This window comes from Allokutzneria sp. NRRL B-24872 (genome assembly GCF_002155965.1).
Classification (GTDB): domain Bacteria; phylum Actinomycetota; class Actinomycetes; order Mycobacteriales; family Pseudonocardiaceae; genus Allokutzneria.
The window spans coordinates 1-47,724 of sequence record NZ_MUMH01000104.1 but is presented as its reverse complement, the minus strand read 5'-3'; the positions used below and the strand labels follow the sequence as shown (position 1 = coordinate 47,724).

The 47,724-nt window shown below is 70.0% G+C and carries 48 protein-coding genes; 17 read left to right on the top strand and 31 right to left on the bottom strand.

Features of this window, described 5'->3' with window-relative positions; translation table 11 throughout:
- Positions 1–81 precede the first annotated feature (81 nt).
- The 10 genes from CCN37_RS25795 to CCN37_RS25750 form a co-directional block, all read right to left on the bottom strand.
- A complete protein-coding gene (locus CCN37_RS25795) occupies positions 82–675 on the bottom strand; it encodes an alkaline shock response membrane anchor protein AmaP (RefSeq protein ID WP_086825613.1) in 594 nt (197 codons plus the stop codon).
- Positions 672–1,208 carry a DUF6286 domain-containing protein gene (locus CCN37_RS25790; RefSeq protein ID WP_086825611.1) on the bottom strand — a complete coding sequence of 179 codons (537 nt, stop codon included), beginning with the start codon at positions 1,206–1,208 and terminating at the stop codon, positions 672–674. Before CCN37_RS25790 ends, CCN37_RS25795 begins: the two co-directional genes overlap by 4 nt.
- A gap of 5 nt (positions 1,209–1,213) precedes the next feature.
- Positions 1,214–1,636, bottom strand: a complete 423-nt coding sequence (locus tag CCN37_RS25785; protein WP_086825608.1) for a hypothetical protein — start codon at positions 1,634–1,636, stop codon at positions 1,214–1,216.
- Positions 1,633–1,812, bottom strand: a complete 180-nt coding sequence (locus CCN37_RS25780; RefSeq protein WP_086825606.1) for a hypothetical protein — start codon at positions 1,810–1,812, stop codon at positions 1,633–1,635. Before CCN37_RS25780 ends, CCN37_RS25785 begins: the two co-directional genes overlap by 4 nt.
- A gap of 30 nt (positions 1,813–1,842) precedes the next feature.
- On the bottom strand, positions 1,843–2,112 hold the full coding sequence (locus CCN37_RS25775; RefSeq protein ID WP_086825604.1) for a hypothetical protein: 270 nt from the start codon (positions 2,110–2,112) through the stop codon (positions 1,843–1,845).
- On the bottom strand, positions 2,105–2,398 hold the full coding sequence (locus CCN37_RS25770) for a hypothetical protein (protein WP_086825602.1): 294 nt from the start codon (positions 2,396–2,398) through the stop codon (positions 2,105–2,107). The genes CCN37_RS25775 and CCN37_RS25770 overlap by 8 nt, the downstream gene beginning before the upstream one ends.
- A 2-nt stretch (positions 2,399–2,400) precedes the next feature.
- Positions 2,401–2,892 carry an Asp23/Gls24 family envelope stress response protein gene (locus CCN37_RS25765; protein WP_086825600.1) on the bottom strand — a complete coding sequence of 164 codons (492 nt, stop codon included), beginning with the start codon at positions 2,890–2,892 and terminating at the stop codon, positions 2,401–2,403.
- A gap of 106 nt (positions 2,893–2,998) precedes the next feature.
- A complete protein-coding gene (locus tag CCN37_RS25760) occupies positions 2,999–3,580 on the bottom strand; it encodes an Asp23/Gls24 family envelope stress response protein (RefSeq protein ID WP_086825597.1) in 582 nt (193 codons plus the stop codon).
- Positions 3,577–4,101 carry an RNA polymerase sigma factor gene (locus CCN37_RS25755; protein WP_086825622.1) on the bottom strand — a complete coding sequence of 175 codons (525 nt, stop codon included), beginning with the start codon at positions 4,099–4,101 and terminating at the stop codon, positions 3,577–3,579. The genes CCN37_RS25760 and CCN37_RS25755 overlap by 4 nt, the downstream gene beginning before the upstream one ends.
- Positions 4,102–4,121: 20 nt before the next feature.
- Positions 4,122–4,877, bottom strand: a complete 756-nt coding sequence (locus CCN37_RS25750; RefSeq protein WP_246843307.1) for a pyrimidine reductase family protein — start codon at positions 4,875–4,877, stop codon at positions 4,122–4,124.
- Positions 4,878–4,944: 67 nt separating this feature from the next.
- On the opposite strand from CCN37_RS25750, the gene zapE reads away from it, so the two are divergent.
- The gene (zapE, locus tag CCN37_RS25745; RefSeq protein WP_086825592.1) at positions 4,945–5,967 is read left to right on the top strand and encodes a cell division protein ZapE; all 1,023 of its coding nucleotides are present in this window, start codon (positions 4,945–4,947) and stop codon (positions 5,965–5,967) included.
- Positions 5,968–5,988: 21 nt separating this feature from the next.
- On the top strand, positions 5,989–7,620 hold the full coding sequence (locus tag CCN37_RS25740; protein ID WP_210408194.1) for an ABC-F family ATP-binding cassette domain-containing protein: 1,632 nt from the start codon (positions 5,989–5,991) through the stop codon (positions 7,618–7,620).
- On the opposite strand, the gene CCN37_RS25735 is transcribed toward CCN37_RS25740, so the two are convergent.
- Entirely contained in the window at positions 7,605–8,432 is an 828-nt protein-coding gene (locus CCN37_RS25735; RefSeq protein WP_168200858.1) for a peptidoglycan recognition family protein, read from the bottom strand. The two genes, CCN37_RS25740 and CCN37_RS25735, sit on opposite strands and share 16 nt — an antisense overlap.
- Before the next feature lie 203 nt (positions 8,433–8,635).
- Positions 8,636–9,874, bottom strand: coding sequence for an ornithine--oxo-acid transaminase (gene rocD / locus CCN37_RS25730; RefSeq protein WP_086825588.1), 1,239 nt, complete (start codon positions 9,872–9,874; stop codon positions 8,636–8,638).
- A 274-nt stretch (positions 9,875–10,148) separates the two neighbouring features.
- Here rocD and CCN37_RS25725 point away from each other — a divergent pair, with 274 nt between their 5' ends.
- The 4 genes from CCN37_RS25725 (at position 10,149) to CCN37_RS25710 (ending at position 13,045) form a co-directional block, all read left to right on the top strand.
- Positions 10,149–11,303 carry a lactonase family protein gene (locus CCN37_RS25725; RefSeq protein WP_246843306.1) on the top strand — a complete coding sequence of 385 codons (1,155 nt, stop codon included), beginning with the start codon at positions 10,149–10,151 and terminating at the stop codon, positions 11,301–11,303.
- Between the two features lie 158 nt (positions 11,304–11,461).
- Positions 11,462–12,256, top strand: a complete 795-nt coding sequence (locus CCN37_RS25720) for an SGNH/GDSL hydrolase family protein (RefSeq protein ID WP_086825586.1) — start codon at positions 11,462–11,464, stop codon at positions 12,254–12,256.
- A gap of 250 nt (positions 12,257–12,506) precedes the next feature.
- The gene (locus CCN37_RS25715) at positions 12,507–12,791 is read left to right on the top strand and encodes a hypothetical protein (RefSeq protein ID WP_086825584.1); all 285 of its coding nucleotides are present in this window, start codon (positions 12,507–12,509) and stop codon (positions 12,789–12,791) included.
- Complete coding sequence (locus CCN37_RS25710; RefSeq protein WP_086825583.1) at positions 12,788–13,045, top strand: hypothetical protein; 258 nt, start codon at positions 12,788–12,790, stop codon at positions 13,043–13,045. The genes CCN37_RS25715 and CCN37_RS25710 overlap by 4 nt, the downstream gene beginning before the upstream one ends.
- Here CCN37_RS25710 and CCN37_RS25705 read toward each other — a convergent pair.
- A complete protein-coding gene (locus CCN37_RS25705; RefSeq protein ID WP_246843304.1) occupies positions 13,027–13,794 on the bottom strand; it encodes a helix-turn-helix domain-containing protein in 768 nt (255 codons plus the stop codon). The two genes, CCN37_RS25710 and CCN37_RS25705, sit on opposite strands and share 19 nt — an antisense overlap.
- A gap of 55 nt (positions 13,795–13,849) precedes the next feature.
- Here CCN37_RS25705 and CCN37_RS25700 point away from each other — a divergent pair, with 55 nt between their 5' ends.
- Genes CCN37_RS25700 through cutA form a run of 3 tightly spaced genes read left to right on the top strand, consistent with a single transcriptional unit; the run spans position 13,850 to position 15,497 of the window.
- Positions 13,850–14,419 carry a class I SAM-dependent methyltransferase gene (locus CCN37_RS25700; RefSeq protein WP_086825581.1) on the top strand — a complete coding sequence of 190 codons (570 nt, stop codon included), beginning with the start codon at positions 13,850–13,852 and terminating at the stop codon, positions 14,417–14,419.
- Between the two features lie 54 nt (positions 14,420–14,473).
- A complete protein-coding gene (locus CCN37_RS25695; RefSeq protein ID WP_086825579.1) occupies positions 14,474–15,166 on the top strand; it encodes a membrane protein insertase YidC in 693 nt (230 codons plus the stop codon).
- Positions 15,167–15,188: 22 nt separating this feature from the next.
- A complete protein-coding gene (cutA, locus tag CCN37_RS25690; RefSeq protein WP_086825577.1) occupies positions 15,189–15,497 on the top strand; it encodes a divalent-cation tolerance protein CutA in 309 nt (102 codons plus the stop codon).
- Positions 15,498–15,646: 149 nt separating this feature from the next.
- Here cutA and CCN37_RS25685 read toward each other — a convergent pair whose 3' ends face one another.
- The 5 genes from CCN37_RS25685 to CCN37_RS25665 all read right to left on the bottom strand — a co-directional run bounded on the left by CCN37_RS25685 (position 15,647) and on the right by CCN37_RS25665 (position 21,057).
- Positions 15,647–16,996, bottom strand: coding sequence for a PLP-dependent aminotransferase family protein (locus CCN37_RS25685; protein WP_086825575.1), 1,350 nt, complete (start codon positions 16,994–16,996; stop codon positions 15,647–15,649).
- Positions 16,997–17,055: 59 nt separating this feature from the next.
- Positions 17,056–17,976 (bottom strand): endonuclease/exonuclease/phosphatase family protein, encoded by a 921-nt coding sequence (locus CCN37_RS25680; RefSeq protein WP_168200857.1) that lies wholly within the window; start codon positions 17,974–17,976, stop codon positions 17,056–17,058.
- Between the two features lie 342 nt (positions 17,977–18,318).
- Positions 18,319–18,723: a hypothetical protein gene (locus tag CCN37_RS25675; protein WP_086825571.1), complete on the bottom strand. Its 405-nt coding sequence runs from the start codon at positions 18,721–18,723 to the stop codon at positions 18,319–18,321.
- Positions 18,724–19,205: 482 nt separating this feature from the next.
- On the bottom strand, positions 19,206–19,433 hold the full coding sequence (locus tag CCN37_RS25670) for a hypothetical protein (protein WP_086825570.1): 228 nt from the start codon (positions 19,431–19,433) through the stop codon (positions 19,206–19,208).
- Between the two features lie 73 nt (positions 19,434–19,506).
- The gene (locus tag CCN37_RS25665; protein ID WP_086825568.1) at positions 19,507–21,057 is read right to left on the bottom strand and encodes an alkaline phosphatase; all 1,551 of its coding nucleotides are present in this window, start codon (positions 21,055–21,057) and stop codon (positions 19,507–19,509) included.
- A gap of 204 nt (positions 21,058–21,261) precedes the next feature.
- Between CCN37_RS25665 and CCN37_RS25660 the strand changes: the two genes are divergently transcribed.
- Entirely contained in the window at positions 21,262–22,248 is a 987-nt protein-coding gene (locus CCN37_RS25660; protein WP_143261806.1) for a hypothetical protein, read from the top strand.
- On the opposite strand, the gene CCN37_RS25655 is transcribed toward CCN37_RS25660, so the two are convergent.
- The 6 genes from CCN37_RS25655 to CCN37_RS25630 are packed head-to-tail and all read right to left on the bottom strand — an operon-like array spanning position 22,212 to position 31,387.
- Positions 22,212–24,083 carry a hypothetical protein gene (locus tag CCN37_RS25655; protein WP_086825564.1) on the bottom strand — a complete coding sequence of 624 codons (1,872 nt, stop codon included), beginning with the start codon at positions 24,081–24,083 and terminating at the stop codon, positions 22,212–22,214. The two genes, CCN37_RS25660 and CCN37_RS25655, sit on opposite strands and share 37 nt — an antisense overlap.
- Positions 24,084–24,129: 46 nt before the next feature.
- Entirely contained in the window at positions 24,130–25,356 is a 1,227-nt protein-coding gene (locus CCN37_RS25650; RefSeq protein ID WP_168200856.1) for an MFS transporter, read from the bottom strand.
- Entirely contained in the window at positions 25,353–26,591 is a 1,239-nt protein-coding gene (locus CCN37_RS25645) for a phenylacetate--CoA ligase family protein (protein ID WP_086825560.1), read from the bottom strand. Before CCN37_RS25645 ends, CCN37_RS25650 begins: the two co-directional genes overlap by 4 nt.
- Positions 26,584–29,103 carry an acyl-CoA reductase gene (locus CCN37_RS25640; RefSeq protein ID WP_086825557.1) on the bottom strand — a complete coding sequence of 840 codons (2,520 nt, stop codon included), beginning with the start codon at positions 29,101–29,103 and terminating at the stop codon, positions 26,584–26,586. The genes CCN37_RS25645 and CCN37_RS25640 overlap by 8 nt, the downstream gene beginning before the upstream one ends.
- On the bottom strand, positions 29,100–30,260 hold the full coding sequence (locus CCN37_RS25635; protein ID WP_086825555.1) for an acyl-protein synthase: 1,161 nt from the start codon (positions 30,258–30,260) through the stop codon (positions 29,100–29,102). Before CCN37_RS25635 ends, CCN37_RS25640 begins: the two co-directional genes overlap by 4 nt.
- On the bottom strand, positions 30,257–31,387 hold the full coding sequence (locus tag CCN37_RS25630) for a GNAT family N-acetyltransferase (RefSeq protein ID WP_143261805.1): 1,131 nt from the start codon (positions 31,385–31,387) through the stop codon (positions 30,257–30,259). Before CCN37_RS25630 ends, CCN37_RS25635 begins: the two co-directional genes overlap by 4 nt.
- A gap of 405 nt (positions 31,388–31,792) precedes the next feature.
- Between CCN37_RS25630 and CCN37_RS25625 the strand changes: the two genes are divergently transcribed.
- Entirely contained in the window at positions 31,793–32,839 is a 1,047-nt protein-coding gene (locus CCN37_RS25625; RefSeq protein ID WP_143261804.1) for a LacI family DNA-binding transcriptional regulator, read from the top strand.
- Between the two features lie 269 nt (positions 32,840–33,108).
- Here the strand turns inward: CCN37_RS25625 and CCN37_RS25620 are convergent, their stop codons facing one another.
- Both CCN37_RS25620 and CCN37_RS25615 read right to left on the bottom strand, forming a co-directional pair.
- Positions 33,109–33,444, bottom strand: coding sequence for a hypothetical protein (locus tag CCN37_RS25620; RefSeq protein WP_143261803.1), 336 nt, complete (start codon positions 33,442–33,444; stop codon positions 33,109–33,111).
- Entirely contained in the window at positions 33,437–34,183 is a 747-nt protein-coding gene (locus tag CCN37_RS25615) for a hypothetical protein (protein WP_086825547.1), read from the bottom strand. The genes CCN37_RS25620 and CCN37_RS25615 overlap by 8 nt, the downstream gene beginning before the upstream one ends.
- A 247-nt stretch (positions 34,184–34,430) precedes the next feature.
- On the opposite strand from CCN37_RS25615, the gene CCN37_RS25610 reads away from it, so the two are divergent.
- From CCN37_RS25610 to CCN37_RS25595, 4 genes are read left to right on the top strand one after another with little or no spacing between them, the layout of a single operon-like run.
- Complete coding sequence (locus CCN37_RS25610) at positions 34,431–35,759, top strand: ABC transporter substrate-binding protein (protein WP_086825544.1); 1,329 nt, start codon at positions 34,431–34,433, stop codon at positions 35,757–35,759.
- Positions 35,737–36,618, top strand: coding sequence for a carbohydrate ABC transporter permease (locus tag CCN37_RS25605; protein ID WP_246843303.1), 882 nt, complete (start codon positions 35,737–35,739; stop codon positions 36,616–36,618). Before CCN37_RS25610 ends, CCN37_RS25605 begins: the two co-directional genes overlap by 23 nt.
- Positions 36,615–37,484, top strand: a complete 870-nt coding sequence (locus CCN37_RS25600; RefSeq protein ID WP_086825540.1) for a carbohydrate ABC transporter permease — start codon at positions 36,615–36,617, stop codon at positions 37,482–37,484. Before CCN37_RS25605 ends, CCN37_RS25600 begins: the two co-directional genes overlap by 4 nt.
- 6 nt (positions 37,485–37,490) lie before the next feature.
- Positions 37,491–39,047 (top strand): glycoside hydrolase family 13 protein, encoded by a 1,557-nt coding sequence (locus tag CCN37_RS25595; RefSeq protein ID WP_086825538.1) that lies wholly within the window; start codon positions 37,491–37,493, stop codon positions 39,045–39,047.
- On the opposite strand, the gene CCN37_RS25590 is transcribed toward CCN37_RS25595, so the two are convergent.
- The 5 genes from CCN37_RS25590 to CCN37_RS25570 all read right to left on the bottom strand — a co-directional run bounded on the left by CCN37_RS25590 (position 39,003) and on the right by CCN37_RS25570 (position 43,980).
- The gene (locus CCN37_RS25590; RefSeq protein WP_086825536.1) at positions 39,003–40,073 is read right to left on the bottom strand and encodes a serine hydrolase; all 1,071 of its coding nucleotides are present in this window, start codon (positions 40,071–40,073) and stop codon (positions 39,003–39,005) included. The two genes, CCN37_RS25595 and CCN37_RS25590, sit on opposite strands and share 45 nt — an antisense overlap.
- Positions 40,070–40,699 (bottom strand): winged helix-turn-helix transcriptional regulator, encoded by a 630-nt coding sequence (locus tag CCN37_RS25585; RefSeq protein ID WP_246843301.1) that lies wholly within the window; start codon positions 40,697–40,699, stop codon positions 40,070–40,072. Before CCN37_RS25585 ends, CCN37_RS25590 begins: the two co-directional genes overlap by 4 nt.
- A gap of 13 nt (positions 40,700–40,712) precedes the next feature.
- A complete protein-coding gene (locus CCN37_RS25580; RefSeq protein WP_086825532.1) occupies positions 40,713–41,318 on the bottom strand; it encodes a phosphatase PAP2 family protein in 606 nt (201 codons plus the stop codon).
- 86 nt (positions 41,319–41,404) lie between these two features.
- Complete coding sequence (locus CCN37_RS25575; RefSeq protein WP_086825530.1) at positions 41,405–42,571, bottom strand: pyridoxal phosphate-dependent aminotransferase; 1,167 nt, start codon at positions 42,569–42,571, stop codon at positions 41,405–41,407.
- Complete coding sequence (locus tag CCN37_RS25570) at positions 42,568–43,980, bottom strand: sodium:solute symporter (RefSeq protein WP_086825528.1); 1,413 nt, start codon at positions 43,978–43,980, stop codon at positions 42,568–42,570. Before CCN37_RS25570 ends, CCN37_RS25575 begins: the two co-directional genes overlap by 4 nt.
- Positions 43,981–44,206: 226 nt before the next feature.
- Here CCN37_RS25570 and CCN37_RS25565 point away from each other — a divergent pair, with 226 nt between their 5' ends.
- Both CCN37_RS25565 and CCN37_RS25560 read left to right on the top strand, forming a co-directional pair.
- On the top strand, positions 44,207–45,655 hold the full coding sequence (locus CCN37_RS25565) for a PucR family transcriptional regulator (protein ID WP_143261802.1): 1,449 nt from the start codon (positions 44,207–44,209) through the stop codon (positions 45,653–45,655).
- A gap of 65 nt (positions 45,656–45,720) precedes the next feature.
- On the top strand, positions 45,721–47,643 hold the full coding sequence (locus CCN37_RS25560; protein WP_086825524.1) for an NB-ARC domain-containing protein: 1,923 nt from the start codon (positions 45,721–45,723) through the stop codon (positions 47,641–47,643).
- The last annotated feature ends 81 nt before the right edge of the window (positions 47,644–47,724 follow it).

Below are 47,724 nucleotides of genomic sequence, written 5' to 3'. Positions count from 1 at the left end.
CTTACGTGCTGAATGAGTCATTGGGGTGGCCCAACCACCTCAATGACTCATTCAGTCCGTTGAACCACATGAATGAGTCATTCAGCTCACTCGCGACGGTTTGGCGGTGTCGAGTTCGAGGCGGATGGCGGTGGGGAGGGTGTCCACGCCGAGTGCGGAGCGGGCGCGGGCGAGCACGTCGGTGTCGAGGGTCTGCCAGATGCGGCGGATGTCGGTGCCGTCGGCCAGCCAGAGGTACAGGCGCAGCGCGGGTTCCTCGGCGGAGCCGACCAGGCGGGCCTTGGCGCGGCTGACCCCGGAGAGGGATTCGGCGTCGGCGCTGACCGCGTCGGTGACGGCGCCGGAAGTGACCTTGAGCCGCCCAGCCGCGGAGTTGTCCAGGAGCATGTCGGGCTGGCGCTCGGGGCGCAGCGAGCGGACCGTCCACATGAGACCGACGACGAGCAGCACGAGGCCGAGCCCGATGCCGATCAGCTTTGTCCACTGTGGATTGGCGGCGATCCACTCGGCGAGCATCGGGTCGAAAACCGAGCGCTGCGACCGAAAAGTGCCGAGCCAGCCGAGCCCGACGACGATCGCCAGCGCGCCCGCCGCCACGGCGAGCAGGCCGAACAGCGACGTCAGGACGCGCTCGGCGCGGGCGGAGCGGGCGATGGCCTTGACCGGGCTCCTCACGAGGACTCCCTGGAGTTCTTCGGCGCGGCAACGGCCACGCGCACCTTGGGGTGCCTGGGCATCGGCAGGTCCTGGACGGTGCCGCGCACCAGCTCCGCGAGCCCGGGCCGCAGCTCGGTGGACCTGCCGCTCGCGCGCACCTTCACCTTCTTGCCGGTCGCGACGACGGTGGCACCGCTGACGCCCTCGGCGGCCCGCACCTTGGTGCCGACCAGCCTGGCCAGCGTGCGCGGCGAGGTGGTCACGACGACACCGTCGACCGGATCGGACAGGCGGACGTCCTTGCGGCGGGCGGTCGCGGCAACGAGCAGCAGGAACAGCCCGAGCGCGACGACCCCGCCGGCCAGCCACAGCACGGGCTCGCGCGACCAGGAGTAGGACTCCACGGTCGCCAGCCACTGGCGCCACGGCACGAGCGCCTCGCGCGAGCCCGGCTGGGCCAGCGACCAGGTCATCTCCACCGCGAGCACCGCGCCCCCGGCGGCGACGGCGAGGCCGAGCACCGTGGAGAGCAGTCGGAGCAGTAGTCGCATGGTCCTCACTCCACCTTGGCGGGCCGGTTCTCCGGCAGCAGCGCGGACACGGTCACGTCGACCGCGCGCACGCGGTGCCCGGTGATCCGGCCCATCTCGTCGACGAGCTTGGTGCGCAAGGACTCCACGGCCTCGCGGACCGGGGAGGGGTAGCGCAGCGCCAGCTCGACCGCGATGTCCATCTCGCGGGCGTCGCCGCTGATCCGCGCGGTCGCGCCGTGCTCGCCGCCGAGCCGCCCGCGCGTGCGCACGGTGTCCGGGCAGTCGTCGACGATCCGCTGCACGAGCTTGCGCAGCACCGCCGGGTGGATCTCCAGCGAGCCGCGTTCGGACTCCTCGGCGAGCACGACCTCCTGCTCCGCGGGGGAGTCCTCCGGCAGCGCGGCGCGCTGCTCCGGGACCTCGACGGCGGTTGCCGGGGCGCTCACCTGTCCCGGCCCCTGCCGAGCAGTTCGCCGAGGTCCAGCTCGCCGTCCAGCACCCGGCCGATGACCAGGCCGAGCACGCCGACCGCCAGTGCGATGATCACGGCGGAGAACCCGCCGACGGCTCCGGCGGCCCCGAGGATGAGACCGGCGAGCAGACCGATCTGGGATGTGTTCATGACTTCCCTGCCTTCTCGTGACGGGTGTTCTCAGCGGACGCGGGGCGGGCGGCGGCGCCGGGACCACCAGCGCCGCAGCAGCCCCCGCGCGCCCCGCCGCCGGACGACGAAGAAGACCTCGTCGGCCGGGGCGGCGCTCTTCTCGGGCTCATCGAACTCCGCTCGCAGCCGGGCCAGCCCGGCGACGAACTCCTCCGGATCACCCCCGACGTCGGGGTGGTGCGCGCGGACGAAGTCGCGGATCGCCGCGCGCCGTTCTCGTTCTCGGTCCGCACCATCGGACGGCGTGGGCTCAGCCATCACCGGCCAGGACCACGTCGGTCACCGTGACGTCCACCCGGACGTCCCCGGTGACCAGCCGGACCCGCGCCCGGAGGTCGTCGACCACCTCGGGCAGCGAGCCGCCGAGGGTGAGCACGACGCCGATCTCCACCGGCTCGCCGGGACCGGCCGCCCTGACCCCCTCCACCCGGCGGCCCGGGAGGTAGGAGGCCAGCGCCCCGAACTGCCCCGGGTCGAGCCGGTGCACGGCGGGGTGGGCGAGCACGGTCTCGGCGATGGCGTCGGCCAGCTGGGTGCCGCTCACGGCTACTCGACCCGGGACTTGCCCGAGTCACCCGCGGACGAGTCGTCGTCGTTGCCGTCCGGCAGGTGGATGTCGTTGACCGAGATGTTGACCTCGATCACCTCCAGTCCGGTCATCCGCTCGACCGCGGTGATCACGTTGCGGCGCACGGCCCGCGCGAGGTCCACGATGGACGCGCCGTACTCCACGACGATGTCCAGGTCGATCGCGGCCTGCTTCTCGCCGACCTCGACCGCCACGCCGGTGCTGACCGAGGTGCCGCCGCCGGGGATGCGCTCGCGCAGTGCGCCGAACGCGCGGGAGACGCCGCCGCCCATCGCGTGCACGCCGGAGATCTCCCGCGCCGCGATGCCCGCGATCTTCTGCACCACCGAGGAGGCGATGCTGGTCTTGCCCTGAGAGGTGTCGTCGGCGAGCCGGGCCGGAGCCGCCGAGGCCATCCGCTGCGCGGGGGCCGTGGTCGACTCGGTCTTGGTGGGGCTGCTCTGAGCCATGGGAGTTCCCTTTCCGATCACGCCTCGTGGTGTGTGGAGCCGTCGACGCGTAGTTCGACACTCACATCGGAATGGATGCCCCTCGGCCGGAGAACATCTCGGTTTGTCACTCGAACGGGGGTAGACGAAGCTCCGGTCGTGGCGGCAGCACGTCGATGACCTCGACCGACACCTCCGGGGCCGCCGCACCGACGGACTCGCGCAGCCGCTCCACCACCCGTCGCGCGATCGTGTCGGCCACCTCCACGGCGGGCACGCCGTAGCGCACCGCGATCTCCACCCGGATGACCTTGTCCACTGTGGACAGACCGCGCAGGTGGACTCCGGGCAGCTCCAGCAGCACGTCGGCCGCGTGCCCCCGGGCGAGCAGCAGCAGCGCGCGCCTGCTCACCTGGAGCGTGCCGCCCTCCTGCTCGACCTCGGCGGGCTCGGAGAAGGCGTGCTCGCGCAGTCCGCGCACGGTGCCGAGCACCCGGGACATCAGGCCCTCCGGCATCTCGACCGGGGCGGCCGCCGCCGCGCGCACGGGACCCCAGCGGTTCTCCAGGGCCGCGATCTCGGCGCGGCAGTGCTCGCAGGTGCGCGCGTGCGCGGCCAGCGCGGTGTCGCTGGGCTCCAACCCGCCGTCGACGACCAGGTCGAGCAGCTCGCCGACGGTGTGGCCGCAGGGCAGCGCTGATCCGCTCATCGCAGCTCCTCCAACTTGGCGAGCAGGGCAACCCTTGCCCGGTGCAGTCGTGAGCGCAAGGCCGCGACGCTGACCTCCAGCACGGACGCGACCTCCTCGTAGCTCATCCCCTCCAGTTCCCGCAGCACCAGGGGTACCCGCTGGCTCGGTTCCAACAGCGCGATCGCGCGCAGCACCGCGTCGACCTTCTCCCGGCTCAGCGCCGCCTGCTCCGGGGTCGGGGAGCTGTCGGCGAACGTGGACTCGGCATGGCCCTCCTGCTCCAGCGGCACGGTCGGCCTGCGCCTGCGCAGGTGCGCGAGCGCGGCGTTGGTGACCACCCGGTAGAGCCACGTGGTCGGCGCGGCCTCGCCCCGGAAGCCCGCCATCGACCGCCACGCCGAGACCCACGCCTCCTGCACGACGTCCTCGGCGTCTGCCGGGTCCCCGACGATGCGCAGCGCCACGCGGTAGAGCTTGGTGGTGTGCCGCCGGACGAGCGCGTCGAAGGCCGCGACGTCGCCGCCCGCCGCCGCTGTCATCAGCTCCCGGTCGTCGCCGGTCACGGCGCGCGTCCCCGGCCGTAGCGCAGCAGCAGCGCGTCGTCCTCGTGCAGCACGGACACCAGCGACAGCGCGCGCGGCTGCTCCGGCAGCGGACCCGTCGCGATCCGCCCGGCGTCCCCGCCCGCGAGCAGCGGGGACATCGTCAGGCACAGCTCGTCGACGAGGTCCTCGGCGATGAGGTTGCCGAACAGCGTCGGCCCGCCCTCGCAGTCGATCTTGTGGAGGCCGCGCTCACCCAGCTCGGCCAGTGCCACGCGCAGGTCGACCCGGTCCTCCCCGGCGACGATCACCTCAGCTCCTGCGGCGGCGATGTCCTTGCGCGCGGAGGCGGGGGCCGACGCGGAGGTGAACACCAGCGGCGGCACGGCCGTGTCGGTGAGCAGTGGGGAGTCCGGGGCCAGCGCGCAGCGTCCGGTCACCAGCGCGATCGGCGGCACGGGGGACAGCCCGAGGCGCTTGCGCCGCTCAGCGCGCCGTTCCGTCACGGGTACGCCGCCGTAGCCCTCGACCACCGCCGTGCCCAGCCCGACGAGGACGACGTCGGCCAGGTCGCGGCCGAGCTGGAACACCCTGTGGTCGGCCGGCGTGGACAGTCCGCGCGAACGGCCGGACACCGACACCGCACCGTCCACACTGGACACGAAGTTGACCCGCACCCACGGCCGCTCCAGCGGCGACGGGTAGGCGTAGAACTCCTCGATCCGGCCCTCGTCGAAGGGCTCGTCGGGTTGCGCTGACCAGAGGCTGTCCACGGGCCCATCCCAGCACGGGCACCGGCGGGCCCGCTCGCCCGGGAGGCCCCGGGATAGGCTCGCGCCCATGTCCGCGCCCCGCTTGGTGGACCGGTTGCCTGAGGTCAGCACCGATGAGCTGGTCGCGGCGATGGTCCCGCCCCCGATGTTCGACTCGGTCTCCTTCGACACCTACCTGCCGAGCCCGTCCGAGCCCAGCCAGGCAACGGCACTCGAACGGGGGAGGTCCTTCGCGGAGCGGGTGGTCGAGGACGAGCGAGCGAAGTCGTGGTGGAGCAGCCTCTTCGGCGGCGGGAAGGCCGAGGGCGGCAAGCCCGGCCTGTACCTCGACGGGGGCTTCGGCGTCGGCAAGACGCACCTGCTGGCCTCGATCTGGCACGCCGCGCCCGAGCCCAAGTCCTACGGCACCTTCGTCGAGCTGACCCACCTAGTCGGCGCGCTCGGCTTCGGCGAGGCGGTGCGGCGGCTGTCCGCGCACAAGCTGCTGGCCATCGACGAGTTCGAGCTGGACGACCCCGGCGACACCATGCTGGTCACGCGCCTGCTGGCGGAGCTGACCGACGCCGGGGTGCACGTGGCCGCGACCTCGAACACGTTGCCGGACAAGCTCGGCGAGGGCCGCTTCGCCGCCGACAGCTTCCTCCGCGAGATCCAGGCGCTGTCCGCGCGCTTCGACGTGGCGCGCGTGGACGGCCCCGACTACCGCCACCGCGGCCTGCCGGAGGCGCCGGAGCCGCTGAGTGACGAAGACCTCGCGCTGCGGGCCAAGGAGACCGAGGGCGCGACCCTGGACTCCTTCGACGAGCTGTGCGCGCACCTGGCTCGCCTGCACCCCTCGCGCTACGGGCGCCTCGTCGACGGCGTGCCGCTCGTGCTGATCAGCGGCGTGCGCGCGGCGGCCGACCAGGACGTGGCGCTGCGGCTGGTGGTGTTCGCGGACCGCATGTACGACCGCAACATCCCCATCGCGGTGTCCGGCAGCTCGTTGTCGGCGATGTTCACCGAGGAGATGCTGCGCGGCGGCTACCGCAAGAAGTACCTGCGCGCGATCAGCAGGCTCACGGCGCTCTCGCGGATGGCGAACGGATAACCGTTCGCGGCCTCCTGCATCATGGGGACCGTGGGATATCTCGACGCGGCTGGTCTGTCCTATCACCTCTCGGATGGACGGGAGCTGTTCCGGGACGTCGCCATCAAGGTCAACGCGGGCTCGGTCGTCGCGCTCGTCGGCTCCAACGGCGCCGGTAAGACGACGTTGCTGCGACTGCTCTCCGGCGAGCTGAAGCCCGACGAGGGCTCCGTGGCCGTGCACGGCGGGCTCGCGGTCATGTCGCAGTTCATCGGCTCCGTTCGCGACGAGCAGACCGTGCGCGATCTGCTGCTCTCCGTTTCACCGCAAGCACTTCGCACCGCGGCGGCGGAACTCGACGAGGTCGAGCTGAAGCTGATGGACGTCGACGACGAGCCGACGCAGATGCGCTACGCCAACGCGCTCGCGAACTGGGGCGAGGTCGGCGGTTACGACGCCGAGGTGCTCTGGGACACCGTGACCGTTTCGGCGATGGGCGTGCCCTTCGACCGAGCCCAGCACCGTGGCGTGAAGACGCTCTCCGGCGGCGAGCAGAAGCGGCTCGTGCTGGAGACGCTGTTCCGGGGACGCGAGCAGGTGCTGTTGCTCGACGAGCCGGACAACTACCTCGACGTGCCCGGAAAGCGTTGGCTGGAACAGAAGCTGGCCGAGACCGACAAGGCCGTCCTGGTGGTCTCGCACGACCGCGAACTGCTCGCGATCGCGGCGACCCACGTGGTGACCGTGGAGGCGCGGACAGCGTGGACGCACGTCGGCAGCTTCGGCACCTGGCACGCTGCGCGGGAAGCGCGGTGGGAGCGCGTCGCTGAGCTGCACAAGCGCTGGGACGAGGACCACCAGAAGCTCAAGGACCTCGTGCGCACCCTGCGCGACCAGGCCGCGAGCAGCCCCGACATGGCTTCGCGGTACCGCGCGATGCAGACGCGCCTGCGGAAGTTCGAGGAGGCCGGGAAGCCTCCGGAGATGCCACAGGAGGAGAAGGTCACGCCGCGCCTGCGCGGTGGTCGCACCGGCATTCGCGCGATCACGTGTGAGCGGCTGGAGCTGACCGGGCTCATGAAGCCGTTCGACCTGGAGGTCTTCTTCACCGACCGCGTCGCGGTGTTGGGCTCTAACGGCTCCGGCAAGAGCCACTTCCTGAGGTTGTTGGCGGACAAGGGTTCTGTGCCGCACACGGGCGACTGTCGGCTGGGCGCGCGCGTGGAGCCGGGATTGTTCGCGCAGACGCACGACCACCCGGAGTGGATCGGCAAGACGCTCACCGAGGTGTTGTGGCACGGCGATGATCAGCGCACAGGGCTCGATCGCGGCAAGGCGATGGGCGCGCTGCGGCGCTACGGGCTCGAAGCTTCTGGTGATCAGCGCTTCGAGACGCTGTCCGGCGGTCAGCAGGCGCGGTTCCAGATCCTGTTGCTGGAGCTGACCGGCGCCACGCTGCTGCTGCTCGACGAGCCGACCGACAACCTCGACCTGACTTCGGCGGAGGCGTTGCAGAACGCGCTGGAGCAGTTCACCGGCACCGTCGTCGCGGTGACGCACGACCGGTGGTTCGCTCGGTCGTTCGACCGTTTCGTGGTGTTCCGCTCGGACGGTTCGGTGGTCGAGTCGGATGAGCCGGTCTGGGACGAGGCCCGGGTTCAGCGCGCACGTTGACCCTTCACCAGTCTGACCACCTCGGCCCGCACCGTGTCGAACTGCGTGGCGAACGCCTCGCCCGGACACGCCGTGCCGACCCAGTCGCGGTGCCTGCTGATCGTCGGTTTCGTGACGCGGGCACCGTTGTCGGGGTTGACGTACTCGAAGTCCACCGCCGGGTCCAACCCGCACAGCACGCTCAGCCCGGCCAGGGTGCGCACCAGGCTCGACCGCGCGCCCGCGCCGGGCTGCGCCGCCGTCATGTCGCCCAGCAGGCAGATCCCGATGTTGCCCATGTTGTGGCCCGACACGTGCCCTCCGGTCACCACCAGGGGTTTGCGGCCCTGGACCGGGTGCGCGTCGAAGATCGGCACCGCGTCGCGGCCAGAGTAACGGCCTTCGTACACAACGCCTTCCGGATCGATCACCAAGTGGTAGCCGATGTCCGCCCACTGCCTGCGCACCGCGTGCAGCTCGTGGATGCCGCGCACCGTCGCGTTCCGGTCCGCCTCCACCGGCAGCGCCGAGTGGTGCACCACCAGCCCCTGCACCGGTGAGAACCGCAGCGCCCACGCCTCCGAGCCGTCCGGCTTCACCCTGACCGCTTCGTTCGCGCCCCACTCCGCCCGCTTGCGCGCCGTGATCGTCAGGTCGCTGCGCCCCGGCGGCGTCAACGCCCCCGCGTTGCGCGCTTTCCCCTTCGCAGCCCCCGCTTTGCCCGTTGCCGCAGGGCCCGCAGCTCCCGCCGCCGCGCTCGCGGCCGCGGCACCCGTCACCAGGCCACCCGCAGCCGCAACGATCCCGCCCAGCACTGCCCGCCGCGTAGTCATCCCCACACAGTGGGCCACCCCCGCACACTCCGCCGTCCACATCACCCACCCGTGGGCCAGCCGCGCGTGCGCTCCCCGTCACAGACGTAACCAATGCGGCATTGGTCACGTCTGGCGAAACAAATGCCACATTGGGTACGTCGCCGCGCGCGGAAACGGGCCCGTCCACCGGTGCGGTGGACGGGCCCGTTGAGGGTGGTCGGTCAGGGGCAGACGACCTCGGCGATCGCGTCGACGCCGCGGTCGATCTCCTCGCGGGTGATCACCAGGGGCGGGGCGACGCGGAGGGTGTTGTCGTGCGTCTCCTTGCAGAGGACGCCGCGCGCGGCGAGCGCCTTGGACGCGTCGCGGCCGGCGGGGCCGCCGGGAGCGATCTCCACGCCCGCCCACAGGCCGCGGCCGCGGATCTGGGCGACGCCCTTGCCCACCAGGTCGCCGAGGCGGGAGTGCAGGTGGGCGCCGAGCTCGCGCGAGCGCTGCTGGAACTCACCGGTGGCAAGCAGCTTGATCACGGCGCGGCCGACGGCGCAGGCCAGCGGGTTGCCGCCGAAGGTCGAACCGTGCTCGCCGGGACGCAGCACGCCGAGCACGTCGCGGCGGCCGACGACGGCGGAGACGGGGACGATGCCGCCGCCGAGCGCCTTGCCGAGGGTGTAGAGGTCAGCGCGCACGCCCTCGTGGTCCAGCGCGAGCAGCTCGCCGGTGCGCGCGAGGCCGGACTGGATCTCATCGGCGATCAGCAGCACGTTGTTCTCGTCGCAGATCCGGCGCAGCTCGGCGAAGTACCCGGGCTGCGGGACGAGCACGCCCGCCTCGCCCTGGATCGGCTCGACCAGCACGGCCGCGGTGTTCGGGGTGATCGCGGCGGCCACCTCGCCAGCGTCGCCGTAGGCCGTCGCCACGAAGCCGGGGGTGTAGGGGCCGTAGTCGGCGCGGGCCACCTCGTCGTCGGAGAAGGAGACGATGGTGGTGGTGCGGCCGTGGAAGTTGGAGCCCGCCACGATGATCTGCGCCTGGTCCTTCGGCACGCCCTTGACCCGGTAGGCCCACTTGCGGGCGACCTTGATCGCGGACTCCACGGCCTCGGCGCCGGAGTTCATCGGCAGCACGAGGTCGGTGCCGGTCAGCTCAGCCAGCTCCTGGCAGAACAGGCCCAGCTGGTCGTGGTGGAAGGCGCGGCTGGTCAGCGTGACGCGGCCCAGCTGCTCGACGGCGGCGGCGACCAGCGCGGGGTGGCGGTGGCCGAAGTTCAGCGCGGAGTAGCCGGAGAGGAAGTCGAGGTAGCTGCGGCCCTCCACGTCGGTCACCCACGCGCCCTCGGCGTGGGCGATGACGACCGGGAGCGGGTGGTAGTTGTGCGTGCTCCAGGTTTCGTCGAGGGCGACAAACTCGGCCGACGAGCTGAGCGGGCCGGTGGTCGGGCGATCGGCGATGGCGGTCATGGCGTAAGGCTAAGCCGCGCCAGCCGACGATTTCAGCCGTCAGGCATTGCTCAAGGCAGCGGTTTGTTGCGCTATCGGGTGATATCGCGGCGATCTGTTGTGTCAAGGTGGTTCATGTTCGGTTCTGCGCCCCTCCGGCGTCATCCGCTGGGCCGTTGGCAGGCATCCGCCGCTCCCCGGGGTTGCCCGTCGCGCAATGTTTGCCAAGACCCCTTCCCAAAGATCAGTGGTCCAGTCCACTGTCACTGCTGCGGAACGAGCGGAGGGTGTCGGGATGATGCGGGACGGCTTCGACAGGCGGAAGTTCCTCGGGGTGCTCGGCGGAGTGGTCGGGGGGAGCGCGTTCATGACGCACGGGGCGCAGGCCTCCACCTACGGCGTGGCGACGCGGCGGGTGTACCTCGGCTGCTACACGCTGGGCGCGGGTGGCGGCAAGGGGATCGGCCTGGCCGACGCCGACGCGCAGACCGGAGCGCTCAAGGTCGTCTCGACCCTGGAGGGCGTGGTCAACCCGTCCTTCCTGGCCCTCGCGCCGAACCGCAGGACCGTCTACGCGGTCAACGAGACCACTGAGGGCCGGGTCAGCGCCTTCGCGGTGGACGCGAGCGGCGGACTCAAGGCGCTCGGCTCGCAGTCCGCGCTCGGCGCCGACCCGTGCCACCTCGCTGTCCACCCCACTGGGCGCTACGTGCTGACCGCGAACTACTCCTCCGGCTCGGTCGCGGTGCACCCGATCCGCGAGACCGGCGCGCTCGGTCCAGCGACAGATCTGTTGCAGCACAAGGGTTCTGGGCCGGACCCGGACCGCCAGAAGGGTCCGCACGCGCACCAGGTGCTCACCGATCCGAGCGGTCGCTGGGTGCACGCGGTCGACCTCGGCACCGACTCGGTCCACGTCTACCGGCTGGACCTGGGCACCGGGAAGTTGCAGCGCCACTCGCAGGCGAAGCTGAAGCCCGGCGCCGGGCCGAGGCACATCGCCTTCCACCCCAACGGAACCGCGGCCTACGTGGCCAACGAGCTGGACTCGACGATCACCGTGTGCGCGTGGGACGCGACGACCGGCAAGCTCACGCCGGGGGCGAGCCTGCCGACCGCGCCCGCCGGCGGCTCGGTGCGCAACTACCCGGCTGAGGTGACCGTGTCCTCGGACGGGCGCTTCGTCTACCTCTCCAACCGGGGCCACGACAGCATCGCGATCTTCGCCGTCGGCGGCTCCGGGCGTTCGCTCAAGCCGGTCGCGACGCCCTCGTGCGGCGGCGCGTGGCCCCGGCACATCGTGCTCACCAACGACGGCCGTTTCCTCTACGTGGCCAACGAGCGCTCGCCCGGCGTCGCCCTGTTCAAGGTGGATCGCGGCACCGGCGGGCTCACCCAGGTCGGTGGCCGGTTGAGCACGCCGAGGCCGGTCTGCGTGCTGCCGGCGTGACGCGGCCAGCCTGAAGTCGTCAGGCGGATGGAGCAGGTGCGGACAGCTGTTCAGGCTAATTTCGGATGACCCGCGAATTCTGCATCTTCCCTCGCCGAGACGGCGCGTGCTACTCATGAGTTATGTGCTAGGTCACACAACGTCGTGGGGAGGCCCTTGTGGGCGCAAAGGCATATTTCGCGGTGGCAGCCGCGGCCATCTCGTTAAGCATTGTCGCAGCGACGCCCGCAATTGCGGCTCCGAAGGCAGCGGAGAACTATGTAGCGCTCGGCGACTCGTATGACTCCGGGGTGGGCACCCGGACCTACGACTCCTCCAGCGGTGACTGCCGCAGGAGCCCGGTGGCCTACGCGCAGCTGTGGGCCAAGGCCAACAGCCCGGCCTCCTTCAAGTTCCTCGCCTGCTCCGGCGCGCGCACCGCGGACGTGCAGAACCAGGCCGACCAGCTCTCCGCGTCCACCTCGCTGGTCAGCCTGTCCGCCGGCGGCAACGACATCGGCTTCGCCAGCGTGCTCACCTCCTGCCAGCTCGGCAGCGACCAGAGCTGCTTCGACAAGGTCGCCGAGGCCGTCAACCAGGCGCGCACCACCCTGCCCGGCAGGCTCGACGCCACCTACTCCAAGGTCAAGTCGAAGGCGCCGTCGGCCAAGGTCGTCGTCTTCAACTACCCGCGCCTGTTCGACCTGGGCAGCTGCGGCCTCGGCGGGCTGAGCAAGGCCAAGCGGGAGCGGCTGAACCAGGCCGCCGACACCCTCTCCGGCATCATCTCCGGCCGGGTCGCCGCGGCGGGCTTCCGCTTCGCCGACATCCGCGACCGGTTCAACGGGCACGGCATCTGCTCCAGCTCGGAATGGCTCAACGGGCTGTCCTGGCCGATCAACGAGTCCTACCACCCGAACACCAACGGGCATTCCCAGGGCTACCTCGCGGCGTTCAAGGCCGCTATCGGGTGAGTTTTCACGTTCACTCCGCCGCCGTCCTCGTCGAGGGCGGCGGCGGTTTTTTGTGAACACTCTGTGAATGGATTGCGCCAAACCGGCTAGTCGTTTTTCTTCTGAGGAGAAAGTCTTGACTTGACCGCGTCGGTCCCATTCTTTTCCGCGAGTACTCCGTAGCGGTGACCCGCGCGCGCGGGAGCGGCCGGAGCTGGCACGATCAAGGGGTACGCGTCCGGGGCCGGGAGCTGGCGAGGAGGGTTAGGCGTTGACGACGCTGGAGACCGGGACCGAGGTGCTGTACGCCCTCGCCGACCGTGCCGGGGAGTGCGCCGGGGAGACCGCGGCGCACCGCGAAGCCGCCGAACACGCGCACGCCGAGATGGTGCTGGCGTGGGTCGGCTCGTCCCATCCGGAAGCCGCGACCGCCCAGGCCTACGCCGCGACGGGCGTCCAGAAGATCAACGACGCGGTCTACCGGCTGCACCGCGCGGCCGAGCTGCTGCGCGAGGCCGCCGTCCGCGAACACCTCGCGCGGGAGGAGGGCGAATGACCACCGTCGGCGCGCTGCTGCACCGCCTGAGCACCGCGCGCGGCACCCTCCCCGAGGAGCAGCTGCGCGAGCTGGCCGAACGCATCCTCGACGACCTGCGACCGCAGCTGAACTCGGTGATGGAACCGGGAACCGGCTACGAACTCCAGGACGCCATGGCTCTGCTGGGCGCGGCGGCGGGAGACCTCCTCGCCGCGGCCGACGACTTCGCGCTGGCCAAGGAACGAACAGACACCTACCTCTGCGCGAAGTAGCTGCCGGGGGAGACCCCGAACGCGCGGCGGAACGCGGCGACGAACGCGCTGGCGGTGCCGTAGCCGACGCGGCGGGCGACCGTGCCCACCGCCATGCCCTCCGCGAGCAGGGGCAGGGCGGCGCACATGCGGTGCTGCGCGCGCCAGTTGCCGAAGGTCATGCCGGTCTCGCCGACGAAGAGCCGGGCCAGCGTCCGTTCGCTGGCTCCGGCGAAGCGACCCCAGCTCGCCAGGTCGCGGTCGTCGGCGGGATCGGCGCGCAGCGCGTCGACGACCAGCCGGGCGCGCTCGTCGACGGGGGTCGGCAGGTCCAGCGTGGTCACCGACATCGGCTCCAGCAGGTCGAAGACCACGGCCTCGGCCCGCGTCCGCGCCTCCGGGGCGATGCCGTCGCGGCTGAGGTGGTCGATCAGCTGGCGCAGCAACGGGCCGACCGCGATCACTGTCGGCTCCGTCCAGTCGACCGGGCAGTCCTGGAGCGGGAAGTAGACGCTGCGCATGACGGCGGGGCCGATCGCGGCGGTGCTGTGCTCGACGTCGGCGGGAATCCACAGCGCGCGCGTGCTCGGCAGCACCCACGTCCCGCTCTCCGCGGTCACGGTGATCACGCCGTCCGATGCCCAGTTCAGCTGGTGCACGGGGTGGGTGTGCCGCTCGAAGCGCAGCCCGCCCGGCATGTCCAGGCTGCCCACCATGATCACGTTGAAGGACGGTTCGGGGACGGGGACCAGGTGGCCGTTCAGCGACACAGCTTGGCAGCGTAGCTCGTAGCGGTCACAGCGGGCTCGTCCCTACGGTCGCGGCATGGGCATGAACCGGTTCCACCAGTGGCTGTGCAGCTCCGAGAAGTGGGCGAAGGACGTGCGGGACGCGCAGATCCCGTGGGCGTTGGAGGGGGCGGAGCTCGGCGAGGACGTGCTGGAGATCGGGCCGGGTTACGGCGCGACGACGAGCGCGCTCGTGGACCTCGTGCCCAGGCTGACCTCGGTGGAGATCGACGAGGAGATGGCGGCGCGGTTGGAGCGGCTGCACGGGGACCGGGTGCGCGTGCTCCAGGGGGACGGGACCGCGCTTCCCTTGCCGGACAAGGACTTCAGTGCGGTCGTGTGCTTCACGATGCTGCACCACGTTCCGACGACGCGCCTTCAGGACAAGCTCTTCGCCGAGGCTTTCCGGGTGCTGCGGCCAGGCGGGGTGTTCACCGGTTCGGACGGCGTTCACTCGCTGGGCTTCCGCTTGATCCACATCGGTGACACCTTCAACCCGGTCGACCCGGACACGCTGCCCGCGAGGCTGCGCGACGCGGGCTTCGACAGGGTAGAAATGACCGTGCGCCCGAAGGAGAAGATGCGGTTCCGGGCGCACAAGAGCTGAACTGGGGGAGCGCGTGACCGTCTACTGTGGACGTAGCAGCCGGGCGGTCGGCGGATGAGCGACCTGCTCGACGCGATCTTCGGCGCCCCGGTCGACGGCGCCCACCACCTCGTCAGCGCCATCGCGGGGGCCGTCCGGCCGCTGCTCGGCGGTGCCGCGACGGTCACCGCGATCGTGCTGTTCACCATGGCCGTGCGCATCCTGTTGCTGCCCTTGGGTTTTGCCCAGGCGAAGGCGGAGCGCAAGCGCGAGGTGCTGCTGCCCCAGCTGAAGAAGCTCCAGGAAGAGCACAAGGACGACCCGGAGCGCCTGCAACGCGAGACGATGGAGTTCTACCGCTCGTCGGGGATCTTCGTCGGGATGCTGCCGACGCTCGCGCAGATCCCGTTCTTCGTGGTGATGTACCGGTTGTTCAGCATGCCCGCCGTCAACGGCCACGCCAACGACCTGCTCACCGAGGACGTGCTCGGCGTGCCTCTTGGCGCCTACGTCTTCGGTGTCGGCTTCACCCTCGAAGCCGTCGTGGTCTTCGGCGCGCTGCTCGGGTTGATCTTCCTGGTCGGCTGGTGGACCGCGCGCAGGCAACCGCCGGGCGGGCCGGGATGCCTGCGCCTGGTGCACTACGTGACTGTCGTGATCGCCCTTTTCGTCCCGCTCGCGGCGGGTGTCTACCTACTGGTCACAACGGCGTGGACCGCTGTACAACGAGCGATCCTCTTGCGTGACAAGCACAGTGCTTCGTCCTAGCCTCGTCGCTGTGGGACACCTGATGGTTTTCACGACCCTGGACAGCGCCGACGCGGCCGAGGACCTCGCGCGCTCGCTGGTCACCGAGGGCCTCGCCGCGTGCGTGCAGGTCGTCGGCCCCGTGCGCAGCGTCTACCGCTGGCAGGGCGAGGTGTGCGCGGACCAGGAGTGGCAGCTGGTGATCAAGACCGCCGAGGACCGCCTGGACGCGCTGACCAAGCACGTGCACGCGCACCACTCCTACGAGGTGCCCGAGGTCGTCGCCGTGCCGATCACCGACGGCTCCGCCGACTACCTCGCCTGGGTCACCGCCCAGACCCGCCCCTCCTGAGGCCCCGTCCCGCGCGTCGTGTGGCTCGGTCTATCGCTCTCGCTATTTGATGGCGGGTTTGTCAGCGCCGCACCCGCGAGCGCGGAGCCGAGCAGGGCCTGGTGCGACCAGGGTGATCACGCGTTGAGCGCGGCCTGGGGACTCCGGGGCTAACCGGCTCGGCTGAGCAGGGGTTGCACGTCGGCGATCGCCTTGGCCAGCAAGGAGATCGCGGTGCGCATGGCGCTCTCGTCGAGGTGGGCGCAGCCGAGCACCAACCCCTCGCCGCCGGCGAAGACGATCGGGTCGACGACGAGCTTCGGGCGCAGCCGCTCCAGCACCGCGCCCGAGGTGATCCCGGGCGGCAGCAGCACAGTGGCTGTGCCCGCGCCGAGTGAGCCGCGCACCTCCACCGGCACGTCGGCCAGCCCGGCGCGGATCGAAGCCAGCCGCGACGCGTGCAGGTCGGCGAGCCGCGTGCGGTAGCGCTGCACGGCTCCGCGTTGCAACAGCTCAGCCGCGGCTTCTTGCGGGACGAGGGCGGGACGTGCGGCCTCGGTCAGCACCATCTCCAAGCGCGGCACGAATCGCCGCGGCACCACGAGGTAGCCCAACGGCAGCGCCGGTCCGAACAGCGCACGCAGTGAACCGATGTGCACAACGGACGCACGGTCGTCGAGCTGGAGCAGGCTCGGCGGCGGATCGCGCCGCTCGTCCACCTCCTGACCGAGCTCGACCAGCACGGCCTCGGACGCCCGCGACCAGTCGAGCAGCGCGCGCCGTCGCCACAACGGCATCCGCGTGCCGAGCGGGTCGTGGCCGTCGGGCGAGGTGAACACGAGGCGAGCCCTGGACGGCAGGTCCAGCCAGAGCCCGTCCGGCCACACCGGCACCGGCCGGGCCATCGGGCCGAGCGCGCCGGCGAACGCGCGCAGCGGCCACGGCGCCGGGTCCTCCACCGCGACGACGTCGTCGGGCCTGCACACCGCGCGGACGAGCAGCTCCGCCGAATGGCTCGGCCCGGCGGTCACGATCACCTCGTGCCTGGACATCGCCAGGCCGCGATTGCGCTCCAGGTACGCGGTCAGCGCGGTTCGCAACCGCGGCAGGCCCAGCGGCGGCGCGGGTCGCGGCAGCACGTGCCCGGCCGCGCGCCATGCCGCCCGCCAGGCTTCGCGGGGGAAGCGCGTCAGGTTGCTCTGCCCCGGGCGGAGGTCGATCGGCGGCGGCAGACCGCGCATCGGCCCGGTCGTCCTCCGCCCGTTCGGCAGGCCCTGCACGTAGCTGCCCGCGCCGCGCCGCCCGCGCAGCACCCCCGCCGCGAAGAGCAGGTCGTACGCGGCGACGGCGACTCCGCGCGAGACCCCGAAGGACGCGGCGAGGGTGCGCGTGGACGGCAACCGCGTGCCCGCCGAGAGCACGCCGCGCTCGACCAGATCGGTCAGCTGCTCGGCGATCTGCCGGTGGATCGGGACGCCGCGGTCGCGGTCGACCGTGATCGGCAGGCGCAGTTCAGTCATGCGATCCAGGCTATGGGCCTCTGAGCTGCGAAAACGTCCAAGAGCGTCTCAAAGCCGTCTCAGCCGGGCGAGCCGGCGACGGGGAAGTGGTCGGAGTACTCGTCGTCGGTGCGCACGACCACGCCGAGCACCCGCACCTTCCACTCCGGCGACTTCACCAGCAGCGTCTCGTTGCGCCAGGCCGTGGTCCCGGAGCCGCGGCGCAGCAGCACGTAGTCCAGGTGCTCCTCGACCGAGCCGCCCGCCATGGAGTTCCGCGACGGAGACCACGAGGGCGGGCCGGAGTAGGAGGTCGGCGCGAGCGCGTCGAGGTCGCCGAGCATGCCCGCGTACTCCGGCCCGTCGCGGTGCACGTTGAGATCGCCCGCGATGATCGTGGTCCCGCTGGCGTGCTGGTCCAGGTAGGAGTCGATCTCGCGGAACTGCTCCGCGCGCAGCTCCTTCGCCCGCCCGGCCGGGCACGTGCTGTCGTCGGCCTGGACGTGCGTGCCGACCACGTTCACCGCCAGCCCGCGCACAGTGATCTTCGCGTGGGCGAAGCCCTTGCTGGAGAAGCCGTCCGCGCCGCAGCCGTTGGTGAAGATGTACTGGTTGCGCGTGGCGATCGGGAACCTGCTGACGATCGCGACCCCGCCGTCCTCCAGGTCGAACTGCGGGTCGCCGTAGGTGCCGTCCCAGCCCGCGTCGCCCCGGCCGACCACCGGTGTCTGGTACGGGTACTCCGCGCGCAGCCCTTGGAGGAGCTTCTCCGACGCCGGGTTGTCGAAGACCTCGTTGAGCACGACCACGTCGTAGCCCTTGACGTAGCTCGACGCCGCGATGAGCCCGGCTCGGGTGTCCTGGGCGTCCGTCGGGGCGGCGATCTTCGGCAGGAACTTGACGTTGTGCGTGAGCACGCGCACCGGCGGGGACTCCGCCGCGCTCGCCGGTAGCGGCGCGCTCAGCATCAGCACGGTGATCAGCAAGGGCCATCGACGCATCCCGGCCTCCAACGACTCGCGGTGGTGAACGAGATTCACGTTAGCCCCGGAGGTGTCCTCCACCAGGCCCACTTGCCCGGCTCGCCCCCACATCCGCCCCCGCCAATGCCGCGTTTGGTCCGTTGAACGTGCTGAACGAGTCATTCAGCACGTTCAACCACCTGAACGAGTCATTCAGCACGGTGGACCACGCGAATGACTCGTTCAGGTGGTGTCGCGGAGGTGGGAGAGAGCGCGCGGGTGGGTGAACGGCTCGTTTGACGCGTTGAGCGCACTGAACGGGTCGTTCAGGGCGTTGGGACGCACCGAACGACCCGTTCAGGGCGGAAGCTGTGGCCTGGGTCAGGCGGTGGCGTGGTGCCGGCGGACCGCGTCGGCGCGCGGGTCGACGGCGGCGGCCACGACCTGGTCCACGGACATGCCGAAGCGGTGCAGTGACCGGTCGGCGAACTCCATGCAGTGCCGGGCGATCTCGGGCTGGCCGAGCACGCGGTGCGCGCGGCCGAGGCCGTGCATCACGATGGCCAGCTCGTACTCGTCGTTGTCGGTCAACGAGTTCAGGGCGTTTTCCAGGCTCTGCACGGCCTGTTCGGCGCGTAGCAGCGAGCGCCCACGGTCGGTGCCCTCATGGGCCTCCGCCGCCGCCAGGTACCAGCGGCCGACCGTGATGTCGGCGCGCCCGCTCGGCAGCCCCCTGGTGCCGTGCGGCAGCGCGCGATGGGTTCCGAGGTCCTTGGAGTGCTTCACGAACTCTCCCCGTCGAACAGCTGAAGCTGAACCTAAACCTGAACTTGCGAGTCTTGGATTCACGTTGACGCCGCTGCGTGCCTGTGGTCCTTTCCGGTGCTTGTCGGCTTCCGCCACGACCGTCTGGAGAAGCCTGCCGGAATTCTGTTGTACCCCGAGCTGAAAAGGGAATCGGCAGAGACAACCCTGATATGTAGGGCCCATCAGGAAACCGAAATCACACATTTGTACACATCCGCGTTATCGCAGGTCGACAGCTTGTTTCGGCGCTCAAACACGACCGGCGTCCCCCGTCCGGAGGGGGTCCGGGACGGCCCGCGCCTGCCCGGTAGCAACCCGATCGGGTCAGTCTCGTGACCGGTCGGAGACCGGATGGGCGCACCTATGCCCGAAATACGTGGCCCCGCACCGATCCAGGGGGTCCTGGAGGGCCGGTGCGGGGCGTCTGTATCGAAAACGCGATGGATAGTTACCCAGGCGAACTAGCTGCAGGGCTTGAGCCGGTACTCCCAGCCGCCCTCGGGGGTGCGGTGCAGCTGGTAGTGGGTCTCGATCTTCGGCCCGCCGTGCAGGTAGGTGTGCGTCACCGTGCTGCCCGCGACCGCCCTGGCCACCGGGATCGCGTCCTCGCGCCCGTCCAGCGGCCCGCCGATGAACCGGGCGAGCGCCCGGCCGGGACCACCGGCGTCGGGGGACAGCGGAGACGACATGATCCACTCGCAATCTCGGGGCAGGCGGCAGTGCCATCAATCGTAGGGGTGAAAGCCGCCTGACCGGGCGCAATCATCCACTTGGCGCACCACGGCGGTACTGCGCGGGCGACGAAGCGCCGCGTCGGTCCTCGCGGCTGCCGGGGCGGCCGCGGTCCACGTGGAAGGTGGTGAGCGTGCTTACCCGCGAGTAGGGGTCGCGGCGGTCCTCGATCACCCGCATGTGCGTGCTCCACCGCCTCGGCGTGACCTCGTAGACGTCGTAGCCGTACCGGTTGCCCTCGAAGTACTTCAGGTGCGGGTTGGCACCGCCCATCACCGGGCCGTTCGTGGCGTTCCACTCCGCCGAGTACGCGCCGGAGGTGATGGAGTGCGCGGTGAACTCGGTGCCGATCACGGGCGCGTCGGGCTCGTCGAAGTCCGGGACCACGTCGTCGACGAACGCGGAGTGCCAGTCGCCGGTGATCACCACGAGGTCCTGCATCCCGCTGCGGTGCACGTGGCCCAGCACCTCGTTGCGCTCGGCGCGGAAGCCGTCCCACTGGTCGGTGAAGTAGTGGCCGCCGCCGGGCTTGGCCAGCTGGCTGAGCATGATCGAGTTCACCCAGCAGTGCCAGGAGTCGCCAGCGGTGTCCACGCGGTTCTTCAGCCAGCCCTTCTGCTCGGCGCCGAGGATCGTGCCGTTGGGCAGGTTCTGCGCGGAGCGGTATTGGCGCAGGTCGAGCACGTCCAGCTCCAGCAGGTCGCCCCACCGCCGGGTCTGGTAGATCTGCGGGCCGGAGCCGTCGCGCAGCGGCATGTGCTCGTAGTACGCCTGGTAGGCGGCGGCGCGGCGCTTGCGGAAGGGCTCGTTGGCGGTGGTGCCGCTGTAGTCGTTGGCCACCTCGTGGTCGTCCCAGGTCAGGTAGACGGGGTGCGCCGCGTGCATCGCGCGCAGCGACGGGTCTCCCTTGTAGAGCGCGTGCCGCCGCCGGTAGTCGGGCAGCGTGAACACCTCGGGGCCTTCGTGGTCGCGGACGTGCTGACCGCCGACCTGGCCGTGCTCGTAGATGTAGTCCCCGAGATGGACGACGAAATCGAGATCTTCACCGGCGATGCCCCGGTGCGCGGCGTAGAAACCGTCGTGGAACGCCTGGCAGTTCGCGGACGCGAAGCGGACCTTGGCGACGGGACCGAGCGGAGCGGTCTTCGTGCGCCCGGCGCGGCTGGTCTTCCCCAGCGCGGAGAAGCGGTAGTAGTAGCGCCTTCCCGGTCGCAGGCCCCGCACCGGAATGTGCACGCTGTGGCCCTGCGCGGCCGTCGCGGCGACCGTGCCGCGCGCGATCTTCCGGTGGAACAAAGGATCTTCCGCGACCACCCACGTCACGTCGACGGAGTCCGCGAGCGGCTGCGTCAGGGAGAGCGGCTCCGGCGCGAGCCTGGTCCACAGCACGACCCCGTCCGGCAACGCGTCGCCGGAAGCCACGCCCAGCGTGAACGGCGCGGGGTCGAAGGAGGCGCCGAGCTCGGTGGCGGCGGCCATGGCTTGGGCGGGGGACAGGGCCTCGCTCAGCGGCCAGACCGTGCCGAGCGCCCCGGCTGCGGCGGCGGAGCGGAGGAGGTCACGGCGGTTCAGCTGTCTCATGGCGACACCGAACCCGGGAGGAATGGCCGCGTCCTGAACGCGCGGCGTCCACAGGGTGAAACAAGACCGGGAACCACGGCAGCACCGTCCTCAGTGGACTGATCGGCATTTCCCGCACGTGTCACCCGTTTGCCACGGTGTCCGGCCCAGCGGCACTGCGCTTGGATCGGGCAGGTGCTGACGCCGTCGAAAGGGGTGCGCGTCATGTCGGCGTATCGACGACCGGAGATGTACCGGCCCTACCCGCTGCGGAGCAACCCCCGGACGTCGGAAGCGGCGGCGCACGCCACGGACTGGGCACGCCGGACGGGCATGCTCAAGGCGCTCTGGACCGAGCACGACATCGAGGAGCTGGGCGCGGCCACCTTCGCCGCGCACACCCACCCCGAAGCCGCCGAGCCCGCGTTGTTCCTGCTCAGCGAGTGGCACATCTGGGGCTTCGCGCTGGTCGAGCACTTCGGCGAGTTCCGGCGAACACGCGACGTCGGCGCGGCGAAGCTGCTCGCCCGCCGACTGGCCGCGTGCACGACGACGGAGTCGCTGACACCGGGCAACGCGGTGGAGCGCGGCTTGGCGGACCTGTGGCCCCGCACCACGCGCACGATGCCCGACGAGCTGCGCGAGCGCCTGCGCCGCCACCTCCAGGAATGTGCGGACGCGCACGTGGAGGAGCTGTCCAACCTCTGCCAGAACCGCGTGCCGGACCCGAGCAGCTACCTGGCGACGCGCACGCGGACCGTTGGCGCGCACTGGGCGCACGACCTGATCCGGCACCTGATCGACGACGAGCTGCCGCAGCAGGTCTTCGCGACGTGGCCGATGCGCGCGTTGCTGGACGCCTTCTCCGAGACACTGGGGCTCCAGTGGGACGCGTGGAGCTACGAGGAGGACGCGAGCCGCGCGGAGAAGACCAACAACGGCGTGAACGTGTACGCGCGGTTCCTGGGCTGCTCGTCGCAGCGCGCGGGCGAGATCCTGAACAACCTCGGCACGGAACGCCTGCGCCGCTTCGAGAACCTGGCGATCACCGAAGTGCCCGCGCTCGCCGTCGAGCTCGGCCTTGGCCTTGCCGACGGCGAGCGGCTGCTCCGGCACATAGACCGCCTCCGCCAGTTCACCGCGGGGGCGCAGCAGTGGGTCCAGCGCGAGAACGCTCAGCTGGTGAGCGCGAAGCCGAACTGGCTCTCGTAGACGTGGTTGGGCACGTTCTCGCAGTTGCGGAACGGCGACAGGAAGTGGTCGTCCTGGTCCTTCCAGTAGCACCGGTGCAGCTCGACGGAGGGCGCTGACGGCTTGGCCGTGTAGATCCACCCCTCGACGCGGTGCTTCGTCTGCCCCTCGCAGTCCTCGCGCAGCGACGTGAAGTGGTTGAGCCCCTTGACGCTCGTGTAGGAGCAGCCGTAGAGCGGGACCGTGCCGGGTTTGGCCGAACTCTCCAGGAAGTAGCGGTGCTCCAACGAGTAGCGCGCGGTGACCGCGCCGCTGGTGTCCCAGTGCTCGCGGCCGTCGTAGAAGCGGGAGAACGCGCGCTTGGACGTGGTGAGCGCGTGTCCGAGGAGACCGTCCGAGATCGCGCCAGCCTTGCCGTCACAGGCTTCCGTGGTCGCGGTGTAGTGCGAACCGCCTACGCGGCAACGGTACAACGGCGTCGACGGGGCGGTTGGCGGCGTGTTGTACAGCCAGCCCTCCGTCTGGAGGATCGAGTTCTGCTTGCCCTCGCAGCCCGGGTCCTTCGACAGGAACTGGTCGGTGGTCCCGTTGAGGCAGCTGTAGATTCCTGTGGTCCCGTCGGCCGGAGCGTCGGCGAGACCCCACAGTTTTCCTTCCACAGGAGCGAAACCGGCGGTGCGCTCGGTAGCCGTCGTGGTGCGGTTCTGCGTGCCGTTGGAGTAGCCGGTCAGCGTGCTCTGCCCGGCGGTGCGCCCGCCGACGCAGGTGATCAGGCGGCGCATCACCACGGCGTCGGCCCAGTCACCCACCTTGGCCCACTGCATGTAGTAGACGTAGAACTTGTCGTCCACCATCGAAGGATCGGGGCCGAGCCCGACGACCGTGGGGTAGGCGTTGCCGCGCTCCGGGTCGCGGAACAGCTGCTGCGGGGGCGTCCAATCGGTCATGCCGTTCGCGGAGTGCGAGAAGTCGAACTCCGTGATGCTGTTGCCCGCCACCATGACCGTGCCGCCGCGCGTGGTGCGCAGGACGTTGGGGTGCCAAGGTCCGACCGCCTCGCGCAGCGACGTCGACGGGCCGTTCTTGGCGGGGGAGTTCCACGCGCCGTTGTGGTACTTCGCCCACGGCGTCACGGTTTTCCGCTTCGCCGCGTCGATGACCTCGGTCAGCGGAGCGCGCGCGACGGAGAGCCCGGTCGCCTTGAAAGCGCCGTTCTCGAAGGAGTAGTCCGGGAAGTACACGTGCAAGTAACCGTCACGCGCCACCAGTGAGGACGTGCCGATGTCGGCGGTCAGGTCGTGCTGGTCGGCCGTGGCGAAGTCCATGTCCGGAGCCACGATCTCGCCGAGCAGCGTGGTCACGCCCGACGCCGGGTCGTGCACGCCGAGGTGCAGGTCGGAGTAGAAGTGGTGCTGCGGGCTCAGTTGGCGCTCCAAGTGCAGCACGTGCAGCACCAAGCCGCTGCCCGGGTCGCGGTACACCGGCCCGCCGCCCCCGTACTGGTAGGGCGGCGCGAGCCCGACCACCGGCTTCATGCTGACCACGCCGCCCGCGACGGGGTTGTCGAGCGTGCCGCGCGTGACCGCGACGCTCTGCGCCTGCCCGCCAGAACTGGCCAGCGCGGCCGTCGAGAGGAACTTGTAGTTGCTGTTGCCCTCCGGCAGCAAGCCGAACGCGGTGTCCGGCCAGCCCTTGAGCCCGAGCCTCAGCCGCGTCGCGTTGTCGACGACGACCTGCGCCGGGCCGGTCGACACACGCGTGCACGGCTCCACCGCTGCCGCTTTGGCGGGCGCGGCGGCGGGGCTCAACACAGCCCCCGCCAGCGCGATCGCGATCCCCAGTACACCAAGCTTCACGCCGGTGATACTGCCCGTTCGGCTGCCCTCCTGTACGCCAAATCGCTCACTTGGGTTCTGGCACGCGAGCCAGGACGAACGCGAACACCAGCAACCCCGCGCCCTGGACGAGGGTCAACAGCTGCGGGCCGATGGCGTCGCCGAACGCTCCGAAGGCGAGGAAGGCGACCGGGAACGTCGAGCTGATCGCGGCCTGGAGCGCGGCGAAGAACCGGCCCTTGACCTCGTTCGGCACCGCCATCTGGAACAGCGTCGTGAACTTCACGTTCGACACGCCCAGGCACAGCCCGGCGAACGCGAGCACCACGGCGTAGATCACCGTGTTCGCCACCAGACCCGGAATGGCCAGGAAGATCCCGAACGCGGCGATGCACAGCGCTCCGAAGCGCACCGTGCGGCCCGCCGTCGGGATGTGTGCCGCGCTGAACGCTCCGAGCAGCAAACCCAGCCACAGCGCCGCTTCCAGGATCGCGAGCGTCCCGGCCTCCCGCTCCAGCACGAGCTTGGTGTACAGCGGCAGCACCAGCAGCGTCGGCGCGGAGAAGAAGTTCGCCGTCGCGAAGCACACCAGCAGCGGGCGCACCGAAGGCATGGAGCCCAGGAACTTCCACGTGCTCTTGTGCTCCTGCGGGGCCTCCTCGCCCGGAGGAGGGGGCGGCGAGGCGGGCAGCGGGGTGAAGCGCGCGAAGTACAGGCACGCCGCGGCCACCGCGTAGGTCGCCGCGTTGATCAGGACCGCGCCGGTGAAGCCGACCGTGGCCAGCAGGACCGCGCCGAAGGCCGCTCCGGCGAAGTTCGCCACGGACTGCGTGGAGGTGCCGAAGCCCACCGCGCGCTCGACGTCCTTGCCCTCCACCAGCTCCGGCATCGCCTTGAGCAGGCACGGGTCGAAGAACGCCTGGCACACCGCGACGATCAGCGCCACCACGTACACCGACCACACCGGAACCGCGTCCTGCCAAGCGAAAACGGCGAGCACCGTGACGACGGCGCAGGCGGTCAGCTCGGCGCGCAGCATCACCTTGCGGCTGGGCATCCGGTCGATCAGCTTGCCGATGTGGCGCATCAGCATTAGCGGCGGCAGCGCGCCCATCACCAGGAACGCGCCGGATGCGACGCCACGCACGTTCTCCGGGAGTTGGCCGAGCAGCCACCACAGCAGCGCGATCTGGTAGATCCGGGTGCCGCCCTGGCTGAGCACCTGGCCGATCCAGACCAGCGCGAAGTTCTTGTTGCGCAACAGAAGCGGCCGTTGCCGCGTGGAGGTGGTCATGCGCCACGCTCGTCGATCAGGCGAACGAGCTTGCCCGTGCGCGGGTTGGTGGTCAGCTCGGTGGTGCCGACCCATTCGATCGCGAGCGGCTGGATCAGCCCGCGCGCCACGTGGTCGGCGAACATCGGCCGGGTCTCGTCGAGCCGCTTCGCGATCGCTTCGGTCAGCTCGTCGGTGCCCGTCACATCCCCGGAGAGACGCAGTACCAGTTGGTCCTTGGCCCGGTGACGGCGAAGCACGACCTGGCCGCCCGTGATTCCCTGACCGCCGGCCGCATCGCGCACGATCTCCAGCAGGTCGTCCAGGTACAGGGTCACCGGGCCGACGCGCGCGCCCTCGCCGGAACGGCCGAGCAGGCGGAAGGTCCGAGCCCCGAAGTCCACCCACTCGGCGCGGTCGCCGACCGGGTAGCGCAGCACCGGCTGGAGCGTCCGGACCAGGTCGGTGACGACGATCCGCCCCGCGCGGCCGGGCTCCTCGATGGGGTTTCCGGTGTCCTCGTCCAGGATCTCCATGATCCGGCCGGGGTAGACCTGGTGGACGCGCGCGTCGTCCTCGCCGTGCACGGGCGCTCCGATGATGCCGCCGTCCACGCTGGCGTAGCCGATGGAGCGCACGGCGGCGTTCGGGAACGCCGAGGCCAGCAGCTCGCGCTGATCGCCGTAGAACGCCTCACCGCTGAACAGCACCAGGTGGATCAGCGGCAGCGAGCCGACGGTGTCGATCACGTGCTGGGCGAGCTGGCAGAGCGAGGTGGGCGGCGCGGTGAGCACCGTCGCGTCGAACTCCAGCAGCGCGTTGGTGACGAACTCCTGCGTCGCGGAGCCCGCGATCGGCAGCTGCACTGTGTCCACCGGCGCGTCCTGCAACGCGTTCAGGGTGAAGATGAAGCTGGAGTACAGCTCCCCGGCGTAGAACAGGTTCGCGACGCGGTCGCCCTCGCGCAGCCCGGCGGCGACGAGCCCCTTGGAGAAGGTCTCGCTCATCTCCCGCCACTCGGCGCGCGTGTACACCGAGACCTTGGGCGCGCTCGTGGTGCCACCGCTCTTGAAGATGATCCCGCCGACGTGCTCGCCTGTGCGGAGCTTGTTGTCCTGCAAGGTGTTCGCGGCCCAGTACGCGGCGTGCTCCACGACGGGGAGCGCTTCGAGCGCGGGCGCGTCCGGCAGGTCCCCGTACAGCTCCGCGTAGAACGGCGAGCTGTGACGGACGAGTTTGACGAGCTGATCAAGCACTGTTGCGCTCCCGACTGTCCACGACGGCGATGAGCTTTCCGCTGGTGCTGGTGCGCTTGAAGTCCTCGGCGCCGACCAGCTCGATGTGCAGCGACACCAACTGGTCCCGCACGGCCGAGGTCTCCAGGTCGGCGTAGCGCTGCACGACCTCCGTCCACACCTTGTCGGTGTCGGCGGGCGCCCGCTCGCGGTCCAGCCGGATCGTCAGCCGCTCCTGGTCACCGACCTCGTCCAGCACGATCTGGAGTTCGCCGGTGTAGTCGAAGGCTTCACCAGCCGCCGCGACGAACCTGCGGTAGTTGAGGAAGTGCCCGCCCGCGCGGAACACGTCGCCGACCCTTCCCAGCAGCTCGAAGCGCGGAGTCCTTCTGCCGCAGGGACAGTCCTCGTCCAGCCAGCGGCCGAGGTCGCCGATCTCGTAGCGGTCCAGCCGCTGCCCGCGCCGGGTGTGCGCGGTGAAGACCAGCCGACCGGTCTCGCCGGGAGCCGCCGGGCGGTCTGCCTCCTGGTCCAGGATCTCCAGGGTCTGGATGCCCGCGAAGAGGTGGTGCACCCGCGACGGCGACTCCAGGCACTGGTAGCCCAGCGGGCCGCCGTCCACGCTGCCGTACGCGGCGGAGCGGATCAGCTCGACGCCGAACTCCTCGGCGAACCAGCGCTTCTGCTGCTCGCTGAAGTGCTCACCGCCGTAGAAGATCTTGCGGACGCCACGGTAGGCGCGCAGCGTCTCGCCCGCCTCGTCGAACAGGCGCAGCAGGTAGCTCGGCATCCCGAGCAGCGTGTCCACCTTGTTGTCCACAATGGACTTGGCGACCATCTCGTGCTCGTTCTGCTGGCCGGCCATGGGGTACTGCACGGCTTCAAGGCGCTCCAGCACGGAGAAGAAGCTCGGGAAACCGCCGTAGAGCTGGCCGCCGAAGAACAGGTTCATCGTGCGGTCGGTGCGCGGGTCGAACCCGGCCGCGATCATGCCCTCGGCGCCGTGGCGCATGTGCTCGTCGTAGTCGGCCCAGCTGAACGCGGACAGCTTCGGCGCGCCGCTCGTGCCACCGCTGCGGAAGAACACCTCCGCGCGGCTGAGGTCGTCCTGGAGCTGGTCGAAGTGCGCCTTCGTGGTGACCTCAACCGTCGGCGGCGGCAGCTGCCGTGCACTCACAAGGTCGTCCAGGCACGCGTCGCGGTTGAACCGCTCGTCGAGCTGCACGTCCACGCGGCGGCTGTAGCGCTGCAACGCGTACACACCGTCGTGCGGCTCGCCGTCGTAGCTGCCGAGCATCGCGCCCGGCACGGTGACGCGCTGCACGCCCGCCGCGATCAGGCCCCGCGTGAGCACTGCGGTGTCCTGGCGGTTCGCGCCGAGCCCGACCGTCTGGAGGTAGCGTCGCATCGGGCGCAGAACGGCGGAGATCTCCTTGCGCGCCAAAGACTTAACCCACACCGTGCGGTAGAGCGGCGAAGCACGCAGCGCTGAGCGGGTGTCGGCCAGCACGCGCCAGTCGTTGCCTTTGTGAACCTTCGTGAGACCGAGGTGCTGCTCCAGCTCCGTGACGAGCACGGTGTTGGTGATCTCCGCCCACTCCGGGGCACTGGGCTCGCGACGCTCCACAGTGGACACAAGGTCGTCCAACACGGCGGCGAAGCGCTCGGCGAATGCGAAGACCTCGGCGTCGTTCTCGGTGTCCAGGTAGACCACCTGTGGGCTCGAACACGCCTGCTGGTCCATCGCGCAGACGTCCGCAGCGACCGCGCGCAGGATCTCTTCGTCCGACCAGGAATCGCTTGTCAGGTAGGCGAATGAGAGCTTCGGGCCCCAGTCCACCAATCGGCAGCCCGGGCGCAGCACCGACGCGACGCCTGCCAGGGCCTCCTCGCCACCCCATGCGGCGACCGCGTCGGCCGGGGCGCACATCCGCTCCAGCCACTCGCGGCGGCTGGAGGAGAAGTGCAGCACGATCACGCGCTCGGCGATCTGCCCGGTCGGGTCGGCCTCAGCCAGCGCGGACAGCAGCTCGGCGGTGAAGCGCGAGTCCTCACCGCTGGTCTTGACCACGTTGAGGTTGCCGGAGAGCAGGCCCTCCAGGCAGCTCAGCGCCCCGGCCGCGGGCGCGTTGCCCGGGGCGATGTGCGCGAGCAGGCCGACCGGCACCCACGCCTCGAAGACCTGCTTGCGGAAGTCGAAGCGCGCCAGGCGGTTGGGGTCGACGCTGCCCAGCTCGCGGACGACCTTCTTCTCGATCGTCGGCCGCGCCAGCGCTCCGGAGAGCCCGCCCAGCGTCTGCTCGATCTCCTCCGACGGCACGCTCCAGTCCACCAGGCGCTGCGCGAGCCGCTGGCGCACAGGGCTTTCCGGGTTCTGGAGGTGGGCGACGACGCGCTCCGCCGCCGCCATCACGATCAGCGGGCTCAGCGGCTCCTTCGCCAGGACCGCCTGCGTCGCTTCCTCCAAAGTGGACAGTCGGCGGTCGGCCTCGGCGTCCTCGACCCACTCGCCCTGCCAGTAGTGTTGGTTCACGACTTGTCCTTCAGGAGTTCGGCGGCGGCGATGGCGCAGCTCTTGTTGCGGCTCAACCCGGCACGGCCGCGGATCTCGAACCACGGCGTGTCCAGGCCGCAGCCGCACTCGGCCGGGGTGTGCAGCGTCGCGAGATCACCCATGAGCACGCTCTGCGCGGGCGCGGAGGTGATGAACGGCGAGACGAACTGGAGGTAGCCGGGTTCTCCGTGCGGAACCGGCTCCAGCGTGCGCACGTCGCGGATCAGCACCCGCGACCACACCGGCACGTGCATGTTGTGCCGCGCGCACTCGATGTAGGGCACGGAGTGCTCGACCGAACCGAAGCCGTCGCGAATGCGCTCGTCCGGGATGCCGAGCTGGTCGGTGATCTTCGCGTACAGCTCGCGCTTGCTGATCTGCTTGTCCGCGTTGCCCTTCCACCCGCCGCCGAAGAGCACCAGCGAGTCGTCGGAGAGGTCCACCGGCGGCAGGCCGAGCGAGCGCATGCGGTCCAGGGTGAAGGACAGGAATGCCGGGAACCCGAAGATCCGCACCGGCACGCCGTCCTCCGCCGAGCGCAGAAGTGACCGCACAGCGCCAAAAGCGTCGAACTCGTGGCCGGTGCCCGTGCTGGGCAGGCCGTACTCCACGCGCCGCACCGGGGCGAAGTCGCACAGGTAGTGGTCGGTGAAGGAAGCGCCGAGGTTCACGCCGGGCTTCGGCTGGTAGGTGTAGATCAGGTAGTCCACCGGGCGGCTCGGGTCGATCCAGCCGTAGTGCTCGAAGATCCGCGCGACCATGCGCTGACCGGAGCGCAACGTCCAGTCGTCGAAGAACATCTGCGACTTCTGCCCGGTCGTTCCGGAGGAGGTCACGTGCAGCTTGACGTCCTCGCGCGGGATCGAGACGACCTCGTGCATCTTGAAGAAGTTGGCGTGCACGAAGGGCTGCCGCGCGATGTCCTCTATGGACTCCAGCGGTTCCCGCGCGTCCCAGAGGTTCTTGAAGAACGGTGAGCGCTCGGCGTGCCAGCGGTTGGACTCGTTCATCGCGGAGACGAACAACGCGTCGGCGTCCGGGCCCACGTCGTAGGGCTTCGCGAGATCGCACAGGCGTTGGACCTCGGCGAGTGCCGAGGGGTTCGGCACCGTGACCGGTCCGAGGTAGCTGCTCACCGGTACACCCCGATCGTGTTGAGGTACTTCTGCTTCCAGAGGTCGATGTACTGCTCGACGAACGGCCGGAACGCCGCGTCGATCGCGAGGCCGCGGAAGTCCAGCGGCTGCATGGTCCGCGCCATGATCACGTAGTCGCGGAACCCCTCGCCGTCCCTGCGCATCGCCGGGTAGGCGGCGGCGGGGAGGAATCCGTGCGCCAGCAGGGAGGACAGCTCGTCGAAGGCGTCCAGCGGGGCCAGCGTCTCCACGTAGAAGGCGCCGAAGTTGCCGAGCTGGCCGATCAGCTGGTCCATGTGCGGGTCGACGGCCATCGGGTTCGGCGCGGCGCCGATCAGCGTGCAGTAACCGTCGCTGATGCTCAGGTGCGTGTACACCTCGTACGAGCCGTCGGCCGCCGCGAGCAGCATGTTCGGCTTGTGGAACGGGTAGAACGCGCGGTCCGGCTCCACCACCTCGGCGAAGCGGCGCAGCACGAACTCGGGCGCGTTGATCAGCTCGACGCCGGGGGAGGGCGCCTGCTGCGCGGGAACTTCCTTGTCCGGCACCAGTTCCGGCCGCACGGGCATGCGCGCGACGGTGTCCAGCGCCTCGACGAACGGGCCGAGGCTGGCCGGGACGCGCTCGACCGGGTGCCTGCGCTCGATGACGCCGTCCCGGTGGCGCGCCAGCAGCACCATCGTCTCGTGCTTGGCGGCCTTGCGGAGGTTGGGGAAGAAGCCCAGCGCGCGGAACCCGGCGCGCAGGCAGATCCGCTGCGGCGCGGTCGAGGTGGTGCGCGCGGTGGCGTAGACGGAGTCGATCCGGCCGTCTGCCAGCATCTCGTCGCTCATCGAGCTGACCGCGTGCTGCGCGATGCCCCCGCCGCGGCACGCCGGGTCCACCACCAGGCCCTGCATCTTGCCCAGCCGGTCGACCGGGTCCACGTTGCCGACGATCGAGGCGATCAGCTCACCGCGCTCGTCGCGGGCAACCAGCCAGGTGGTCAGCTCCGAGGCGATCTCCCTGGCCATCACGGCGGGCTCGGTGCCGAGCGGGAGTGCGTAGGCGGCGCCGTAGACCCGTCGGTAGAGCCGCAGCAGCTCGTCGATGTCCTCGACGCGGGCACGGTCGAAAACGGCGGTCAACGCGTCTCCTTCGGGCAGCACTCGAATCCCGTTGAGCGCACTCGAACAGACGCCCGCGCGGGAAGGAAGAGAAGTGGATAAGGGGGTTCGGTCGGCGGACCGAAGACCCTTCCCATCCTAGGGCCCGAAACCTTAGAAAAATTCTTTATACGCTCTTGACCTGCAAGGATCGCAACTCGCGGCGAGTATCCTCACATCAGGTAACGGGCACTCGATATTCAGCTGGTAGGCCGTTCGGGTAAGTCGTCCCGGGGCTTGGAATTCCCGGCCTGGAATCTGAACAAACCGGGGTGCGCCGAGTCCAGACACTGTCATCCTTTTGACCCCGGCAACCCTGCTTTCGGCCGACACCTACCCTCGGGACCGGCTTACGCCGAACGCAGCAACCGCAAGCGCGCGCAAGAAATGTGGCCGTCTTGCAGGAACTTGCGTCACCATGGCGGCATGACGCGACGACTGGCCGAGGTGGCCCGCAAGGTCGGGGTGAGCGAGGCGACCGTGAGCCGCGTGCTCAACGGCAAACCCGGCGTCTCCTCCTCCACCCGCGCCGCCGTGCTGACCGCGCTCGACGTGCTCGGCTACGAGCGCCCCACCCAGCTGCGCGGCGAGCGGGCGCGGCTGGTCGGCCTCGTGCTGCCCGAGCTCCAGAACCCGATCTTCCCCGCCTTCGCCGAGATCATGGGCAACGCGCTCGCCCAGCAGGGGTTCACCCCCGTGCTCTGCACCCGCACCGCCGGCGGGGTTTCCGAGGCCGACTACGTCGAACTCCTGCTGGCCCAACAGGTTTCCGGCGTGCTCTTCGCCGGCGGCGCCTACGCCTCGGCCGACGCCTCGCACGAGCACTACCACCTGCTGACCGAGCGCAACCTGCCCACCGTGCTCGTCAACGCCGCCGTCGAGGACCTCGGCTTCCCCCGCGTCTCCTGCGACGACGCCGTCGCCGCCGAGCAGGCGCTCACCCACCTCACCTCGCTCGGCCACTCCCGCGTCGGCATGGTCCTCGGCCCGCCCGACCACGTCCCCTCCCGCCGCAAGCTCGCCGCGTTCACCGCCGCCGCCTCCCGCACCGGCCTCGACGTCCCCGCAGAATGGGTCGGCCACGCCATGTTCTCCCTCGAAGGCGGCCAGGCCGCGGCCGCGCGCCTGATCGAACGCGGCGTCACCGGCATCGTCTGCGCCAGCGACCCCCTCGCACTCGGCACCGTCCGCGCCGCCCGCCGCCGCGGCCTCGCCGTCCCGCACGATCTCTCCGTCATCGGCTACGACGACTCCGCGTTCATGAACTGCACCGACCCGCCGCTCACCACCATCCGCCAGCCCATCGAGGCCATGGGCCGCGCCGCCGTCGACCTGCTCACCGTCCAGATCAACGGCGCCGAGGTCGCCGCGGAAGAACTCCTCTACGAACCCGAACTCGTCGTCCGAGGCTCCACCGCCCCCGCCCCGCGCTAACCCGCGCCGGGGCTTTCGCCGTCGACGACCGTCGGCGCAGGACACACGACCCCAGCCCACGTCGTTGCGCCAGACGTAACCAATGCCGCATTGGTTACGCCCCAACCCCTGCTCGCGCTCCGCGTCGGGACGCACTGAACGACCCGTTCAGTGCGTTCAACGCGTCAAAGGAGCCGTTGGCGCACCTCGTCGATCCCTGAGCCGCCGCGTTCCGCTCGCCGCTGGTGCGCGCAGGCCAAGGTTTGGGTGTCTTCAAGCGTGGCTTCGCGTCACAGGCGCGCCTCGAAGCTCGCCGCGATCTCCACCGACATGCCCTCGTCGCGCAGGGCCTCGCGAATCTTTCGCGCGAGCAGGACCTGGTCGTCTTCCGTGATGGTTTTGGCTGTCGGGTACGACTCGACCACCCACGCGTAGTGCTGCCATTCATCATCTGAGCCGTCAACGAGGGACGGGTCCGCGTCCTCGTTCGCTCGCACGTCCATGAGGTTGCCGGACAGGAGAAGCGTGCGCTCCTTCTTCGTTTCCGCGCCGACCTCCACGAGAACGCGGACGATGTCGTTGCTGGACGCGCCGTCCACCATCGCCATGAATTGCAGATCACTCACGCTGAGCCCCCTTGTTGATCGGGTACTGCGGTGCGGTGTCCAGTTTGCTGCCCATCCTCAACACGCTGAACTGCACGGCGAACGGCACGCGCGAGTCTACAAGTTCCTCGCGCAGCTCACGGAATTCTGTGCCCAGGTCAAAAGTGGAAAGTTGCCCTGTCCGAATGCGTCGCAGCTTCTTCGCGCGCAGCTTCGTTCCCAGCGGTGCGTTGGCCAACGACTCCTCGGCCAGGTCGAAGAAAGTGGCGTTGTCAACGCGCAGTGCGATGTCGATGTCGGACTCGTTGAGCTTCGCCTTGTGGCTCACGCGGCTCCCTTGGAGCACGAGGTCGCCGTCCGGAAGTCCAGCTCGCGTGACCAACTGGCGTAGCGCCCTGCGGAAGTGGCGAAAGCTTCGCTCGGTGAATCCTTGCGGGGCGAATGTGGAAGGTGGCGACCACACGTGCGAGCTCGCTGGAGACGCGGCGGAGGAAGAGGAGGTGCCGCGCAGGTGGTGGATGAATGACTGGAGCGAGTTCGATGCTCGGTCAACGAGCCGACAGATCTGCGCAAGCTCTCCACTGACCTGCTCGAACAAGGCGGACGTTTCCCCGCGTGACGTGCCTTCGGTGGCCTGGTTGTAGGAATCCCTGGCTTCCTCGAGGGTGGTTTCGGCCCGCGCCAAGCTCTCGTGGGAACTCCTGAGCAGTTCCTGTACGTGGTGCACGGCCGCGATGACTTCTGTGATCGAGCCCGACATGGCTGCCCCCGGAACCTGGACTCCCCGTTGCCTGACGGTATGCCTTCAGGTGGGGGTCGGCTGCCTTCCGTTTGGCTCGTGCCAGAGCGGAAGCCCTGAACGGGGGCAACGGCAATGCTGCGCCACAGTTGTGTGGATATTGCGGCTGGATGTCGAGATCTTGCGCTGATGTGTGCGGGAACCTATGGTGGGCGAGCCACAGCTTGGACCGCGCCGCCACAGCACCGACGCTGAGGAGGGCTCCCCCATGGCCAGAGGTTGGCGCGTCACGCTCGGCCTGTTGTGCTGCCTGAGCGCGGTCGCCTGCGGTGCGACCGCACCGGCGAGCAGCGGCAAGGTCGTGATCACGGTGAACGGGCAGGCGCCGCAGACGCAGGCGTTCGAGCGGCGGATCTTCGACGAGGACGTGGCCGCGTTCGAGGCGGCCCATCCGGACATCGACATCCAGCCCCGCGAGGGGTTCATGGACCCGAAGGTGTTCTCGGCGAAGCTCGCGAGCGGGCAGCTGGAGGACGTCTTCTACGTGTACTTCACCGACCCGGCGCAGATCATCGCGCGCCGCCAGGCCAAGGACATCACCGACGAACTCCGCGAACTCCCGGAGATCCAGCCGGGCCTGCTGGACGTTTTCAAGGACGGCAAGGGTCGCGTGCACGGCCTGCCGACGGCGAACTACTCGATGGGCCTGCTGTACAACCGCGCGCTCTTCACCAGGGCGGGGCTCGACCCGGACCGCCCGCCGACGACGTGGGAGCAGGTCCGCGAAGCGGCGAAGAAGATCAGCGCGCTGGGCAACGGCACGGTCGGGTTCGCGGATCTCAGCAAGAACAACCAGGGCGGCTGGCACCTGACGAGCTGGTTGTACTCGGTCGGCGGGCAGGTGGCGCGCTGGGACGGCGACGGCTGGAAGGCCGACTTCGCCAACGCCAAGGGACGCGAAGTGCTGCGCCAACTCAGGGAGATGCGCTGGACCGACAACAGCATGGGCGACAAGCAGCTGCTGGAGATCGGTGACGTGCAGCGGATGATGGGCGCGGGCCAGCTCGGCATGTACCTCGCGGCGCCGGACAACATCCCCACGCTGGTCAACCAGTTCGGGGGCTCCTACACCGACTACGGCATGGCGCCGATGCCGGGCGGCGGGGGCACGCTGATCGGCGGCGAGGGCTACATGATCAACCCGAAGGCCAGCCCGGAGAAGGTGAAGGCCGGGCTGACGTGGTTGCGCTGGAAGTACCTCAACCCGGACCGCATCGAGAGCAACCTCAAGCGCTACGTGGACCTCAAGCAGCCGGTCGGACTGCCGGTCTCGCCCTTCTCCGACCTCTACGCCGGAGCGGTGCGCGAGAAGCAGGAGGCGCTGAAAGCCAAGTACGCCACAGTTCCCGTGCGCAACTACCAGTCCTTTGTGGACGCCAACGTGAAGGGCAACATCGAGCCGCCGAACGCGCAGCGGGTCTACGCGGCGCTGGACGGGCTGATGCAGGCCGTGCTGACCGATCGCGACGCGGACCTGGACCGGCTGCTCGCCGAGGCGGAGACGAAGGTCAACAGTGCGCTCGCCCAGGCTGGGTGAGGTAGCGCGGCGGAACCTGACGGCGTACGGGCTGCTCTCCGCCGCACTGCTGTGCTTCGCGCTGTTCTCGTGGTGGCCGATCATCCGCGGCGTGCTGCTGAGCTTTCAGCAGGTGGACTTCGTCAACGAGCCGACGTGGGTGGGCTTCGCGAACTTCGAGCGCCTGTTCGCGGACCCGCTGTTCGGCGTCGCGTGGCGGAACACGGTGCTGTTCACCGCGTTGGCGTTGTTGCTGGGGTTCGTCGTCCCGTTCATCACCGCCGTGGTGCTCAACGAGATGCGGCACGCGCGCGCCTACTTCCGGCTGCTGGTGTACCTGCCGGTGATGTTGCCGCCGGTGGTGACCTCGTTGCTGTGGAAGTGGTTCTACAACCCAGGTCCCGGCCTGTTCAACGACGGACTGCGCGCGATCGGAGCGCCGCCGCTGCACTGGCTGGACTCCGGCGACACGGCGATGATCTCGCTGGTGATCGTCTCCACGTGGGCGAACATGGGCAGCGCCACGCTGATCTACCTCGCGGCGTTGCAGACGATCCCGGGTGAGCTGTACGAGGCGGCCGAGCTCGACGGCGCGAGCCTGTGGAAGCGCCTGTGGCACGTCACGGTGCCGCAGACGAAGTTCGTGCTGGTCGTGCTGATGCTGATGCAGGTCATCGCGACCATGCAGGTGTTCACCGAGCCGTACGTCATGACGGGCGGCGGGCCTGAGGACTCCACGCTCACGGTGTTGCTCCTGCTGTACCGCTATGCCTTCGTCTACAACGACTTCGGCACGGCGAGCGCGATGAGCCTGCTGCTGTTCGTGGTGCTCGGCGTCTTCTCGGCCACCTACGTCCGCCTGACGAAGGGGAGAGCATGAGGACGCTCGTGTCTCCGGCGAGGTTGCGCAGCCCCAAGGGAAAAGCCGCCTACTGGACCGTGTTCTCCTTGGTGTTGCTGGTCTTCACAGCCGCGTTCCTGTTCCCGCTGTACTGGGCGGTGACGGGTGCGATGAAGTCAGCTCCCGAGCTGGCGCGCGTGCCGTCGCCGATCGTGCCGGAGGTCTGGCACCCGGAGAGCTATGCGCAGGCATGGCAGGAGATGGACCTCGCGCGCTACTTCCTCAACACGCTGGTCGTCGCGGGCGGCGCGTGGCTTTTCCAGCTGGCGGTGGATGTTCCGGCAGCCTATGCGCTGTCGAAGCTGCGGCCGGTGCTGGGCAACGCGATCATGGGCTTGATGCTGGCGACCTTGATGTTGCCCGCGTCCGCGCTGCTCGTGCCGACGTATCTGACCATTGTGGACGTTCCGATCGTGCACGCGAACCTGATCAACTCACCGGCCGCTATCTGGCTTCCCGCCGCGGCCAACGCCTTCAACATCTACCTGCTGAAGCGGTTCTTCGACCAGATCCCCGAAGAGCTGATCGAGGCCGCGACGCTCGACGGGGCCGGGCCCGTGCGCATCCTCACGCGCATCGTGCTGCCGATGTCGCGGCCGGTCCTCGCGGTGGTCTCGATCTTCGCGATCGTGGCCGCCTGGAAGGACTTCATCTGGCCGCTGCTGGTGTTCCCGGACCCCGGGGCGCAGACGCTCAGCGTCGCGCTGCAACGGGTGGAGCCGGACATGCCGCTGAACCTGCTGCTGGCCGGGCTCGTGCTGGCCAGCCTGCCCATGGTGGCGATCTTCCTGGTCTTCCAGCGACAGATCCTCGCCGGCCTGACCGCCGGAAGCATCAAGGGATAGGGGAGTGTGACAGTGACCGACGACTGGTGGCGCGGTGCCGCCATCTACCAGGTGTACCCGCGCAGCTTCGCCGACGGGAACGGGGACGGGATCGGTGACCTGGCCGGTGTCCGCGCGCGGCTTCCGTACCTGGCGGAACTGGGTATCGATGCGATCTGGTTCAGCCCGTGGTACCCGTCGCCGATGGCCGACGGTGGCTACGACGTCGCCGACTACCGCGACATCGACCCCGCGTTCGGCACGCTCGCCGACGCGGAGGCGCTGATCACCGAGGCGCACGCGCTCGGCATCCGGATCATCATCGACATCGTGCCCAACCACTGCTCCGACCAGCACCCCTGGTTCGCCGAGGCACTGCGTTCCCCCTCGGCGCGCAAGCGGTTCTGGTTCCGCGAAGGACGCGGCGAGCTGCCGCCGAACGACTGGCAGTCGCGCTTCGGCGGTCCCGCGTGGACTCGCGTTCCAGATGGGTCGTGGTACCTGCACCTGTACGCGTCGGAGCAGCCGGACCTGAACTGGACCGAGCCGGAGGTGCACGAGGAGTTCGAGGACGTCCTGCGCTTCTGGTTCGACCGGGGCGTCGACGGGTTCCGGATCGACGTCGCGGACGGCCTGGTCAAGGACCCGGAGCTGCCGGACGTCGGCGGTGCCGCCGAGCGGTTGCCGTACTCCGACATGGACGGCGTGCACGAGATCTACCGCGCCTGGCGCAAGATCGCCGACTCCTACCCGGACAAGCGGATCTTCGTCGGGGAGATGTGGCTGCCCGACCCGGAACGCTTCGCGCTCTACCTGCGCTCCGACGAGCTGCACTCCGGCTTCAACTTCGACTTCCTCGCCTGCCCGTGGGAGCCGGACCGCCTGCGCGCGGTGATCCAGTCCACTGTGGACGCTCACGCTCCGGTCGGCGCTCCGGCGACCTGGGTGCTGTCCAACCACGACGTGACCCGGCACGTGACGCGCTACGGCCGTTCCGGCGACACGGGTTTCGACTTCGCTGACCGCAGGCACGGCACGCCCGTCGACCGCGAACTCGGCACGCGCCGGGCTCGCGCGGCGGCATTGCTGACGATGGCGTTGCCCGGCGGAGTCTATGTGTACCAAGGGGAGGAACTCGGCCTGTGGGAGATCGAGGACCTTCCCGACGAGCTTCGCCAGGACCCGGTCTTCGCGCGCACCAAGGGTTCTGATCCTGGGCGGGACGGCTGCCGGATTCCGATTCCGTGGTCCGCGCCGTTCGGTGAGAGCTGGCTGCCGATGCCCGCGGAGTGGGCCGGCTACACCGCCGAGGTCCAGGAGTCCCGGCCGGACTCGATGCTCCACCTCTACCGGAAAGCCTTGGCGTTGCGCCCTGGCGACGGTGCGATGGAGTGGATCGACCTCGGCCCGGACGTGCTCGCGTTCCGCCGCGAAGACGGCTTCTGCTGCGTCGTCAACCTCGGGTGCACGCCGATCTCCTTGCCGGAGCACGAAAGCGTGCTGCTCGCGAGCGGTCCGGGCGCGGTCGAGGGCGAGGAGCTAGCCCCGGACGCCGCTGTCTGGCTCCGGGAGGCATCCGCGTAGCGCCTCGACGAGCGGGCCCGTGCACTCGTCGGCGAAGCCGCGCACGGGCATGTGATTGGTGATGAACGCGAACGACAGCTCGGCGGTCGGATCGGCGAAAGCCAGCGAGCCGCCGAGCCCGTCGTGGCCGAACGTCCCGCCCTCGACCTGGAATCCCAAGCCGTAAGCGTTGTCCTGCAACAGGATAAGATCATGCCCGGACGCGTGCGGTCGCGCGATCACGTCTAGCGTTGACGGCGACAGTCGCTCCAAGAACGCCGCGTACAACCCTGCGAGCCCCTTCGCCGAAGCCACTCCGCCGACCGACAGCACCTCGCCCGCGCGAAGCCTGCGCTCGTTGCCTACCCGCGCGCCGAAGTCCAGGCTGTACGCCCGCCGCGTCAACGTGTCGGGCGTGAGCAGCGCGTGCACGATCGGGCTCTTGGGGTCGAAGCCGATGGGCGTGAACAGCGGGACCAGTCGCGGCTCGACGGATTCCGGCAGGCCGAACCACACGTCCAGCTCCGGGAACTCCGCCGCGAGCCAGGAGCCGACCGTGCTGCCGGTGATCCTCCGGAACAGCTCGCCGACGAGCGTGCCGAAGGTCAGCGCGTGGTAGCCGTGCGCGCTTCCCGGCTCCCACAAGGGCTCCTGAGTCGCGAGCCGTTTCGCGAGCCGGTCGTGCTCGATCACGTCGTCCACGCTGAATCCACCGTCCACTGAGGACAGTCCGGCCTGGTGGGAGAGCAGCAGGCGCACCGTGACGCCCGCCTTGCCGCCCTCGGCGAACTCCGGCCAGTACGCCGCGACGGGAGCTTCCGGGTCGAGCCTGCCGTCGTCGATCAGCGCCGCGAGGGCGAGCGCGGCGACACCCTTGGAGGAGGACCAGATCAGCTGCACGCTGTCGGAGCGGTAGTCCGGGCCGCCGTGCAGGTGCGCGACGAGCTCGCCGCGGTGGTGGGCGGCCAGCGCTCCGCTCCACCCGGGCCGGGCTTCGAGCAGGTCGTCGAAGGCGTCGCGCAGCGGCTGGAAACCCGGGGCGATCATGCGGAACCGTCCAGCCCGAGCACGAGGGCGCAGCGTCGTGCGGCCTGCGGGTCGCCCTCGATCGTCAGCCTTCCCTCGGCCTGAGCGGTGCGCGCGGAGTAGTCGCCCGATCCCAGGCGCACGAAGGTCTTCGAGTCGGTGGTCATGGTCATCGTGGGCCGTTCAGCGGGCCCGCGCCCGACGGTCGCCGCGCCGCCGGAGACGCGCAGGTGGAAGACCTCGTCGTCAACGTGGAACTCGTAGCTCTCCTCCAGGCCCGGCACGCGCCTCGCGTCGGCCATCGCGCGCAGTCCGCCCAAGCCCCAGTGCGCGCGGCAGGCCGTGCCGGACTCCGGCTCGTCCAGTTCGGCGAGCCCCCACCGAGTCAGCGAGCCCACGGCGGCGCCGAGCCCCCTGCCGCGCTCGGTCAAGCGGTAGAGCTGGTCGTCCTTGGTCACGATCCCCAAGTGCGACAACGACTTCAGTCGCTCCGCCAGCAGGTTGGTGCCCATGCCCGGCAGGTCGGCGAGCAGTTCGCCGTAGCGGCGGGGGCCGATCAGCAGCTCCCGCACGACCAACAGCGTCCACCGCTCGCCGACCGCGTCCAAAGCGGCGGCGAGTCCGCAGTACTGCCGGTAGCTCCGCACGCGCAGAGCTTACTTAGGCGATCCCGACGAAGAGCGCGCCGCCGACGAGGCCGAGCAGCGTGCCCCCGATGACCTGGGGCAGGTCGTGGTCGTTCACCCGAACCCGCGACCAGCCGACGAGCAGCACGAGCAGCCACAACCAGTGCCACGCGAGCCCGTAGAGCACCGCCGTGACCAGCGCCGCGGCCGAGGCGACCGCAGCGTGGATGCTGATCTTCCACTTGAACCCGAAGGTCACTCCTACCGTCACGGCCAGTAAAACGAGTTCGGCCGCGCCGAGCGCCTGCATGCTCGACGGCGCGTCGAAGACCGCCATCAGCACGGTCACCGCGATCACCGAGCTGCCGCAGATGATCAGCGGTGTCCTGCGGCCCTCGCGGTTGCGCACGTGGTGGCCCTCCCAGCGCCCGCGCAGCGCTCCGCGCATGATCAGCACCCAGGGGATGAAGCTGGAGAACACCGCCAGCGCCGCTGCCCACCACAGCGCCTCGGTCTGTCGTTCCTGTGTGGCCGCGCCGACCGCGAACGGCATCGCGATCAGCACGGTGTAGGGGGAAAGCACCTCGGTGGCCGCTTTGGCAAGCCACCGTCCGGGGCCCTCGGTCCGGGAAACGCTCATACCGCTCACGCCGACCCCCGTCTCTACGATGATCTTTTTCCGTAGTACCAGGGGGAAACCGCGGGCGCGGTGTGACGCGATGATCTTTACCCAAGCGTGCTCAGCCGCTCGATCGCCGCGCGCAGCGTCTCCTCGCGCTTCGGGAAGGCGAAGCGGACCAGGTCACCGCCCTTGGCGGGCTCGGCGTAGAAGGAGGAGCCGGGCACCGTCGCCACGCCCACCTCGGTGATCAACTTTCGGGCGAACGCCACATCGTCCTTCGCCGGGTCGAACTTCCCCGTTCCGCACAGCACGTAGTACGCGCCGTCCGGCACGCGCAGCTCGAAGCCGATGTCGGCCAGCGCCGGGCACAGGAGGTCGCGCAGCCGCCGGTAGTGCTCGGCCAGGTCGGTGTAGTAGCCGCGCGGGAGCCGCATCGCGGTCACCCCGGCGGCCTGCAACGGTGTCGGCGCGCCCACGGTGAGGAAGTCGTGCACGGTGCGGATCGCCTTGGTCGCCCACGCGGGCGCGATCGTCCAGCCGACCCGCCAGCCGGTGACCGCGTAGGTCTTGGACAGGCTGTTGATCGTGACCGTGCGGTCTTCGAGCCCCGGCACGGTGGCGGGCGGGATGTGGCCGCCCTCGCCGAGGAAGTGGATGTGCTCGTAGATCTCGTCGGTGAAGCACAGCACGTCGTGGCGCTGGCACAGCTCGGCGATCAGCGCCAGCTCCTCGGCGGAGAAGACCTTGCCGGTCGGGTTGTGCGGGGTGTTGACCACGATCGCCCTGGTGCGGTCGCTGAACGCGGCGCGCAGCTGCGCCTCGTCGATCGTCCAATCAGGACGGTGCAGCGGCACGAACACCGGCTTCGCCCCCGCGAAGATCGCGTCCGGCCCGTAGTTCTCGTAGCGCGGCTCGAACATGACCACCTCGTCACCCGGTTCGAGCAGCGCGAGCATGGTGGCCACCATCGCCTCGGTGGCGCCGCAGGTCACGCACAGCTCGGTCTCCGCGTCGACCTGCCAGCCCGGGTAGGCCGCCGCCGTCTTGACCGCGATCGCCTCGCGCAGCGCCGCTTCACCGAAGGTCGTCGGGTACTGGTTGAGGTCGGCGTTCACCGCGTCGGCCACCGCGCGCTTGAGCTCCGGCGGGCACGGGAAGTCCGGCAGCCCCTGCGAGAGGTTCACCGCGCCGTGCGCGTCCGCCTCCCGCGTCATCTCCCTGATCACCGACTCGGTGAACGAGGCGACCTTGCTGCTGATGCGGGGGATCATCGGGGTTCTCCTGTCAGGCGGGACTGCCACTGCGCGAGCTTCTCGGCGTCGGTCGGCGGGCTGGCCAGGCTCACCGCCACGTAGGTCACCAGGCTGAGCGGCAGGCCCCACAGGATCGGTTCGTTGGCGAGCATGCCGTGCGTGAACATCAGCACCACCACCGTGATCCCGCCGACCGCGATCGACGCGAGCGCGCCCTGCCGGGTCCCGCGCCGCCACATGAGCCCGCCGAGGATCGGCACCAGCAGACCGCCGACGAGCAGGTTGTAGGCCACCGTCAGCGCGCCCACGACGTCCTGGAGCATCGAGGCGATCGCGATCCCCACGATGCCCAGCACCAGCGTGAAGATCCGTGCCGTGCGGACCTCGTCCTGGCTCTCCGATCGGCGCAGTCGCGGCCAGATGTCGTTGCTGGCAACGGTCGCGCACGCGATCAGCGCTCCGCTCGCCGTCGACATGACCGCCGCCAACGCCGCCGCGAGCACCAAGCCGCGCATGCCCGTCGGCAGGGCTTCGGTGACGATTGTCGCGAAGGCGTCGTCCGGCGAGGCAAGGTTCGGGAACAGCGCCTTCGTCGCCATGCCGACCACCGCGCCCGCGAAGGCGTAGACCAGGCAGTACAGCCCGGAGAACGTGCCGCCGACCCTGGCCACCCTGTCGTCGCGGGCGGTGAACACGCGCTGCCAGATGTCCTGGCCGATGAGCAGGCCGAAGAAGTACACCAGGACGTAGGTCAGGATCGTCTCCGCGCCGATGTGCCACAACGAGAAGTAGTCCTCGGGGAGGGCTGTGACGAGTCCGTCGAAGCCGCCCGCCTTCGCCACCGCGATCGGCAACAGCACGAACAGGATGCCGACCGTCTTCACCACGAACTGCACCATGTCCGTGAGCGTGATCGACCACATCCCGCCGAGCACCGAGTACAGCACCACGATGCCGCCGCCGAGGACCACTGAGGACACCCGGCCCATGCCGAAGAGCACCCCGAAGATCGTCGAGCACGCGATCGTCGAGGTCACCATCAGCATCAGCGCGTAGATCCACATGACGACCCCGGAGATCGTCGCCGCGCTCCCGCCGTAGCGGAGCTGGAGCATCTCCGAGACCGTGTACACCTTCAGCCGGGTGATCCGCCGCGCGAACAACAGGCTCAGCCCCAGCACGCCGAGGCCGATCGTCAGCACCAGCCACGCGCCCGAGATCCCGTACAGGTAGCCCAGCCGCACCCCGCCCACCGTGGACGCGCCGCCCAGCACCACCGCCGACATCGTCCCCGAGTACATCGGGCCGCCGAGCCTGCGCCCCGCCACCAGGAACTCGCTCTTCGTGCCCGCGCGCCTGGCCGCCCACCAGCCCACCGCGACCATCGCGAGCAGGTAGGCCACCATCACCAGGGAGTCGATCGGCATGCTGCCTCCAGTGCCGTCCGGCCGTTGCCGTCGAGATGGGCCGACCGTAGGCACCCCGCGCCCCACCGCGAAGTGGACACTTCGCACAACGGCGACCCTTGTTTAGGATGTTTCGTACCAGCGGGGTTGTACCCAATGTGGCATTTGTTTCGCGAGACGTAACCAATGGCGCCTTGGGTCGGCGGGTTTCGCGGGCGTGGGTGGCGCGGGAAGGGGCGGGATCGCGGTGACGGTGCCAGCGGTGCCGGGGTCGGCGGGGGAGATGCCGACGGTGGCGCTCAGCGATCTGGTGGGGCGCGCCGACCTGGGGCTGTCGGTGCTGGTGGGGCCGATCGAGGGGCGCAGAGTGCGCTGGGTGCACGTCAGCGAGCTGCGTGATCCGGGGCGCTACCTGATCGGCAACGAACTCCTCTTCACCGCAGGCGTGGATTTCCCTTCCAGCGCACAGGAAATCGACGTCTACGCGCGGAGGTTGGCCGAGGCGGGCGCTGCGGCGCTGGGCTTCGGGGTGACGCCGGTGCACGACACGGTGCCGCCGTTGCTGATCTCCGCGTGCGAGCGCCACGGGCTGCCGTTGCTGGTGGTGGCCATCGACGTGACGTTCTTGCGCATCGGCCAAGAGGTGTCGCTGATGCTCGCGGAGGCGGAGCGCGAGGGCATGCGGAAGCTGTCCACCGCGCAAGCGGCGCTGACCAAAGCGGCGGCGAGCGAAGGACCGACGGCGGTGGTGCGTCGCCTCGCGGGCCTGCTCAAGGGCTGGGCCGTGCTGTTCGACCCGTCCGGTCGCCGAGTCGCGAGCGGTGGGGACGCGCCGCCGGATGACGAACTCCGCCTGGCGGATCGGGTTCGCGCGCCGAAAGGTCCGTTGGCGGCGACGGCTCACCAGGGCTCGCGCCAGCTCGTCGCGCACGCGTTGCGCGGAGCCGGGTCCGGGCCGCGATCCGTTCTGGTGGCAGGGGATTCCTTCCAGGCGGCCGATCGCGCGGTGCTCAGCGTGGGTGTCGCGCTGCTCTCGCTGCTCGTCGCGTCCAGTCGATCGTCGCCGGAGCTCACCGCCGGCCTGCTCGGGTTGGCGGTCGACGGCGTGGATTCGGCTTCACTGCTGGAAAAAGTCCTGGACGCCCCGCCGGGCACGCAGTGGCGGGTCGTTCGCGCGCGCCGCCGGCACAAGTCCGCGGCGGAGTTCGACACGCCGCTGTCCGCCCCCGCTGCGGCAGGCGGGATTCTCGTTGTGCTGCCGGAAGATCGGCCGTTCGAGCCGAAGGGCTGGCTCGTGGGCGCGAGCGGCCCGGTTCCGTTGGCAGACCTGCGTTCCGCTGCCGTGCGCGCCGAGCGGCTGTTCGCCGAAGCGGTGGTCGAGGGCCGCTCGCGGATCGACGACTCCACCGTGGACTCGCTCGTGTCCTCTGTGGACGCGCGGTCGTTCGCGTGGCGGAGCCTGTCCCCCGTCGTGGAGGCGGGCCTGCACGGCACGCTGCACGCGTGGCTCGCGCACCACGGCGGGTGGGACGCCGCCGCCGACGCGCTCGGCGTGCACCGCAACACCGTCCGGCACCGCATCACCCGAATCGGGGAGCTGCTCGGGCGCGATCTCGCGGACCCCGACACGCGGGCTGAGCTGTGGTTGGCGCTGCGCTGGCTGCCCGACCAGCACCTTGGCATTCGCCCAGGCTAGGTGCTGCACGTTGCGGACCGTGAAATGATCATCACCGAACGCGTCGGAGTGGGGAGAGTGTCGAGATGTCCGGATCACCGCCTCCCACCGCCTGGGGCTTGCCGCCCCGGCAACCCGGCTTCGTGAACCGCGAGGCCGAGCGCGCCTGGTTCCGCGGGCACCTGGAGGCTCCGCGCGAGGGCGCGCCCCTGGTCGCGCTGGTGTCCGGGCCGCAGGGCTCCGGCAAGACGGCGCTGCTCGTGGAGTGCGGCAACGAGGCCGACTTCGACGCCGTGCTCTTCGCCGACCTCGACGACTACCGCCACGACGAGGTCGCCGACTACGGCGGCGTTCTCGGTGATCTCCTCGTCCAGCTCGGGATCGGGCGGGAGTGGGTGGCGCCGAGCCTGCCCGCCCGCAAGGACCAGTACCGGCAGAGCAGCGCGCACCGGCGCGTCCTGGTGTTGCTGGACAACGTCAAGCTGCACGACGACATCTCCCCGCTCGTCCCCAGTTCGGCGCGCAGCGCGGTGCTCGTCGCGAGTCACTGGCAGCTCGACCACGTGCTCAGCCGGGGCGCGGAGAACCTGTCGCTCACCGAGTTGAGCCCCGAGCACGCGATGCAGCTGCTGGCGTGGTTCTGCCCGCAGGACCGGCTCGACAGGGAACCCGACGCCGTCGCCGAGCTGATCGCGAAGTGCGGGCGCCTGCCGCTGCCGTTGCGCACCGTGGGCGCCAGGCTCCGCAAGCACCCCGCGCACGAGATCGCTCGCCTCGTGCGCGCCCTCGACGGAGGGAAGCTCTTCGTGGACCTCTTCGACGTGCCCTACTCCCAGCTCAGCGGCGAGGCGCGGCGCCTGTACGAGCTGCTCCCGCTGCACCCCGGCACCGCGTGGACCGAGGACTCCGCCGAGGCCCTTCTCGGCACCTCCGCCGCCGACGCGCTCGACGAGGTCGTCGAGGCGAGCCTGGTCATCGAGGACCGCACCGGCCGCTACCGGTTCCTGGGCCCCGTCCGCGAACACGCGTCCCGCGCCAGTGGCAACCTCAGCCAGGACGACCGTGAAGCCGCTATCCGCCGCCTCACCGACTTCTTCGCGAGCCGCGCCCAGTTCGCCGACCGCGCGGGCAAGGACCGCCTCCGGCTCACCGAGCCGTCCGGCGCCAATCCCTTCGCCAGGGACGCGGTCGCCGGGCTGGACTGGTTGGAGTCGGAGCGCACCACGCTGGTCGGTATCGCCGCGATCGCGTTGCGGCACAGCTGGTTCGAGCAGGTAGTTGCGATCGCCGAGTCGATGTTCGCGCTGCACATGAACCGGCCGCACCAGCTGGTGTGGGAGGAGTTGGACGCGCTCGGCCTCGAAGCGGCACGGCGTTGGGGCAACAGGGAGGCAGAGGCAAGGATGCTCAGTCAGCGTGCTCGGTTCGACCTGGACCACGGTGATCAGGACGCCGCTCTCGTGGGCATCGAGGAGGCCCGCGCGCTCGCCGAGGCTTCGACCAACCTGCGTCTCCAGGGCTCGGTGTGGGAGTTGACCGGCCGGGTGCTGTTCGAGCGCGGTGAGTACGAGGCGTCGCGTCGCGCCTACGAGCGCTTCTTGGAGATCGCCAAGGGCATCGGTGCCGCTCCGCAGGCCATCGCCACCCACTACCTCGGCCGCCTCGCCGCCCTCGACGGTCGCACCGAGGAGGCCTCCCTCCTGTTGCACGCCGCGCTCCCGCTGGCCCGCCAGGGCGAAGGTGATCCCCGGACCGAGGCCCGCGTCATGGAGTCACTGTCCGAAGTGGACGGTGACCCGCGCCCGTGGCTGCTCAAGGCGGTGGAGATCTACCGTGCGCGCGGCATGCTCAAGTACGAGGCCGGTGTCCTCGTCCGCCTGATCGCCCTCGCCGAGTCCCGCGCGGACACCGCGTCGGTCCGGGTCCACCTGGAGCGACTGCTCGAGGTGTACGAGGCGTCGAAGCACCCCGATGTCGCCTCTCTCCGTTCCCGCCTGGACGAGCCCTAGAACAGCGCCGGTTCGGCGATGGGCGTGGGGTGGACGTCTTCGGTCTTCCCGTTCGGCGTTGTCCAGGTGTGCGTCCCGTCG

What these genes read in the sequence shown, in the direction of transcription:
- CCN37_RS25790 (WP_086825611.1), bottom strand. Translation starts at nt 1,208, where the DNA reads ATGCGACTACTGCTCCGACTGCTCTCCACGGTGCTCGGCCTCGCCGTC.
- CCN37_RS25780 (WP_086825606.1), bottom strand. Translation starts at nt 1,812, where the DNA reads ATGAACACATCCCAGATCGGTCTGCTCGCCGGTCTCATCCTCGGGGCC.
- CCN37_RS25775 (WP_086825604.1), bottom strand. Translation starts at nt 2,112, where the DNA reads ATGGCTGAGCCCACGCCGTCCGATGGTGCGGACCGAGAACGAGAACGG.
- CCN37_RS25765 (WP_086825600.1), bottom strand. Translation starts at nt 2,892, where the DNA reads ATGGCTCAGAGCAGCCCCACCAAGACCGAGTCGACCACGGCCCCCGCG.
- CCN37_RS25760 (WP_086825597.1), bottom strand. Translation starts at nt 3,580, where the DNA reads ATGAGCGGATCAGCGCTGCCCTGCGGCCACACCGTCGGCGAGCTGCTC.
- CCN37_RS25755 (WP_086825622.1), bottom strand. Translation starts at nt 4,101, where the DNA reads ATGACAGCGGCGGCGGGCGGCGACGTCGCGGCCTTCGACGCGCTCGTC.
- zapE (WP_086825592.1), top strand. Translation starts at nt 4,945, where the DNA reads ATGTCCGCGCCCCGCTTGGTGGACCGGTTGCCTGAGGTCAGCACCGAT.
- CCN37_RS25740 (WP_210408194.1), top strand. Translation starts at nt 5,989, where the DNA reads ATGGGGACCGTGGGATATCTCGACGCGGCTGGTCTGTCCTATCACCTC.
- CCN37_RS25735 (WP_168200858.1), bottom strand. Translation starts at nt 8,432, where the DNA reads ATGACTACGCGGCGGGCAGTGCTGGGCGGGATCGTTGCGGCTGCGGGT.
- rocD (WP_086825588.1), bottom strand. Translation starts at nt 9,874, where the DNA reads ATGACCGCCATCGCCGATCGCCCGACCACCGGCCCGCTCAGCTCGTCG.
- CCN37_RS25725 (WP_246843306.1), top strand. Translation starts at nt 10,149, where the DNA reads ATGATGCGGGACGGCTTCGACAGGCGGAAGTTCCTCGGGGTGCTCGGC.
- CCN37_RS25710 (WP_086825583.1), top strand. Translation starts at nt 12,788, where the DNA reads ATGACCACCGTCGGCGCGCTGCTGCACCGCCTGAGCACCGCGCGCGGC.
- CCN37_RS25700 (WP_086825581.1), top strand. Translation starts at nt 13,850, where the DNA reads ATGGGCATGAACCGGTTCCACCAGTGGCTGTGCAGCTCCGAGAAGTGG.
- CCN37_RS25695 (WP_086825579.1), top strand. Translation starts at nt 14,474, where the DNA reads ATGAGCGACCTGCTCGACGCGATCTTCGGCGCCCCGGTCGACGGCGCC.
- cutA (WP_086825577.1), top strand. Translation starts at nt 15,189, where the DNA reads ATGGTTTTCACGACCCTGGACAGCGCCGACGCGGCCGAGGACCTCGCG.
- CCN37_RS25685 (WP_086825575.1), bottom strand. Translation starts at nt 16,996, where the DNA reads ATGACTGAACTGCGCCTGCCGATCACGGTCGACCGCGACCGCGGCGTC.
- CCN37_RS25680 (WP_168200857.1), bottom strand. Translation starts at nt 17,976, where the DNA reads ATGCGTCGATGGCCCTTGCTGATCACCGTGCTGATGCTGAGCGCGCCG.
- CCN37_RS25670 (WP_086825570.1), bottom strand. Translation starts at nt 19,433, where the DNA reads ATGTCGTCTCCGCTGTCCCCCGACGCCGGTGGTCCCGGCCGGGCGCTC.
- CCN37_RS25665 (WP_086825568.1), bottom strand. Translation starts at nt 21,057, where the DNA reads ATGAGACAGCTGAACCGCCGTGACCTCCTCCGCTCCGCCGCCGCAGCC.
- CCN37_RS25660 (WP_143261806.1), top strand. Translation starts at nt 21,262, where the DNA reads ATGTCGGCGTATCGACGACCGGAGATGTACCGGCCCTACCCGCTGCGG.
- CCN37_RS25650 (WP_168200856.1), bottom strand. Translation starts at nt 25,356, where the DNA reads ATGACCACCTCCACGCGGCAACGGCCGCTTCTGTTGCGCAACAAGAAC.
- CCN37_RS25625 (WP_143261804.1), top strand. Translation starts at nt 31,793, where the DNA reads ATGTGGCCGTCTTGCAGGAACTTGCGTCACCATGGCGGCATGACGCGA.
- CCN37_RS25615 (WP_086825547.1), bottom strand. Translation starts at nt 34,183, where the DNA reads ATGTCGGGCTCGATCACAGAAGTCATCGCGGCCGTGCACCACGTACAG.
- CCN37_RS25610 (WP_086825544.1), top strand. Translation starts at nt 34,431, where the DNA reads ATGGCCAGAGGTTGGCGCGTCACGCTCGGCCTGTTGTGCTGCCTGAGC.
- CCN37_RS25600 (WP_086825540.1), top strand. Translation starts at nt 36,615, where the DNA reads ATGAGGACGCTCGTGTCTCCGGCGAGGTTGCGCAGCCCCAAGGGAAAA.
- CCN37_RS25590 (WP_086825536.1), bottom strand. Translation starts at nt 40,073, where the DNA reads ATGATCGCCCCGGGTTTCCAGCCGCTGCGCGACGCCTTCGACGACCTG.
- CCN37_RS25580 (WP_086825532.1), bottom strand. Translation starts at nt 41,318, where the DNA reads ATGAGCGTTTCCCGGACCGAGGGCCCCGGACGGTGGCTTGCCAAAGCG.
- CCN37_RS25575 (WP_086825530.1), bottom strand. Translation starts at nt 42,571, where the DNA reads ATGATCCCCCGCATCAGCAGCAAGGTCGCCTCGTTCACCGAGTCGGTG.
- CCN37_RS25570 (WP_086825528.1), bottom strand. Translation starts at nt 43,980, where the DNA reads ATGCCGATCGACTCCCTGGTGATGGTGGCCTACCTGCTCGCGATGGTC.
- CCN37_RS25560 (WP_086825524.1), top strand. Translation starts at nt 45,721, where the DNA reads ATGTCCGGATCACCGCCTCCCACCGCCTGGGGCTTGCCGCCCCGGCAA.